This window comes from Streptomyces sp. NPDC110618, from assembly GCF_055657065.1.
In genome coordinates this window covers 111522-167746 of record NZ_JBVKBN010000015.1, presented here as the reverse complement: position 1 = coordinate 167746, position 56225 = coordinate 111522, and the positions used below count along the sequence as shown (strand labels likewise).

Sequence of the window (56225 nt, the reverse complement as noted above, 5' to 3'; positions counted from 1 at the left end):
CGCGTACACAGCAAGATGGGCTCGTGGCAGAAATTGAGGCTGGAAGGGCAAAGAGCCTCCACCTCGCCAAACTCGCCAAGCGACAGCTTGCTCTCCTCAACGAGCGCCGCCAGTCCCTCATCACCGCCGCCGTAACCGGCCAATTCGACGTCTCCACCGCCAGCGGGCGCAACGTAACGGACGGAGTCACCGCGTAGCCATGAGTCCCATCCACACGGAGTCCGCGTTCGGGGACGCCATCGTTGCCGCCATGGTCGAGCGTGGCTGGCGTGAAACTCGCCCGCAGGACTATCGAGCCGATCTCGGTCTGGACACCAACGAACTGTTCACCTTCATCGGCGAGACCCAGCCCGACGAGTGGAACGAGCTGCTCACCCTCTACGGCGGTGACCCGAACGAGGCGCAGCGTGGGTTCGCGACTCGCCTGGACCAGGCCATCACCACCAACGGGCTCCTCGATGTGCTCCGCAACGGCGTCAAGGACCGGGGCGTCCGGCTCCGCGTCGCGTACTTCAAGCCGAACCTCGTCGCCCACGACTCCGTGTTGGACGGTTACCGGGCCAACCGCCTCACCGTCGTCCGTGAGCTGGAGTACGCCACGAAGCAGGCCGACTGGGGCAACCGGCTCGACCTCGCCCTGTTCCTCAACGGAATCCCGGTCGCCACGGCCGAGTTGAAGAACCCGCTGACCAGGCAAGGGGTGGAGGAAGCCAAGGAGCAGTACCGGACCGACCGGGACCCCACCGAGCTGATCTTCACGCGACGCGTCGTCGCGAACTTCGCTGTCGACCCGGACCTGGTGTTCGTCGCCACTCAGCTCAAGGGGAAGAACACCCGGTTCCTTCCCTTCAACACGGGCTCGAACGGCCCCGGTCAGCCCGGCGGTGCCGGCAACCCGGCCCCGACCGCCTACGGCACGTACGCGACCTCGTACCTCTGGGAGCAGGTCTGGCAGCCGGACAACTGGCTCGACCTACTCCAGCGGTTCGTGCACCTGCACAAGAGCAAGACCCCCGGTGGCGGCACCACGAAGACGATGATCTTCCCCAGGTTCCACCAGTGGGACGTGGTCAAGAAGCTCACCGCGCATGCCTCCGCCCACGGCGCAGGGCACGACTACTTGGTCATGGCGTCGGCCGGCTCGGGCAAGTCGAACACCATCGGCTGGCTCGCGCACCGCCTCAGCGACCTGCACACCCCGACCGACCCCCGCGAACTCGACCCCGAGGCCGTCGCCAAGGGCCTCAAGCCGGGCGTGCCGGTCTTCGACAAGGTCATCGTCATCACCGACCGGCGCAACCTCGACGCGCAACTCCGGGAAACCGTCGGTAGTTTCGAGCAGACCGCAGGCCTCGTCGTGAAGATCGACGAAAAGCACGGGGCGAAGGGCGAGCAGCTCGCCAAGGCCCTCTCCCGCGACACCGGGAAGATCGTCACGGTCACCCTGCACTCGTTCCCGGCGCTGCTCGACTACCTCCAGCGCAACCCCACCGAGATCCGGGGCAGCCACTTCGCGATCATCGTGGACGAGGCTCACTCCTCGCAGTCCGGCGACGCCGCCACCGCCGTACGGTCCGCCCTGCGCGACCTCGGCCTGGACTCCGACTCGGACGACGCGGGGGCGACCAAGGTCGAGGCCGAGGGCGCCACCCTCGACGAACAGCTCAAGAAGCGGGCCGAGCAGCGGTCCCGCGCCGCGAACCTCTCCTACTTCGCGTTCACCGCCACGCCGAAGGCCAAGACCCTCGAACTCTTCGGCACGCTCCAGGACATCGGCGGCAAGGCGACCTACCGGCCCTTCCACACGTACTCCATGCGGCAGGCGATCGAGGAGGGCTTCATCCTCGATCCGCTGCGCAACTACGTCACGTACAACACGTACTGGAAGCTGGTGAACCAGAACCCCGACGAGCGCGAGGTCGACCCGTCGAAGGCGAACCCCCTGCTCGCCCGGTACGCGCTGACCCATGACTCGACGGTCGCCCAGCACGCCCAGGTGATCGTGGAGCACTTCGTGACGCACAGCCGAGGCCGGCTCGGCGGGCGGGCCAAGTCGATGGTGGTGACCGCCTCACGGCAGTCCGCCGTGCAGATGGCGCGCGCCATCAAGAGCTACATCAAGGACCGGGACTACGACACCAAGTACCCCGACCTGGGTGTCCTCGTCGCCTTCTCCGGCTCGCTCACCATCGACGGCGAGGAGACCACCGAGACGAAGGAGAACGGCGGGCTGTCGGAGAGCGCGCTGCCCAAGGCGTTCGCGTACACGCGCGCCGACGACAAGGCCGTCCGAGCGGGTGGTGCGGGGCAGCAGGAGTACAAGATCCTGGTCGTGGCGGAGAAGTACCAGACCGGCTTCGACCAGCCGCTCCTCACGACGATGTACGTCAACAAGACGCTGACCGGAATCTCCGCCGTCCAGACCCTGTCCCGGCTGAACCGGACCGCCGACCGCAAGACCCAGGCCGACCTCGCGGTCCTCGACTTCGTCAACGACGCCGAGGACATACAGGAGTCCTTCCGCCCGTACTTCGAAGAGGCGAACACCCTCCCCTCCGACCCCAACCTGCTCTACACCGCGCAGAGCCGGGTCATGCAGGCAGCCATCCTGTCCGGTCAGGAGATGGACGAGTTCGCCGCCGCGTACTTCGCCGCCAAGGAGAAGGCAGCGGGTTCGCAGTCCAAGTGGGAGAAGCTGCACGCCGAGCTGTACCGGCTGCTCTCCCCCGCCGTCGCCCGCTTCACCGCTCTGCTCGAAAGCGAGGACGAGGACGACCAGGAGACGGCGGAGGACTTCCGGGCCGACCTCAACGACTACGTCAGGAAGTACGGCTTCCTCGCGCAGATCGTCCCCTACCGGGACGCCGAGCTTGAGCGGCTGCACCTCTACGGCCGCTACCTCCTCAACCGGCTGCCGCGCCGCGCGGACGGCGGCGTGGACATAGGCGAGGTCGACCTCAGCCACCTGCGGGTGGAGAAGACCGGCGAGTACGACGTCTCCCTCAGCCCCGAGGGGCCGGCGACCATGCCGGGCTTCAGCGACGGCTCGGGCGGCGCGAAGGAGTCGGAGAAATCGCTGCTCTCCGAGCTGATCGAGAAGTTCAACGAACGATTCGGCACCGAGTTCACCGAGCAGGACGTCATCCAGCCGTTCGAGGAGGCCAAGGCCGACCCGAAGGTGCGCGCGGCCGCCGTCGCCAACGACGAGGAGAACTTCGGCCTCGTCTTCGACGACGTCTTCGCGGACAAGATGGCCGACCACATCGACACCATCGCGGACATGGGCCGCCAGTACTTCGGTCCCGACAAGGGCTTCAAGTCCAGCCTGGACCGCAGCGCCCGCAAGGCGGCCTGGCGGATGATCCGCCGCGAGGAGGGCCTGGACGACGACTTCTGAGGCCTAGGCCCGGCTTGAGGGAGAGCGCGGCTCCGGCTACGCGGAGGGGGCGGGGGTTTCGGGGGAGGGCGGCAGAGGGTCGGCGACGAACCATCCCCGCTGAGGTACGGCGTACACCCAGCCCTCCTCAGCCAGCAGTCCGAGCCCCCTCCGCACGGTCGTCCGCGCGATCCCGTATCGCTGCACAAGCTGGGCCTCACTGGGCAGCATCCGCCCCGGCTGCCAGTCACCGCGCTGGATCTGCGCACGCAGGATCTCAGCCAGTTGCCGATACGGGGTCAGGGGTGCGCCATGGTCGATCTCGGCATCAGGGTTCATGCACTCGACGCTAGGCAACTGGACTGGTGCACGCTCTTTGAGATACGTCTCGCTACGTATCGATACAAGGCGATACAATGCTCAAAAGAAACGCCCCGGCCGGAAAGGTGAGAGCTTCCGCGCCGGGGCTGAGCCGACTGATTGGGAGTCGACCTATGCGCAGCCTACTGGCCGCGATTCTGACCCTGTTCCTGCCCGGCCGCGGTACCCACCGCTCGGCAGCACCCCCACCGCCCCTGCCCCGCATCTCCTGTCCTCCCGCTCCGGAGCCCTCCCCCGTGATCCCGTGTCCGCGCCCGGCGGACGTGATCCTCGCCGACGGCTTGCCCCTGGTCCGGCCGTACGTCGGGGCGGCAGTCCTGGCGACGCTGGGCGGCCGGGACCGCGTTCCGTGGGAGGTCGCCGTATGAGCGCGCGTACACCGCGTCTGCGCAGTCTCGGCCTCGACCCGGCCACCGGCAAGGAGGCCCTGGCGGTCACACACCCCGGCGGCTTTCTGGAGGAGCTTGCCGACGCGCAGGCGCTCAAGGCAGCCGCGGTCCTGGTGACGGTCGTCGGCGCGGTGCTGGAGGTGGGCAAGGCGTCGGACGCCGAGCTCGCCGCCTTCGTGACGCCGTTGCACGCCGCGCTCGAAGAATGCGTCAACATCATGGCGGCGGACAGGGAGTGACGACGTAAAGGCTGTTCGGCCGCGGGGCCGGTGATGCCGTGGGTGCCCTGGGGTTCCTCCTGGGGCACCCCCCGCCTTCCACCCGCCCATGTCGTACCGGAATCCCTGGACGGCGTCCTGACGCAGCGGTCACACTTGACCCCTGACTGTGACTGTTCATCACGCATACCGGGGGCAAGGTGCCGCAGGAGGCGATCTCCGACCGTTACGAACTCCTGGAGGAGCTGAGCCACGGCGGCATGGGCGAGGTGTGGCGCGGGTATGACGCCGTCCTCGACAGACCCGTGGCCGTGAAACTCATCCGGCAGGCGTCGGTCACCTCCCCGCAACTGGCCGAGGAGTTCGCCAAGCGCTTCCGGCGTGAGGCCCGCATCACCGCGCGTATCCAGCACCCCGGCGTGCCGCAGGTGTACGACGCCGTGCTCGACGCGTCGTACGAGCGGCTGTTCCTGGTGATGGAACTCGTCGACGGCGTGCCACTGTCCGCCTACATCTCCCCCGGCCGGCCGCTGCCGGTCAGCTGGGCGACCGCCGTCGCCGCGCAGGTCGCGACGGTGCTGTCGTACGCGCACGACGTGCCGGTGATCCACCGGGACCTCAAGCCGGGCAACATCCTCGTCGCCCGCGACGGCACGGTGAAGGTCCTCGACTTCGGCATCGCGGCGATACTGCGGACCGACGTCACCAGGCTGACCGCTACCGGCAGTCCCATCGGCACCCACCAGTACATGTCGCCGGAGCAGGTCCTGGGCGGTCGCATCACCCCGCGGACCGACCTGTACGCGCTCGGCTGTGTGCTGCACGAACTCCTCAGCGGGCGGCTCCTGTTCGAGGCGGAGAGCGAGTACGTGCTGATGCACCACCACGTCAACGCCGCTCCCACCCCGCTGCGACAACTGCGCCCCGACGTCCCCGAGGCGCTGGAGGAACTGGTCCTGCACCTGCTGCGCAAGGCGCCCGAGGCACGGCCCGCCGACACACAGGAGGTGTACGCGCGACTGCTGCCCTTCCTCCCGCCGCCCGGCCAGGCGCCCGGCACGGCGGACGCCGGACCGGCAGGCACACCTGACCCTACGGTCGTGTTCCGTCGCCCCTTCGCGCCCCGCGCCCGCGCCCAGGCCCCGGCGCCCGCAGACCCGGCGCCGACGGCTGTCCTCCCGGCGGCCCCACCGGTGCCTGTCCCCGCCCGGCTGCGCGAGGAGATCAAGGAGGCGTACGCCCACTCCGACGCCCTGCTGGAGGAGGGACGGTTCGCGCAGGCCGCCGAGGTGCTCGGCGAGGTCATCGAACCCGCCGCCCTCGCCCTCGGCTCCGAGAGCAAGCAGGTCCTGGCGCTGCGCCGCCAGCGAGCGGCCATCCGCCTCCTGGGCGGCGACTACCGGGCCGCCCTGCCCGAGTTCGACTCCCTCGCCGACGCCTACGCCCGTATCGCCGGGCCGACCAGCGAGCAGGCACGCGCCTGCCGCGCCCAGGCGGCCCGCTGCCGCGCCGAGCTCGGCCAGGTCACCGACGCGCTGGCCGCGCTCCAGTCGGTGCTGAACGTCGTGCGGACCGTCGACAGCGACGTGAGCGAGGAGGCCGTGGAGCTGCGGCACAACATCGGGATGCTGCTGCTCGCCCAGGGCCGGACCGCCGAGGCGCGGCAGGTCCTCGAACCGCTCCACCAGGACCTGTGCATGGTGTTCGGCCCGGAGGACGAGATGACCGTCGAGATCGCCGAGGCGCTCGCCGTGATCCGCCTCGACCTCGACGACTCGGCTTCCTGACACGCTTCCTCCAAGAGCAGCTTCGCCGCAGCCGTGCCGCTCCGCGGCCGAAGGGTTGGTGGCGGTCTCGTCGCCGGGGGTGCAGGGCTCACCGGCGCGGCCGTCAGGCCGGTGGTGCCGCCGGCCGTGCTCCGATCATCTGGCGACAAGCCGCCGCGCCGATTTCCCACGCGTGGTGGGTTTGCTGGTCGGATGGCGGCCGAGGGAAGGGGGCGTGCGCGGATCAGCGTGCCGGAAGAACGGCAGACAGTACGCTGAATCCAGCGGGATCAGGCCCGCCGCACAGTGTCCGGGAGGTGCTTCATGACGGCCGAGATGGTGGCCCCGGCATGGATGCATGAGCAGATCACGGCGGAGGAGTACGACTCCTGGTCCGAGGAGCAGTGCGCCGGTATCGAGATCGTGGACGGGATGGTCGTCGTGAGTCCGAGTGCGTCCAAGCGGCACAACCGGTTGGCCCGGATTCTGGCGAATTCCCTGGACGCCGCCGCAGGCCCGGAGTGGAACGCCGACACCGACTTCGATGTCCGTCTTCAGGACGTCCCGCTGACCAATCGCCGCCCGGACGTGGTCGTGTACCGCGCGGACACGATCGACATCACCCCCACCCGCCCCGAGCACGTGCTGCTGGTCGCGGAGGTGGTGTCGCCGGGGTCGGAGACCACCGACCGGATCGTGAAGGTCGACCAGTACGCCAAGGCGGGCATCGGCTTCTACTGGCGGATCGAGCAGGCCGCGACAGGCGTTCCTCTCGTGTACACCTACGTTCTCGACCCGGCGACGAAGACCTACCGGGACGGTGACGTCTTCACCGGCGTCCTCAAGGTCGCGGCCCCCTTCCCGGTGGAGATCGACCTCGGCCAGGTCTGATCACGCGCTGCTCCGCAGTCGGGCCTGCGGTGCTTCCAATATGGCCCGAGTCGACCACGTCAACGCACCGAAGGCGAACAGCATCGTGCCCGCGGTCACGCCGCGCCGCTCAACGAGACCAGTGAAGGAAGCGGGTCGAAGCAGGCTGCTTTCCCGGAGTGTTGGGCTGTCCGGTGAAGACCACGAGGTGCCAGGTGTCGCCGCCCTCCCGTGTCACCGTGAAGGTGTCCTTGAGGGGCGTTCCCTTGGCGTCCACCGCCAGGAGGCGGGCCGAGCCGGTGTCCGGTCCCATGTCCTGCTCGATCCGCAGGTCCTTGATCTTCCATCCCCGCCCGCCCCGTTCGGCGAGTATCGTCGCGGCCTCCTGCCGTGACCATGCCTTGTCCTCGACCCCGCCGGCCGCGATCAGAGCGCTGACGTTCCGGGAGTTGAGCGCGTCGACGTAGGCTTCGACGGCCTGTCGAGGTCCGTCGGTCGAGCCCGAACCCGCAGCGCTGGGCTGCTCGTTCTGCGGCGAGCAGCCGACGACGACAGCGGTGGCCGACACGGTGGCCAACAGGGCCAAGAGGTGCCGACGTTTCACAGAAGACTCCTCAGTTGAGCGAGCATGACTCTCCCGGGCGACGGTGTCCCGCCCTCGGAATGTCCAGTCCCCTACCCCGTCAGTCACCAGACGACTCGGAACTCTGCGCGCCAGCCTGCTGAGCCGCCTCGGCCAGCGACTGGAGTGCGGCCATGTGGGCGGTCAGGGCTGTGCGGCCCTGGGTGGTCAGGGACAGCCAGGTGCGGGGGCGCTTGCCGATGTAGCCCTTGCGGATACGGACGTAGCCCGCCGATTCCAGGGCCTGGGCGATGCGGCTGACGCTGGCGTCCGAGAGGGCGCAGTAGTCCCGCACCGCCGCGAACTCCGCCTCGGCGCAGCCCGAGAGGAACGCCATGAACTGGAGGCGGGTGGGGTGGTGGATCGCCTCGTCCAGTCCCTGTGGGGGGTGTCCGCTCATGCGCTTCTCCGGTCGCCGGCGGTGGCGTTCCGCCATACGCTCACGGCCCATAGCGCGGCTCCGCCCAGTACGGCGGAGGTCACGGCGCCTGCTGTGCGGCCTGCGGGGAGGGCGGCGAGCCAGCCGATCGCGTAGGCCGTGATCGGGACGGTCTCCGACAGCAGCCGGACCTTGAGCGGTCGGCTCGCCGGCCAGGCGACCACGCCTCCGCTGCGGACGGCCACGACGTGCACGGCGAGGAAGAGCACCGTGGCCAGCAGCGCGGCGCTCAACGCGGCGGTCCCGGTGAACCCGAAGTACAGCGCGGCCGCCACGGCGAACAGGACACCCCGGGCGGGGCCGAACCAGGCCGGGGTCTGCGGCACGGCGGCCAGCCTGGCCTCCTCGGCCGCGCGAAGTGCCGCGGCAGCTTCCTCGGCCGTCCAGGCACGGGCATCGGACATGACGCATCCTTCCGGTTGATCAAGTACCTCCATCATGGCATCTACTTTTGCCATACGAAAGTACTTTCACAGACTCCCGGAGCGCCTGTTCGTGGTCTTGATCGCTCGTGCTGGTGAGATCACCCCACGTCCTGCAACCGGGTTCTGCCGGGCGCAGTTGTCCTCTGTGTTCAGCACGAATACGCACGGGGGGCAAGGATGCGGCGCGCAGGGGACGTCCGGCGGCGGGTGGGAGTCGCTGGCTTCCTGGCCGGTGTTGTCGCGGCTCTCGCCTTCTTCGCCTCTGTCCGGGGCTGCCGCGCGTCATCGACCTGGGTGCCGTTGTGGTGGCCCTCGCGGCGGGCGCGCTGGCTCGTTGGGGCTGCCAGGCCCGGCTGGACAGAAGGCGAAGGAGGTAGTTCTCAGCCCATCCCGAAGCGTTCCGCGTGGAGTTGGTTCTGGGGGACGCCCAGGGCGCGGAGGGATGTGAGGACCGTCTTGGTCATGGGGTCGGGGCCGCAGACGTAGATGTCCCGGGTGGTGATGTCGGGGACGTAGTGGTGCAGGGCCTCCGGGGACAGGGGCGGGGTCGCGTGGTCCGAGGTGCGGCCTGTGAGGAGGTGGAGGCGGGCTCCCTGTTGGGTGGCCAGGTGGCGGAGTTCGTTCAGGAGGACCGCGTCCGCCTCGCTGCGGACCCGGTAGAGGATCACCGTGTCGGCGCCCGGGGGCTGTTCCTCCAGGAGGGAGCGGATGGGCGTCACTCCCACTCCGCCCGCTACCAGGAGGGCTCCGGGGCGGGTGCGGTGCAGGGAGGTGAAGGCGCCGTACGGGCCCTCGACGAAGGCTCGGGAGCCCGGGGCGAGGTTGCGCAGGCCCGCGCTGGTTGTGCCGACTGCCTTCGCGGTGAGGCGCAGGCCTTGGCCGCCCGGGGCAGCGGAGAGGGAGAAGGGGTTGGCCGTCCACCAGTTGTTGTGGCCGGGGAAGCGCCAGATGCAGAACTGGCCCGCGCGGGCCGGGAACTTGTCCAGGTGGCGGCCCGTTACATAGACCGAGACCGCGTTCAGGGACTCGGGTACGACCGCCACTACCCGGAACTGGTGGTACGCGTTGCGCCACAGCGGAATCAGCAGCCTCCCCGTCAGCAGCGCACCGAAGGAGAACAGCCAGAGGATCCACCAGTACGCCTCCGCGAAGGACGAGGAGGTGAAGGTCGTCGTCTCTTCCAGCTGGTGGTAGAAGGCCAGGCCCAGGGCCACGTAGATGAGGAGGTGCAGGGCGTGCCAGACCTCGTAGCGCAGACGGCGGCGCAGGGGGCGGGTTGAGACCACGGCGATCAGGGTCAGCGTCGCCGCTGCCAGCATGCCGACCAGGGATGCCGGGACTCCGCTCAGCGCCTTGAACGTCTTCGCCATCGAGGTGTCGTCCAGGATCGCGAAGCCCAGGACCACGAGGGTGGCGTGGGTGAGGACCGTCCACAGGAGGGTGAAGCCGACCCAGCGGTGCCAGGCCGTCAGGCGGTCCATGCCGATACGGCGGTCCAGCCAGGGGATCCGGGCCACCAGGAGCAGTTGGAACAGCAGCAGTAGCGCCGCGTGCAGGCCGAAGAACTTCGCCACCGTCAGGACGTTGTTCTTGCCCTCACCCGCCGTGAAGAACAGCGCCTCCACGATGGCCCCGTTGACCAGTACGAACGCCCACATCACCCAGCGGGCGGCGTCCACCGGAGCCATGCTGCTCGTGCCTCGCACGGCATTGCTCGCCGTCGCCATGGTTGCCTCACATCCCCCCAAGGCCGCAGCTGCGCGGCCGTATGCACAAACCTCAGGCAGATCGAGTCGTTCGTCCTGATCGGCACCGGCTGGGGCGGACTCCGCCGCCGTGGCCGGTTCGTTGGGTCAGCAGGATATGCGGCTCGATCTGGTATTGATACGGCGCGCGCGGGCGTTTTGTTCACTTCCCTTCGCGCCTCCCGGGGGTGGCCGCCGTCAGGGGTTGCGTACGGCGCTCGCGATCAGTGACTCCAGCTGATTCGCCGTGTCGTCCAAGGGCTGGATGGTGCGGCGTGCCCTGCACAGGGCCACTGTTCCCTCCACCGCCGCCACGACCAGCGTCGCCAGTTGTGCCGCCTGGGCCGGGGGTGCGCCGTGGGTCCGGAGGGATGTCGCCAGGAGGTCCTCCCACTCGGTGAAGACCTGCGCCGCCGCTTCCAGGGGTGGCGGGATTTCGTCGGTCTGGGGTTCCTCGATCGCCACCGCCAGGACCGGGCAGCCCGCGTGGAAGTCGCTCTCCACGACGATCCCGCGCCAGAGGGAGAGGAACGCGCGCAGTCCCTCCACCGGGCCCGCCTCCAGTTCCTTGCGCAGACGGCGGGACACCCACTCGCCCGTGTAGCGGACGGCCTCGGTGGCCAACTGCTGCTTGCCCTCGGGGAAGTAGTGGTACGTCGAGCCCAGCGGCGCCTTGGCGTGCTTGGCCATCTCACGGATGCTCGTGGCGCTCAGGCCGCGCCGGCTGATCATGTCGGCGGCGCCTGCCACGATGCGGTCCCGCGAGGGCGCGGGGTCCTTCCTCTCTCTCGGCGGTGTCATGGGGTGGGCTCCCTCGGGTGATCTCGTGTTCCGGTGCTCGTGAGCTGCACGTGCACGTACACCGTCTATGACGGTCGTCATAGGCTATCCCGAGGGCTTTCCTGTCTCCCCAGGGCTTTCCGGGCGTGGGAACCGGGAACGGGCCGGAGGCGAGGTGGCCCCTCGTCTCCGGCCCGGGTGGCCAGGGTCAGGCCGTGGTGCAGGTCGTGCCGTTCAGGGTGAAGGTCGACGGGGAACCGTTCGTCGCGTTCTTCGTGCCCGTGAAGCCCACCGATACCGAGCCCGCCGCCGGGATCGTGCTCGTCCACGGGGCCGAGGCCACCGAGACCGTGGCGCCGGTCCGGGTCGGGGTGCCGCCCCACATGTTGGTGACCGTCTGGCCGTCGGGGAAGGCGAAGGAGAGGGTCCAGCCGTTCACGGGGGTCGTGCCGGTGTTGCGGATGGTGAGGTCGGCCTGGAAGCCGCCCGGCCATTCGTTGGTGACGCGGTAGGCGACCGCGCACGTGCCCGCGGGGGCGTCGTCCGTGGTGACCGTCACCGTGGCGGAGCGGGGGGAACGGTTGCCGGCCGCGTCACGGGCGTAGACCGCGAAGGTGTACGACGTGTTCGCGGTGAGGCCGGTGACCGTCGCCGTGCGGGTGGTGGAGGAGGCCGCCGCCGTCTCCGAGCCGCCGGTCACACGGACCACGTCGTACGCCGTCACGCCCACGTTGTCGGTCGCCGCGGGCCAGGTCAGCGTCACCGAGGTGGCCGTCTTCGCGGAGACCGTCGGGGTTCCGGGTGCCGTCGGGGCCTGGGTGTCGGGGGCGGAGCCGCCGAAGATCGTGGCCTCTTTCGACGTCTGGGCGATGCCGTTGGCGCCGTGGAAGATGCGCTGGCCCCAGGAGCTGAGCCGGGTGGGGTCGAAGTCGATGGCGAGGTCCAGGATGGGGTCGGTGTTGCCGCTCCAGGACCAGGCGAGGTATCCGAGGTCCAGGTTCTGGGCCGCGGCCATCATCGTGTCCTCGTCCGGGTCGCCCCACTGGTCCGCCGGGCCGCCGAACTCGCCTATGAGGATGGGGAGTTCGGCCGACACGAAGGCGTTCAGGTAGTCGGTGATCTCCGCCGCCGTGTCGTAGACGCTGTACATGTGGATGGAGAAGATCAGGTTGCCGGTGGTGTCCGCCGCGTAGACCGCTTGGGCGTTGGCGCGCATGACGTTCTGCCAGTCCTGGCCCCAGTTGGGGGCGTCCACCATGATCGTGTGCTGGAAGCCCGCGGCCCTCAGCTTCTGGATCGCGGCGATCGTCGGGGCTGTCCAGCCCTCGGGGTCGGTGTTGCCCCAGGGCTCGTTGCCGATGTTGACGATGACGTAGTCCTCCTGGCCGGCCAGGACGTCCTTCAGGCCGATCCAGTAGTCCGCCGCCGAGTCGAGCGTGGCGGCCGCCGACTCCTCGCCGTAGCCGGTGGTGTCGTGCACCTCCAGGACGCAGATCAGGCGGTTGGCCTTGCAGCCCGCGATGACGGCGGCGACGTCGTCGGGGGTGTTGCGGGTCCAGCGGTGGCCGTTGGACAGCACGACACGGACGCTGTTCGCGCCGAGAGCCTTGATGTCGGCGAGGGACTGGGTCTCGCCGGGGTACCAGGTGTGGGCGTGGTTCACGCCGCGCATCACGAAGTCGTTGCCGTTGGATTCGAGGAGGCGGCCGTCGCTGATGTGCAGACCGACGGCGGCGGGCTCTGCGGCAGCGGACTTCGCGGCGGCGGACTCCGCGGCCTCGGACGGGGGCGCGGCAAGGATCAGCAGGCCTAAGAGGGTGGCCAGAGCGGTGAGCAGTCTTGCCGGTGGGGAGCTCTTGTGTGTTCTCACTGCGACTCCTGAGGAAGTGAGGCACCGGAAGCGGGAGAAGGGCGGGGCGGGGGGAGGTGAAGCGGGAGGTGAAGTGGGAGCGCTCCCACACATGTAGCCGGGGCGACAGGAACACGTCAAGGCGCTGGACGTTCTTCGACTGTCTTCGACAGTTCCAGGGGTGCGCGCAGGCCCTTCGCCAGGGTGAGCGTGACGGTCAGCGACGCCGCCGCTACGACGGTCATCGCCGTCGCGGGGGACGTCAGTTGGGCCACCGCTCCGGCCAGCGTCGCGCTCACGCCCTGGAGCGTCAGCATCCCCGCCGAGTGCAGGCCAAGGGCGTGGCCGCTCAGGTCATCAGGGGTGAGCCGCAGCAGGCGCTCCTGCTGGATCAGGCTCGCGCCGAAACCGACCGAGGCCAGGGTCGCGGCGAGCGCGGCGAGCGGAACGGAGGGGTGCAGCGCGAAGAACGTGTACGGCGCGGCCAGCAGGATCAGCAGCGGCACGCCGAGCCGGGGGCGCAGGTGGGGTGGGACCAGGCGGCCCACGGTCACGTCGCCGATCAGCATGCCGAGGGCGGCGCAGGCGAACAGGGCGCCGGCGTGGTCGGGGGCGTAGGAGACGTAGAGCGATTCGCAGCCGACCACCAGGCCGTTGGGGATCCACAGGGCGAGGTAGACCGTGCGGCGGGGGCGGGAGGACCAGAGGACGGCGTTGGTGCGCCAGGTCGCGGTGATCGACGGGCGGCCGGTGGCGCGTGGGGGGCGGGGGGTGAGGCCGAGGCGGACTCCGGTGGCGGCGAGGGCGTACAGGAACGCGGCGAGGAGGAGGCAGGTCCGGGGGGTGAGGAGGGCGAGGAGGGCGCCGCCGAGGGCGTAGCCGGTGATCTGGGTGATGCCGCTCATCATGTTGAAGACCGAGCGGCCCAGCAGGTAGCCGTCCTTGGCGAGGATCTCGTTCAGCAGGCCCCAGCGGACTCCTCCGGCGGGCGAGGCGATCAGGCCCTGGGCGAGGAGGACGACGAAGACCGACCAGATCGGCAGGCCGGGGGTGGCGAGGACGGCGGTGGCCGTGGCGAAGGCCAGGGAGACGTAGGTCAGGGTCGCTCTCGGGGGGAGGCGGTCGGCGCCGGAGAGGAACAGGGTCGCGCCGAGCATCTGGGCCAGGGAGGGGCCGAACATGCTGATCGCCGAGAGGAGGGGGGAGTCGGTGGCCCGGTAGACGTGGGTGGCCAGGGCCAGGCCGCCGATGGTCTGGGCGGCGGTGTGGGCGGCGGAGGTGAGGAAGAGGGGGGTGAATTCGGGGGTGCGGAAGAGGGATTGGTAGGTGGGGTGGGGGTGGGGTGTCGGCTGGCTCTGAGTGGGTTGGCTGTTGGTGGGCTGGTTGTTGGTGGATGGCATGTCCGGGAGTTTCCGGGGGTGGTCGCGGGGGTCGTTAATGTTTCGCGCAGGTGCGAAAGGTGGGGGTGGCTGTGGGGTGGTGGCAGGTCAACGCGGATACGTTGGCGCGGAGTCGGTTCGTGTTGTCGCCGCTGGCGGAGACGTTCGCCTGTTTGAAGCTGCTGCATGCGGGGGTGGGGGCGCATCCCGGGGAACAGGAGTGGCTGCGGGCTCATCTGCCGTCGTACCGGGCGCTGTTGGCTGCCGATCCGGTGACCGCCGCCTTGGTGCGGGCCGGGTTGGGGCGGGACTGGATCGCCGACTTTCTCACGCCCACGCCACGTGACGGGGAGTCCTTCGAGGACGGGGTCGCCCGGGTGCGGGCGGCAACGGCGGAGGAGGCCCTCGCGCATCTGTCGGTTTCGGTGGCGGGGCCGGTCCCCGCGGTGCTGGAGCGGGACGATCTGCCGTCGCGGGCGGCGGAGTTGCTCCGGTGGGTGTGGGAGTCGGCCGTACGGCCGGACTGGGAGCGGCGTCGGCGGGTGCTGGAGGCCGATGTGGTCGCGCGGACCGTGCAGGTTTCCCGGAGTGGGTGGGCGGCGGTGCTCGATTCCTTGCGGCCAGGGACGCGGTGGCTCGGGGAGAGTCGGTTCCAGGTCAATCGGCATGAGTATCCGCCTCGGGAGATCTCCGGGGCGGAGCTGGTGTTCGTGCCGGTGACTCCTGCGGTGGGGTGGGTGTCGTGGGAGGGGCGGGACCGGTATGCGGTGGTGTATCCGTGTGCGGGGGTGCTGGCTTCCTTTGAGGGGGGTGAGCGGGTGCCTTCTGGGTTGGGGGCGTTGTTGGGGCGGGCTCGGGCGGGGGTGCTGGTGCTGCTTGCTCGGCCTATGAGTACGACGCAATTGTGTGCGGTTACTGGGCAGGGGCTGGGGTCTGTGGGGCGGCATGTGCGGGTGTTGCTGGATGCGGGGTTGGTGGAGCGGTGGAGGGTGGGGAGGTCGGTGCTGTATGTGCGGACGGGGGTGGGGGATGTGTTGGTGGCGGGAGCGGGGGGTGGTGCCGGGGGTGGCGGTGCCGGGGGTGGCGGTGCCGGGGCCCGGGGTGCTGCTGGGCCCGGGGTGGGGGTGGACGTGGGGTAGGACGCGCGGCCCGGCGCTGGCGGGGTGCCGCTGCGCCCACCCGTGCCGCCCCAGCGGCACGACTGCCCGCAGCTCCGCAGGTTGAACGCGCCGTCGGCTCGGGTGGGCCTCGCCCGCGGCACGACTGCCCGCAGCTATGCGGGTCGGCGGTACCGGCTGCCCGCAGCTCTGCATGCTGAGTGGCGTGGCTGTCCGTGGTTCTGGGGATTGGGGCGCGGGCGGCTGGGTGAGGGGGGCGGGGCTAGCATCGCGGTATGGCTATGGATGGGAATGGTGGGTCGGTGCTGGACGTGGAGATCGGGGCGCTCTCCGGTGGGGACGCTCGGCTCGGGGAGTTGGCCGGGCGGGTTGTTCTTGTGGTGAACGTGGCCTCCAAGTGCGGGCTTACGCCTCAGTACTCGGGGCTGGAGAAGTTGCACGAGCAGTACTCCTCGCAGGGGTTCACCGTGCTCGGGGTGCCCTGTAACCAGTTCCTCGGGCAGGAGCCGGGGAGCGCCGAGGAGATCGCCGAGTTCTGTTCGGCCACGTACGGCGTGACCTTTCCCCTGACCGAGAAGGTCGAGGTCAATGGGGAGGGGCGGCATCCCCTGTACGCGCGGCTCGTCGACGTCGCCGACGGGGACGGGTACAGCGGGGACATCCGGTGGAACTTCGAGAAGTTCCTGATCGGGCGGGACGGGCAGGTCGTCGGGCGGTTCTCGCCGCAGACCGAGCCCGAGGCGCCCGAGCTGGTCGCCGCGATCGAGGCGCAGCTCGCCGGTTGACCTTGCCCTTGGGGCAGAGCCGAACCTCCGTCTCACCGGGCGGACGGACCGCCCGGTGACGGAGGATGAGGCCGTGGACGAGGACGAACTGCTCACCATCGGCGCGTTCGCCGCACGGGCCCGGCTGTCGGCCAAGGCGCTGCGGCTGTACGACCGGCTGGGGCTGCTGTCCCCGGCGCATGTCGATGAGGTCAGCGGTTACCGCTACTACCGTCCCGCCCAGATCGAGCGGGCCCGGCTCGTGGCACTGCTGCGGCAGCTGGACATGCCGCTCGCCCGCGTCGCCGAGGTCGTCGAGGCCCCGGACGGGGCGGCGGCGGCCGGGCTGCTCGACGCGTACTGGGCGGACGTGGAGACGCGGATCGCCGGGCAGCGGACACTCGCCGAGTACCTCCGTGGACGTCTGTCCGGGAGGAGTTCCGACATGTACGGGAAGTTCGAGGTCGAGACGGCGGACGTGCCGGAGCAGGTGGTGATCACCGAGACGCGGCATGTGCTGGCCGGTGAGCTGCCTGCCTGGATCGGCTCTTCGCTGGGGCGGCTGGAGTACGGGGCGCGGGAGTGCGGCGGCGTCGCCGGCGCGCCGTTCGTCGTCTATCACTCCGACGTGTCCATGGAGAGCGACGGGCCCGCCGAGGCGTGCGTGCCGGTGGCCGACGAGGCCGCCGCCCGGGCCTGGGTGGAGAAGCAGGGGCGTGCCTACGCGGTGAAGGTGCGGGTGGAGCCCGCCCAGCGGGTCGCCTACACCCGGATCACCAAGGCGCAGGTCGCCCATCCGCAGATCCTCGCCGCCTTCGAGGCGGTGGAGGAGTGGATCCCCGGGCAGGGGCTGCGGATGGCCGGGCCCTGCCGGGAGATCTACTTCGCCGACTGGGATGCGGCGGGTCCGGAAAACGACGTGTGCGACGTCGCCTTTCCGGTGGTCTGATCTCTGAGGGGTGGGTCCGGCTCCGGCTCGTGCGTCGCTGAGGGCCCTGGGCCTCGTATCCGGTCATCCGGATCGATGAGCTGCCGCCCGGCGGAGTGCTTCGGCCTCCGCCGGGCAGTGGCTCTCCGGGCGGGCCGGTCATCGGGTATCCGGTACCGGGAGGACCGTGACCCGTATCCGCCACTCGTCCGGGCGGTCGATCAGTGGGGCGATCGGCCGACCGCTGATGGCGCAGGTCCCTCGGTGGTCCATGGCCGAGCAGTCACGTGAGTGGGTCGGTCAACGGGGCAATTGGCAAGTTACGGCCACCACGCCCCACCAGCACTCAGCCCCCGCCCCCAGCCACCCCCGACCCCCACCCACAAGCCGAGCCCCCTCGGCAAGGACGGCGGGCTGGTCGAGAGGGCTCTTGAGTGTGCTTGTGGAGTTGTCAATTGTCATGGGGAGCGGCTCGGAGGAGCGGCCCCCTCTACGACTTGACCGAGGCCACGAACGTGTTCCACGCGCTCGCGGGGAACGCCAGGACGGGGCCGTCGGTGACCTTCGAGTCCCGGACGGCCATTGCCGACACGACAGGGGACTTGATCTCGACGCATGCGCCATTGCCCTGCGAGTACGAGGACTTGACCCACGTGTCCGTGACACCCTGCTTGATTGCCATTTTCGCTCCGGTAGCCAGTTGCTGAGTTGCTGTCGCATGCCGTGCGGGACACGCTGTCCGCACGACACGTTTGCGCCAATCGGTGTTCCTCGATGGCGTGATCGACGCTACTCGCCAACTTTGATGCGCGGAGCGACTATTCACTCGACTGGATGGCATATTCCGGCTGAGACTTCCGCAAAAGCGGGGCGCTGGTGTATCTTTCGGCGCCGTCAGATCAGCGGGCGTAATCCTTGGCCACCTTGGTGATGAATTCCCGGCTCTGGTCCGCGTTGAGCGCCTGAGCCCTCAAGTGCTCGTACATCACGCTGTACTTCTGCACATCCTGCGCCTTCTCCAGGTACAGGTCGCTGGTGACGCCCTCGATGTAGACGACGCTGGAGTCGGCGGCGTCCGGGAACTCCAGGATCGCGTACTGACCGCTCACCCCCGGATGCGCGCCCATCGCGAACGGGATCAGCTGCACGGTGACGTGCGGCAGCCGGGACATCTCGATGAGGTGCTCCAGCTGCTCGATCATCACGTGCCGGCTGCCGACCTCGCGGCGCAGCGCCGCCTCGTCCAGGACGGCCCACAGGCGCAGCGGGTTCTCCGGGGCAGAGATACGTTCCTGTCGACGCAGCCGCACCTGTACGCGCTTGTCGATGTCGCCCGGGGTGACCTCCGGGAGCGCGCCCGTGATCAGGGCCTCGGCGTAGCTCTTGGTCTGGAGCAGACCGGGCACGACCTGGGGGTCGTACACACGCAGGCTCGCCGCGTCCGTCTCCAGGCCGATGTAGACGCTGTACGGGATGTCGCCGAAGGAGTGCCACCAGCCCTGCTGGCGGGAGTCCTTGGCCATCTGCATCAGCGAGTCGACGATCCGGACGTCCTCGACCTCGTACACCCCGCACAGATCGCGGACGTCGCGCTGGCTGATGCTGCGGCGGCCGTTCTCCAGACGGCTGATCTTCGACTGGGAGACCAGAAGCCGCTCGGCCACTTCCTCGGCGGTCATGCCCTTGAGCTCGCGGAGCCGGCGCAACTCCTGACCCAGTCGGCGGCGCCTGACAGTGGGATTGACATTGGACGCCACGGGACGTGCACCTCCGGCTGCATGAACTGCTGCTTGCGACTTTGCGTATCTGCTGTTGAGCAGACTGCCACCAAGGTGCTTTCTACCGCTGGAAAACGATGGATATGCGCTGCATACACGCCAGTTCGGGCCGTGGCGTGAGGTTTCCCGAACATGCGGCCGCGCGGGGCGGCGGGACCGTGTCGTCGTCCGGACACTACGGTCCCGTCGCCCCGCGCGGACCAGCGGCTCCCGTACCGGGTCTGGGGGACGGTGCACGCTCGGTGCGGCCGTGGACGGCGCTACGTCGTGGAACTGCGGCTCAGTGCGCCACGACGCGTGCCATCGGGCCTCGGCGGGGCTGCATCGGAACACCGCGAGAGGGTTCCGCTGCCGCCCTGCCACCGGGGGCCGGCTGGCGGCCTGCCGGTGCGGGGCTGCGGCGCGGCTGGGCCGCGACGCCGTTCTGGACGTCCATCACCGCGTGCGCGACGAGACCGCCCATGGGGTCGTGCCTGATCAGGTCCCGTAGCCGGGAGCGGGACGAGCGTCCCTCGTTCCCCGGGTACAGGTGCTTGCCGAGACCGACCGCGTGGGCCAGTGCGGCGAGCGCTGCGGTCCGTGGGTCCGGCGGTACGCCGGTCCGGATCGCGTTGTCCAGCCGGGCCCTGATCTCCCGGCTGATGGCGGTGTCCGTTGCCTGGTAGCGCGTCGTCGGCAGCACCCCGCACATCTGTCCCGGCACGGCGGCGACCATGCCGCACCGCTCCAGATGCGAGAGGTACGTCTGACGCAGGCCCAGGCGCGGCCCGCCGATCCAATGGACGGCACGCACGGGAGCGCCACGCCTGCGCAGCAGCTCCAACGCACAGTCCAAAGTCGGATCTCCAGTCGGCCGTGGCACGACCACGGCGATACGATCCCCGTCTGGGGCTATCCGTCCGGCCAGCGCCAGCTCCACTAGCTGTGCTCCGGCCAGACCGAGGTCGAGCGACTGCGGCTGTGCAGTGGTACCCGTGGCCGGGTCCAGTGCCAGCAGCAGAAGCTCCTCCGGAAGTGTTCTGCGGCTCCTGCCCATCCATGCCTCCCCGCGTGGATGAATGACAGGGTGACCCCTCTCACATTGGTCTGTCGAGGGTGCGTGACCTGTTTGTAGTGGAACCAGTAGGTATGTCGTTCTCGTCTACGGGTTCGGTTTAGCCCGCACACAGGACACTGGTACATGGTTCGGACAGCGCCGCGAAGCGGTGTTCCGGGCGGCTGCGGCTCATACAACCACGGCTACATCACGGCGGTTCACGGTTTAGGAGGCATCGGTGGCGGGCGAGTCCCCCGACAGTTCGAAGCAGCGCGAGTCGTCGGCAGAACCGACGTCGGGGAGCGCGGGTTCGGTTCCGGAAGCGCGCAACCAATCCGCCGATCCCCGCCTCGCGATCACCCGCGCCGGCGTGGACACGGCAACCCGCGTCCTGTCACCCCGCGACCTGGCGGCGGCCCGCGCCGCGGAGTCGGATACGGATACGGACACGGACTCGGACACGGATACGGATACGGCCCAGGCCGAATCGACCGAGGACGAGCCGAAGGCCGAGGGCGGGTCGAACCAGGCCGAGGGCGGGTCGAACCAGGCCGAGGCCGAGTCCGCCGAAGCCCGAACCGATGCCCGAACCGAGGCCAAGGCGGAAGCCAAGGCAGAGGCCGAGGCCGCGCCCCGGGCCGAGTCCAACGGCGACGACCGCCTGCGCGCCGCTGTGGCGGCCTGGGTGGCCACGGGTGACTCCGGGGCCGGTGGTGCCGGTGGTGAGGCCGACAGCGAGGCTATGGGCGGCAGCGGGGCCTCGACGGACCGTGAAGGCACCGACGGCTCCGCCTCCTCCGCGGAGGAGGACGCCGGGGCGGACGGGGACGACGCCGCTACGGCCGTGGCGGACGCGGAGCCCGAGGCTGAGCCGGAGCCCGGGGCTGACGCCGAGGTCGGGCCCGAGGACGAGCCCGAGGACGAGGGCCCCAAGGCCGACGCCGAGCCCGAGGACGCGAGCGAGGACGAGGACGCCGACGCGGCCCCCGTGGCCGACGCCGCGTCTTCCGGGGGCACCAAGGCGCCCGTGAGCGGCGCAACCCTCGTGATGGGCGTCAAGCCCGGCAGCGGCGCCGCGCCCAAGGCGGACGCGGTGCCCAAGGCGGACGCCGCGCCCAAGGCCGACGCCGCGCCCGAAGGCGACCGGACGCCCAAGGCGGACACCACCTCCCAGAAGCCGGAACCCCCCGCCAAGGTCGCGGACGCAAAGCCCGCGACCGACGACCAGGCCGCCGACGCCCAGGACTCCCCCGCCGCCAAGGGAGCCGTGGACCAGCCCACCACCGCCCTCCGCTTCGTCCCCCTGAAGTCGGACATCAGGTCGGAAGCCGCGCCGGAGGCCAGGCCCGCCGCCCGACCGACCACCGGTCCCGGCACCGGTCCGGGCACCGCGCCCGCCGCCCGGCCCGCGCCCGCCCCCGCCCCCGCCCCCGCCCCTGAGGTCACCACCGCCGTCCCCCAGGTCGGCCCCGAGCGCACCGCCCAGCAGCCGCTGCCGCCCAAGCCGCCGCTCGACCTGCTGGCCGAGCTGACGAACACCCCGCCCCCGCCGGAGACCCCGGTGCGGACGCTGGTGCGCCGGGTGAAGATCTGGACGCCGCTGGTGCTGCTGCTGGCCATCGTGTTCGCGGTCGTGCAGTCGATGCGGCCGCTGCCGGAGCCCACCCTCGACCTCACCGCGCAGGAGAGCTTCACCTTCGAGGGCGACAAGGTCGACATCCCGTGGCCCAGCGCCGGGCAGGCCGCGCTCGATGTGCAGGGGATCGGGTCGTTCGGGTCCTCCGGTGAGCAGAAGCCCGTGCCGATCGCCAGTGTCGCCAAGGTCATGACCGCGTACGTCATCCTGCGCGACCACCCGCTGAAGAGCGGCGAGGCCGGACCCAAGATCGAGATCGACCAGGCCGCCGAGGACCAGTCCGACGCCGGTCAGGAGTCCACCGTCGATGTCTTCGCCGGTGACTCGATCACCGAGCGCGAGGCGCTGCAGAGCATTCTGATCGCGTCCGCGAACAATGTCGCGCGGCTCCTGGCCCGGTGGGACGCCGGTTCGGAGGAGGCGTTCGTGAAGAAGATGAACGCCGCCGCCAAGGACCTCGGTATGAGCGACACGACGTACACCGACCCCTCGGGGCTCAACGACTCGACCGTCTCCACCGCCGTGGACCAGGTCAAGCTCGCCAAGGCCGCGATGGAGATGCCCGCCTTCCGCGAGGTCGCCGCGATGATGTCGTACGACGACTACAAGGGGAAGAACCACGGCAACTGGAACCAGCTCGTCGGCAAGAACAACGTCGTCGGCATCAAGACCGGGACCACCACCTCCGCCCTCGGCAACCTGGTGTTCGCCGCGAAGCAGGAGGTCGGCGGGGAGACGCGGACGATCATCGGTGCCGTGGTGCGCCAGCCGGACACCGGCCAGGGCATCCTCGCCGCCGCGCTCGACTCCGGTGACCAGCTGATCCGTGCCGCGCAGGGCGCGCTGGAGTCGGTGACGGTGCTGAAGAAGGGGGATGTCGTCGGGTATGTGGACGACGGTCTCGGTGGCCGGACCCCGGTCGTGGCGACCAAGGACGTGAAGGCGGCCGGCTGGTCGGGGCTGAAGGTCGAGCTGGACTTCGCCGCGGACGAGGTGCCGCACGAGGCGAAGGCCGGTACCAAGGTCGGCACGCTCACCGTCGGCGACGGCGGCACGGCGGGCGCGGTCAAGGTGCCGGTGGCGCTGCAGACCGATCTCGTCGAGCCCGGTTTCACCGACAAGCTGATCCGACTCGGCTGACCCGACTCGACTGAACCGACTGTGCTGAACCGACTGTGCTGAACCACCTCGGCTGCCCCGCGCAGCCAGGTAGCAACACCCACCGCCCGCAGCCCGTCGGCGGACGCCCCCGCCGGGGGAGCCGCCCGACGGGCTGCGTGCTAGCGTCACGAAACGGGTCAGGTCGTCGCCCACAAGGCACGATCGGTGAACCCTCAGGGACAGGGCCGACAACACGCGGGAAACGGGACGCGGCCAGAACAGAACACAGGACACCACGGGGAGTGCCTTAACGGTGGCCACCGCTGAGCCGACGCGCGCCGACCAAGCCGAACCGGGCCCGGGAACCGGCCCGCGAATACGCGTGCCCGAGACCGTATCCGAGTCCCCGCCCGAGCCCACCCCCGACGAGCCCGACGGGCCCGACGAAGAGCGGCGGACCTCACTCCTCCTCACCGTGCGTGAGCGGATGCTGCGTCACCCCGTGCTCTCCATCACCGCGCTCGCCGGTGTGCTGCACATCGTCTGGTTCTTCACCTTCGCGAACAGCGGCGGCGATCTCGCGGCCCAGGACGCCTGGGCGGAGTTCGTCGGACGGCACCCCGCCTCGGCGTACAACCTGGCCTGGTACGGCGGTATGCACCCGGTGTCGTACAGCGTGGTCTCGCCGTACCTGATGTCGGTGCTGGGCGTCCGTACGACGATGATGATCGCCGGGACCGTCTCCGCGGGGCTGCTCACCCTGGTGTTGCTGCGCAGCCGGGTCGTCCGTAATCCGCTGTGGGCCGCGCTGGCCGGGGTGTTCGCGCTGCTGTGCAACGCCGCCTCGGGCCGGGTGACCTACGGGCTCGGCACGATGTTCGCGCTGGGCGCGGTGGCGGCGGTGTTCTGCTGGCCGTACCGCTGGCGCTACAAGCGGTGGGCGAAGGCGCTGTGCGCGGCCCCGCTGGCGGCGCTCGCGACGATGGCCTCGCCGGTGGCCGGGCTCTTCGTGGGTCTGGTGGCGGTGGCCCTGTTCCTGCAGAAGCGGCGGCCCGGCGCCTGGGCGCTGGGGCTGGCGCCGAGCGCGGTGGTGGCCGTCTCCGCGTGGCTGTTCCCCTTCTCCGGCACCCAGCCGATGGCGATCACCTCGGCGATCCTTCCCTTCCTCTCCGCGCTGCTGGTGCTGCTGCTGGTGCCCAAGGAGTGGACGACGGTCCGGCTGACCTCGGCGGTCTATCTGCTGGCCGTGCTGCTGGTCTGGCTGATCAACTCGCAGATCGGCTCCAACATCACCCGGCTGTCGATGCTGTTCGCGGGGGTGGCGCTGGTGACGGCGCTGCCGTTCACGGTGCCGCGCTCGCGCAAGTGGTGGGCGACGGTGCTGGCGATCACCGGGTTCACGGTGTGGATCGGGGTGAAGACGGTGATCGACATCGTGCACACCACCCCGGCCGCCTCCTGGGCCCGTGAGCTGGCGCCGCTGGTCAACGAGTTGCAGGAGGTCGGCGCCGAGAAGGGCCGGGTGGAGGTCGTCCCGGCCGCCTCCCACCGCGAGGCCTCCGCGCTGGCGCCGTACGTGAACCTGGCCCGCGGCTGGAACCGCCAGGCCGACATGGAGCGCAACCCGCTCTTCTACGACGACACCCTGAACTCGGCGAACTACCGGGAGTGGCTCAAGCGGTGGGCGGTGCACTACGTGGTGCTGCCCAAGGACGAGCCCGACGGCGACGGCGGGCAGCGCGAGCGGGAGCTGGTGCAGCGCGGGATGCCGTATCTGAAGCAGGTGTGGGGCGACGCCAACTGGCAGCTGTTCAAGGTGCTGGACCCGGCGCCGCTGGCCGAGCCGAACACGGTGGTGGAGCGGGCGGACCAGGGCGAGTGGACGATGCGGGTGACCAAGCCGGGCCGGGTGCTGATCCGGATCCCGTACTCGCCGTGGCTGAGCATCGTCGACGAGAAGGGCGACAAGCTCGACCCTCCGGAGGAGACGGAGGCCTCCAAGGAGCGTCCGGAGGGCGAGCCGAAGACGTACGACAACGTCCACGGCTGTCTGATGGAGACCGAGGAGGACGCGCTGGGCGACAAGTGGACCATGCTGGTGGCCCCGAAGGCGGGCACCTACCGGCTGGCCGCGCCCTACGACGTGCCGCGCGGGACCCCCTGCCCGGACGAGCTGAGGTAGCACCCCGGACGGGCGGGACCGAAGCGGGCATGGGTCTCCTCATCTGACGCTCCGTCAGCTACACCGGAGGCATGACAGAAGACGACACCCACGGTCAGCCGCCGCACGCAGACGACACCCGCAGTCAGCCGCCGCACGCGGACGACACCCGCCTCCGCGGCTACGCCGAACTCGCCGCCGTCGGCCCCTACGGTCCCGGCCTCGGGCACGCCCTGATCACCATGGTCGAGCCGCATCCCGGCCGGGAGCGTGCCTACAACCGCTGGTACGAGGACGACCACTTCATCGCGGGCGCGATGGCCATGCCCTGGATGTTCGCCGGACGCCGCTGGGTCGCCACCCGCGACCTCCAGCTCCTGCGCTACCCCGGGACCTCCCGCGTGGCGCAGCCGGTGACGGCGGGCTGCTACATATCCGTCTACTGGATCACCGCCGGCCGCTACGCCGAGCACATGCGCTGGACCGTCGGCATCAACAAGCGCCTCAACCGCGACCACCGCGTCTTCCAGGACCGCACGCATGTCTTCACCGCCTTCCAGGACCACGCGGTGACCGTCTACCGCGACGGCGACGGCGGCCCGCGCGACATCCACGCCCTCGACCACCCCTACGCCGGACTCGTCGTCGAGGTCGTCGACGCCCACTCCCCCGACGGACGCGCCGACCTGCTCGCATGGCTGCGCGAGGACCACCTGCCCAAGCGCCTGGCGGGCTCCCCCGCCGCCATGGTCACCGTCTTCACACCGACGCCCCTGCCCGGCGACCGGATGACCTACGTCAAGCAGGTCGAGGGCGTCGGAACCCGGCTGACTCTCCTGTGGTTCCTCCAGCACGACCCCCGCGACGGCTGGCGGGAGCACTTCACCGGCCTGGACACGGCGGTGGCGGCCTCGGGGCTGGGTGAGGTGCAGTTCGTGGCGCCGTTCGTCCCCACGGTTCCCGGGACGGACCGGTACGTGGACGAGCTGCGCGGCACGGAACGGTAAAGAACGGAGAATCACGGGTAGTTGAACGGTCGCGGACCGTAACATCGCTGCCCCCGGGTGCTCGCGTACGAGGTTCCGGGTGGGGGCAGGGGGCGTTGGTCATGGCTTTGTTTTCGGCTGCGCTGCGCGCCGGTGTGTGCGCGGGGCTGCTCGGTGTGCTGCTGACGGGGTGCTCGGGCGGTGGTTCGTCCGGGTCGGTGGCGGCGGAGAGTTCGTCCGCGCCCGCGACGGACAGCGCCACGCCGTCGCCCACGAGCGGCGAGCCCGGCACCACGCCGCCGAGTCCCACGGTCGTCGAGAGCACGGACCCGCCCCCGGCGCCCACCACGGCCGACGTCCCGCTGAGCGCGCCCGCCGGGGCCGCCGCGCTGTGGGGCATGAAGTACAGCGGCACGGCGTCGGTCACGGTCGACGTGTACGACTACTGCACGCTGGACGGTTCGCGGCAGCTCTCGCAGTCCAAGACGTACTCCCTGAACACCACCCTGGACCTCGGCGAGCCGCGCGGCGGCGGGGGCGAGACCGAGGCGAACCCGTTCTCGCTGCTGTTCGCGGTGGGGCAGCCGTCCGAGGCGGGCGCGCTGTCCTTCTGGTCGTCGGCCGTCAGCACCGGTTCGAGCCAGGACCTGGCGGGCAACCCCCGGGACCCCAACCTCCTGCTCACCTACTGGGAGTTGGAGTGGAGCGACGGGCAGCTGAGCGGACGGCTCACCGACCCGCACACCGAGGAGGCCGTCGCCCTGAACCTGCTCAACTGGCCCAGTCCCCTGATGGCCTGCCGTCCCGAGTTCGGTGACATGCCGGGCGGCTTCCCGCACGCCCTGGCCGAGGGCACGACGCTCGACGGAAAGGTCGACGCCGGCGGCGCGGACCTGACCGCGCGGGGCAGCACCGGGGACGGGCAGTTGGAGTTCCGGCTGGAGTTCTCCGGGTCCTCGGCCTGATCCGCCGAGGACGGCTCCGGAGCCGTCGTCGGACGCCGGGAGTTCGGCTCCACCGTCACCACCGCGGCCCGGGCTGGTGGTGGACCTTCGAGAGGGCTGAGCGCCCGTTCCCCTTTGCGGCGGCCACCTCTATTCTGACGCTCCGTCAGATACGGCTCTCAGGAGGTGTCCGGATGTCACTGCTCACGGGCAGAACCGTGATCGTGTCGGGGGTGGGGCCCGGGCTCGGGCACCAGGTCGCGGCGGCGGTCGTGCGGGACGGCGGGAACGCGGTTCTCGGGGCGCGCACGGAGGCCAACCTCGCGAAGAGCGCGGCCGAGATCGACCCGGGCGGGGCGCACACGGCGTACCGGAGGACCGACATCACCGACGAGTCGCAGTGCGAGGCGCTGGCGGGGCTGGCGGTGGAGCGGTTCGGCCGGATCGACGGGGTCGTCCATGTGGCCGCGCTGGACAGCTACTTCGGCGGGCTCGCGGACGCGGACTTTGCGACCTGGCAATCGGTGCTGGACGTGAATCTGCTCGGCTCGCTGCGGATGACGCGGGCGTGTCTGCCCTCGCTGAAGGAGCGGGGCGGGTCGGTGGTGTTCATCGGGACGCAGTCGGCGGTGGCGGCACCCTCGCAGGTGCGGCAGGCGGCGTACGCGGCGTCCAAGGGGGCGCTGACCAGCGCGATGTACTCGCTGGCGCGAGAGCTGGGGCCGGACCGGATCCGGGTCAACACCGTGCTGCCGGGCTGGATGTGGGGACCGCCGGTGCAGGCGTACGTGCGGTTCGCGGCGCAGTCGGAGGGGCTCGGTGAGCCGGAGGTGCTGAAGCGGCTGACGGACCGGATGGCGCTGCCGGAACTGGCCACGGACGGTGACGTGGCGGACGCGGCGGTGTTCCTGGTGTCGGACCGGGCGCGGGCGATCACCGGCCAATCACTGCTGGTCAACGCGGGTGAGCTGATGCGATGAGTTCATATCCGTGAACTGAAGCCATCATCTCGAATACTTTTACCTCCCTTTGACCTTCCGCTCACTTGTCGTGTTCACGAGACTGCACTGACGATGAGCGCCGGGCTGAACCCCTGGGAGGGCGCACATGAACGGTCTCGACTGGGCCGTGCTCATCGGCTATTTCGGCGTGATGGTGGCGATCGGCATCTGGTCCCACAAACGCGTGGACAACGTGAGCGACTTCTTCACGGCCGGCGGCAAGATGCCGTGGTGGCTCTCCGGGATCTCGCACCATATGTCCGGCTACAGCGCGGTGATGTTCACGGGGTACGCGGGCATCGCCTACACCTACGGCGTCACCTCCTTCGTGACCTGGTCCTTCCCCATCGCACTGGGCATCGCCATCGGCTCGAAGCTGTTCGCGCCACGCATCAACCGGCTCCGCTCCCGGCTGCATGTGGCGTCCCCGCTGGAGTACTTGAAGAACCGGTACGACCTGAAGACGCAGCAGGCGCTGGCCTGGTCCGGGATGCTGCTGAAGATCGTGGACGTGGGCGCGAAGTGGGCGGCGATCGCGACACTGCTGTCCGTGTTCACCGGGATCTCCCTGAACCAGGGCATCCTCATCACCGGCACGATCACCGCCGTGTACTGCACGATCGGCGGGCTGTGGGCGGACGCGCTGACCGAGTTGGGGCAGTTCGTCATCCAACTCCTCGCCGGTATAGCGATGTTCATCGCCGTGGTCGTCGAACTCGACGACAAGGGGATCGGATTCTTCGGCGCCTGGGACGAGCCGGCGCTCCAGGGGCACGACAAGCCGCTGGTGGGGCCGTACGGGACGGTGTTCCTGCTCGCCTTCCTCTTCATCAAGCTGTTCGAGTACAACGGCGGCATGCTCAACCAGGCGCAGCGGTACATGGCCACGCCGAGCGCCCGGGAGGCGGAGCGGTCGGCCCGGCTGTCCGCCGCGCTGTGGCTGGTCTGGCCGCTGGTGCTGTTCTTCCCGATGTGGATGTCCCCGCTGCTGGTGGAGTCGCAGAAGCCGGACGGCTCCGACTCCTACGGGCTGATGACGGAACAGCTCCTGCCGCACGGGCTGTTGGGCCTGGTGATCGTGGGCTTCTTCTCCCACACCATGGCCATGTGCTCCTCGGACGCGAATGCCATCGCGGCGGTGTTCACACGGGACTGTGCGCCGGTGGTGTGGCGGCGGGCGCGGGCCTGGAGCGAGGGGCAGGGGCTGCGGGTGGCCCGGATCACGACCGTGGTCTTCCTGGGCCTGTCCATGGCGGCCGCCACGCAGGTCAACTCGCCGACGTTCGGGGACATCATCACGGTCGTGATCAAGTGGGTGGCCGGGCTCATGGGTCCGATGGCGATCCCGATGATGCTGGGTCTGCTCCGCCCGTTCCGCCGCTCCGGGCCCACGGCGGCGCTGACGAGCTGGTCGATCGGTCTGGTGACGTTCTGGCTGGTGAACTATCCGATCAGCTGGAGCGTGGAGGGCGGGGTGCCGCTGCAGTACCAGGTGTCCATCCCGCTGGCGGTGTCGCTGGTGCTGTACGTGCTGGTCGGGTACATCAAGCCGGAGGACACGCCGGAGCGGCTGGCGATCATCGACAAGGTGAACACCGACGGGGACGGGGTGGCGGCGGTACCGGCGCCTGCGGGGGCGGGCGCTGTTCCGACGGCGACGTCCGACTGACCGTCGGCGGTGGCTGGGGCCGGGGTGGGTGCGCTCGCCCGCGCTTGCGGGGTGCCGCTGCGCCCACCCGTGCCGCCTGGGGGTCCCCCCTCTGGGGGAGGCACGACTGCCCGCAGCTACGCGGGCTGGGCGGTGCCGCTGCCCGCAGCTGCGGCGGTTTCGCGGCGGTGGCTGTAGGGGCGGCGGGGGCGAGATTCCCTAGCGGGGGTAGCGGGCCAGCCAGCCCGGCGACGAGCCCCCAGGGCCGTGCAGCGCCGAGCCCTGGGTCATCTCCATCGCGAAGTCGTCCGCGAGTTCCAGGATCGTGGGGCGGCCCTCCAGCTCCGCCAGCCACGCCGGCGGCAGTGCCGTCTCACCGTGCATCGCCCCGAGCAGGCCCCCCGTCAGCGCCGCCGTCGCCGCCGACGGACCGTCGTGGTTGGCCGACAGGCACAGACCGTGCCGTACGTCCTCGCCCACCAGCGCGCAGTACACCGCCGCGGCCAGGACACCCTCCCCCTGCGCCCCGGCCATCAGCTCGCCCACCCGTTCCGGCGCGGGTCTCCCCTGACGTACCGCCCCCAGCGCGTGCTGGAGTGCCTGGGAGACCGGTTCGTGGCCGGGACGGGACGCCAGCATGCCCAGCGTGCGCTGGATCGCGCCGTCCATGGACTCGCCGCACGCCAGCGCGTGCACCAGCACCGCGTACGCGCCCGCCGTCAGGTACCCCACCGGGTGCCCATGCGTCTGCGCCGCGCACTCGATCGCGAGCTGCGCCACGAGCTGCGGCTCCCACCCCACCAAGAGCCCGAACGGCGCCGACCGCACCGCCGCCTCCGGCCCGGCCTCACCCGGGTTCTTCGGGGCGTCCAGCGTGCCCATCATGTCGTCGCCCAGGCCAATCAGCAGCGAGCGCGACGCGTCCCGTCTCGCGTACAGCCACTCCTCGCGGGCCAACCAGCCGTCCTCCTTGCGGCGCTCGTCCGGGCCCCAGTCCCGTTGCGTCGCCGCCCACCGCAGGTACGCGCGGTGCAGGTCGGTCGGCGGGTGCCAGGCGCCGGTATCCCTGCGCACCTGCGCCCGGATCAAGCCGTCCACCGAGAAGAGGGTCAGCTGGGTGAGGTGCGTCACCGCGCCGCGTCTGCCGTAGGCCGGGGCCAGGTCCACCAGGCCCTCGGCGCCGTACGCCTCCCTGATCTGCGCCAGGCTCAGGCCGTTCACGGGGGCGCCGAGGGCATCACCGACCGCCGCGCCGAGCATCGTGCCCCGGACTCTGCTACGGAAGTCCTGCTGCTCGGGGCGGCCCCAGACGGCACCCACTGTCGCACCCACGACCAGCACTGTAATCGACCAGGAACGGTCGGTTCAGGGGCGGAATGTTATGCGGATTGTGCACCGAGTGGGCGTTGGTGGGCGGGAGTGGTTTGATTTTTCGGACTTCCGTCACTGAGTGTGTTCGGTCTCCTTACGCTCTGTTTCAGGAGGTGCGCATGGAGGACGAAGAGGCCGAGGCGGTACTCCGGGCCGTCGGCCGGCAGATCAAGCTGTGGCGGGAAGCGGCGGGGCTGAAGCAGACCGAACTCGGGGACGCGATCGGCTACGGCGAGGACATGATCTCGGCGGTGGAGCGCGCGAAGCGCATTCCCCAGCCGGACTTCCTGGACCGCGCGGACGAAGTCCTGGGCGCGGGCGGCAAGCTCGCGGCGATGAAGAAGGATGTGGAGCACGCCCGCTATCCGAAGAACGTTCGGGATCTGACGAAGCTGGAGGACGAGGCGTTCGAGATGGGCGCCTATGCCAACCACAACATGCACGGCCTGCTCCAGACCCCGGAGTACGCGCGGGCGCTGTTCGCAATGCGGCGTCCCGGCTACTCGGAGGAGGAGATGGAGCGGCTCGTGACTGCCCGCATGGCACGGCAACGCATCTTCGAGCGAACGCCCCCGGCCCTGCTCACCTTTGTCCAAGAAGAGGTGACACTGCGGCGGCCCATCGGGAGCACAATGGTGCTGCGGAAGCAGCTCGAACACCTGCTGGAGATCGGCAAGTTACGCCATGTGTCGATCCAGGTCATGCCGACCGATCGCGAGGACCACGCGGGCATGGGCGGGCCGTTCCGGCTGCTGAAGCTGCGAGGCGGGAAGACCCTCGGACACTCCGAGGCTCAGTTGCACAGCCGAGTGATCAGCGATCCCCGAGACGTCCAGATCTTGGAGATGCGCTATGGAATGATCCGAGCGCAGGCTCTCAATCCTCGGGAGTCACTGGCCTTCATCGAAAAGGTGCTGGAGGAGACATGACACCCACCACCCCCTTGACGTGGTTCAAGAGCAGCTACAGCAGCAATGACGGCCCTGATTGCGTAGAGGTCGCGATATCCCCCACAGCAACCCCCACCATCCACATCCGCGACTCCAAGCACCAAGACGGCCCCCACCTCACCATCAACCCGACCGCCTGGACCGCCTTCCTCAACTCCCGCCCCGCATAACGCGAAGACGCCGGAGGAGGCATGACGCCGATCACCCCGCTGACGTGGGTCAAGAGCAGCTACAGCGGTGCCGACGAGGCGGACTGCGTCGAGGTCGCCGTAGCCCCCGCCAGCCCGCTGACCTGGACAAAGAGCAGCCACAGCGGCAATGACGGCCCCGATTGCGTAGAGGTCGCCCTGTCCCGGACACCCACAGCCACCCCCACCATCCACATCCGCGACTCCAAGCACCAGGACGGCCCCCACCTCACCGTCACCCCCACCGCCTGGACCGCCTTCCTCAGCTCCCGTCCCGCGTAGGGCTGCGCTCCAGATCCGCCCGCGCCTCCTCCGTACGCCCCAACGCCACGTACACCCGGGCGCGTTCGGCGTAGGCGTAGCCGTAGTCCGGGGACAGGGAGAGGGCGTGGTCGAGGTGGCGTAGGGCCTCCTCGTACTCGCCCCGGAGGCGGTGGAGTTCGCCGAGGATGGCCCAGGAGTTGGCGTCCTCGGGTTCGCGGGACAGGCAGTCCCGCAGGGCCGCCGACGCCTCCTCCCGGCGGCCCGCCTCCAGGTACTGGATGGCGCGCTCGCGGCGGATCCAGAACGCGTCCGGCTCCGCCGCCACCGCCGCGTCCAGGTCGGCGAACATGCCCGCCTCGTCGCCCAGTACGAACTTCGCGCGGGACCGCATCACCAGGGCCCAGGTGTAGTCGGGCTCCAAGGCGATCGCGCGGTCCAGGTCCGCCAGCGCCTCCTCGGGTCGGCCCAGTTCGCCCAGCGCCGCGCCCCGGCTGGCCAGCGCCGACGGGTAGTCGGGTTTCAGCTCGATCGCGCGGCCCAGTTCCGCGACCGCCTCCTCGTGGCGGCCCGTCAGGCGGTAGTGGTCGCCGCGTTCCGAGGCGATCCACGCCACGTCGGGGGCGCGGGCCGCCGCCAGGTCGAAGTCGGCGTCCGCCTGCGCCGGTTCGCCGCGCGTGTAGCGCAGCCGGGCCCGGCGGACCAGCGTGAAGAGGCTGTCGTCGATCGCGTACGAGCGGTTGAAGTCGGCCAGTGCCTCGTCGTACTGCCCGAGCACATGCCGGCACACCGCCCTGCCTGTCAGGGCGTCCGCGTCGGTCGGGTCGAGGGCGAGGGCGCGGTCGTAGGCGGTCAGGGCCTGCTCGTGGTGGCCGGCCAGGCGGTGGGTCTCGGCTCGCTCGGCGATGATCCACGCCGTGTCGGGGGACAGTGCGTCGGCCCGGTCGAAGGCGGCCAGGGCGGCGGGGTAGTCGTCCGTCAGCTGGAGCGTCAGGCCCTTGCCGTAGTGGGCGAGGGGTGCGTCGGGGTCGAGTTCCAGGGCTCGGTCGTACTCCTCCAGTGCCCGCGCGTACTCCCCCTCGCGGCGCCACTCCCGGCCGCGCAGGGCGTGGGCCTCCGCCCGGCCGTGCGGGGCCAGGCCCGGGCGGAGCAGCAGCAGGTCCAGGGCTCGGGCCACGCCGTTGTCCGCGTCCAGGGCCTCGCCCAGCTCGCGGCCCCAGTCGGCCGACCCGGCGTGGTCGGCATCGGTGCCCGCGTCCTGGAGCATGCGCGCCCAGCGGCGGCCCTCGGCCCGGTCCACGCCGCAGGCCGCCACGAGCAGCCCGAGTGCGTCCGCGAGGTGGGCCGACGGGCGGGCGCAGAGCTGGTGGTAGGTCTCCTCCAGGCGCAGTTCCCGCCACTCCTCGTCCGCCCACAGGCCGGCCGAGAGGTCGTGCTCGGCCCTGCCGTCCGCCACGTCCTCCCGCCACTCCGCGAAGGCCGCCGCCAGCCGCCGGTGCCGTTCCCGCCAGCGGCGCGGGAAGTGCAGCCGTTCCTGGCGGAGCATCGGGGCCCGTACGACCTCGTGGTAGCGGACGCGGCCGCCCCGCTCCCCCACGAAGGGCAGCCCCCGCAACCACCGGTAGTGAGCGCCCAGTTCGCCGTCCGGCAGGTCGACCAGGACCCGGAAGACGTCGCCGTCCAGGCGGCGCGGGAGCGCGCAGAGTTGGGCCACGTCGTGGCGGACCTCGGGCTCGGCGCGCAGGAAGCGTTCCACGGCGTCCGCGCTCGGGTCCTCGATCTGTTCCGGGCCGTCCGGTCTCTTCTCGGCGAGGGTCGACACCAGCACGGGCAGGCCGCCCGTCACCCGCTGCACCTCGGCCACGACCGGTTCGGCCAGCACGCCCCGCCCGGCGAGCAGTTGGCGCGTCTCCGCGTCGGTGAAGGGGGCCAGTGGGAGTTCCACCGCGCCGGTCCAGCGGCCCGTCGGCAGGGGCAGTTGGCCCGCGGTGACCACGACCAGGTTCCCGGGCACGTCACCGTGCTCGTCCCGCTTGCGGAACAGGCCGTGCAGCCACCCGTCCAGGAAGGGCCCCGTGCGTTCGTACGTGTCGAAGAACAGGACCGTCCACGGCGCCCCGGAGGCGGCCGACCTCAGCTCCCGGAGGAACACCGGCGTCAGCGCCGACTCCGGGTGCAGGACCAGGTCGATGTCGTCGGCGTTGCGGAAGCGGCTGCTCAGGCCGGCTCGCAGCCGGTCCGCTCCCTGGGCGACCAGGTCGGCCGGCAGCGCCCGGCCCAGCAGGGCGCCGCCCGGTACCGCCGACTCCAGGACCCCCAGGCCCAGTTCGGCGACCGCCCGGCTGCCCGGCGACGTGGGCTCCGGTCCGCCGTCCTGCGCCCGCAGCGCCGCCTCCGCCTCCCGGCGCCGCTCCCGGTACTCGGCCAGCCGCCGCTCCAGCGGTTTCATCCGGCGCCCCTGCGCGGCGAACTGACGGCAGATCATCTCCAGCGCGTCCGGCACGCTTGCCGCGTCCTCGTCGACGTACGCGGTCAGCGCCCCGCGTTCACGCGCGAGCCGCTTGAACTCCTCGACCAGGAAGGATTTCCCGACACCGGACGGGCCGTGCGCATGGAAGCGGGCGCGGCGGTCCGGGGCGCCCGCGTCGAGCTCCAAGTTGCCCAGGAAGGCGGCTCGTTCCGCTTCCCGGCCGACGAACCGGTCCTCCGGCGGCTGTGCCATCCCCGTGCGTCCCCTCGCTGTGGCGGTTGACCGTCAATGTGGCTCAATGCGTACGGCGGGGTGCGGTCCGTACAGGGAAAATGATCGGCATGGCCACCACACCCCCACGCAACGCCCTCCGTCTCGCCGCCACCCTGCTCACCGCGAGCATCGCCCTCTACATGGCCCTCGTCGCCTTCGGGAACATCACGGACTTCGACACGAACCGGGACTTCGTGCGGCATGTCCTGGCGATGGACACCACGTTCAAGGACGACGACCTGATGTGGCGGGCCATCACCAGCAAGGGGCTCCAGGACACGGCGTACGTCGCCATCATCGTCTGGGAGACCGTCGCCGCGCTCGTCCTCATATACGGCACCTGGCTCTGGTTCCGCGACGGCGACCGGGTCGCCCGGCGCTGGTCGACGTACGGGCTGCTGATGGTGATGCTGCTGTTCGGCGCCGGGTTCATCGCGATCGGGGGTGAGTGGTTCGCGATGTGGCAGTCCGGGGACTGGAACGGGCTGGACGCGGCGACCCGGGTGTTCGTCTTCAGCGGCGTCGTGCTGCTGGTCAACCATCTGCCGGGGACGTCGGAGGCGTAGCGCCCGCGGTCAGTCGTCCGAGTCGCTGCTATTGCTGCTGCCGCTCCTGCTGGAACGCCTGTTGGACTTCATCAGGACGTACAGCAGCTCGCCCGCGCCCCGCGTCACGGCCGCCGCGACGCGCGCCCAGCGCGGGGCCGTGCCCCGGCCCGTCCACACCACGCAGACACAGCCGAGGACCACCAGCGCGAGCAGCACCGACAGAACCACAACACCCACGATCTCAAACCCCCGTTACTAGTCACTCACCGCTCACCGCTCGTCACTCGTCCTACTTGACGACCGTGACCGTCGTCCCCGCCGTCCCGAACGCCCACAGCGCCGAGCCGTCCTTGTCCGACATGCGGATACCGCCCGTACGGGCCCCGTCCGCGGGCGGGGGCGGCGAGGAGCCGTCCACGGCGTTGGAGAAGGCGACGTTCACGCCGGACTTCACGGCGAAGTACACCACGTGCTCGATCTTGACGCCGTCCGACCCGGTGATCGGGTCCTCGGTGCGCTGCCCGACGGTGTACTTGCCGGGGTCGGGGTCGACGGTGCCGGGCCACACCGCGAACGTGCGGCGTGTGGCCTCGCTCGCGTCGACGAGCCAGACCCGGTTCTCGCCGAGCGAGTACACGATGCGGCGGCCGGTGCCGGAGCCGTCCGGGACCCGCTTGGACTTCGGGGACTCGGCCGGCTTGGGGTCGGCCGTGGCGGACGCGCTCGGCCGCGGCGCGGCCGAGACCGTGGGCTTGGGACCCTTGTCGGCCTGTACGGCGAGGGCGACCACGATTGCTGTCGCCCCTACCGTCAGACCGGTCACCCAGACCTTCGGGGCAGGCACTGCTCGGATCTCCTCGACTCACCGACAGGTTCGGATCATCGTACTGCCCCGTGGGTCCGCCTCTCCTCCTCAGTCCGGCACCGGGTACGCCCCGGCGCCGGCCGCCCGGCCCCTCAGTCCAGTACCGGCAGCAGCTCCGGCAGGTGCCCGTCCGACCGCGCCGCCGCCCGCTGCCGCTCCTCGGGGACCTCGCCGTAGAGCGTGGTGCGCGGCCGGGCCGGGCGCCCCGCCGCCGCGGCGACCGCGACCAGATCCTTGACCGACTTGTAGGAGCCGTAGGAGGAGCCCGCCATGCGGGAGATCGTCTCCTCCATGAGGGTGCCGCCGAGGTCGTTGGCACCGGAGCGGAGCATCTCCGCCGCGCCCTCCGTGCCGAGCTTGACCCAGCTGGTCTGGATGTTGGGGATGTGCGGGTGGAGCAGCAGGCGGGCCATCGCGGTCACCGCACGGTTGTCGCGGATCGTGGGGCCGGGGCGGGCGATGCCGGCCAGGTAGACCGGGGCGTTGGTGTGGATGAAGGGGAGCGTCACGAACTCCGTGAAGCCGCCGGTCTCCTGCTGGATGCGGGACAGGGTGCGCAGGTGGCCGAGCCAGTGGCGGGGCTGGTCGACATGGCCGTACATCATCGTCGAGGAGGAGCGGATGCCCAGCTCGTGGGCGGTGGTGACGACCTCGATCCAGGTGGCGGTGGGCAGCTTGCCCTTGGTGAGCACCCAGCGGACCTCGTCGTCCAGGATCTCCGCCGCCGTGCCCGGGATGGAGTCCAGGCCCGCCTCCTTGGCCGCCGTCAGCCACTCGCGGATGGACATGCCGGTGCGGGTGGCGCCGTTGACGACCTCCATCGGGGAGAAGGCGTGGACGTGCATGCCGGGGACCCGTTCCTTCACCGCCCGCGCGATGTCGAAGTAGGCGGTGCCGGGCAGGTCGGGGTGGATGCCGCCCTGCATGCAGACCTCCACCGCGCCCACGTCCCACGCCTGCTGGGCGCGGTCGGCGACCTGCTCCAGGGAGAGGGTGTAGGCGTCGGCGTCGGTGCGGCGCTGGGCGAAGGCGCAGAAGCGGCAGCCGGTGTAGCAGACGTTGGTGAAGTTGATGTTCCGGGTGACGATGTACGTCACGTCGTCCCCGACCGCTGCCCTGCGGACGTCGTCCGCGATCCGCGTGAGCGCGTCCAGTGCCGGGCCGTCGGCGTGCAGCAGCGCCAGCGCCTCGGCGTCGGTGAGTTTCGTGGGGTCGTCGGCGGCGGTGGCCAGCGCCTGCCGTACGTCGGTGTCGATGCGCTCCGGGGCCATTCCGGGGGCGGCGGCCTCGCGCAGGGCGCCCCAGTCGCCGTAGACCTCGTCGAAGTCGTCGCGGCGGTCGGAGGTGCGGCCCTCGGTGTCGATGGTGGCGTGCAGGTCGGTACGGCCGCTCGCCTCGAAGGCCTCCTCCGGCTCCTGCCAGGGGTGCCCCTCGACCACCGCGTCCGGGCGGGCGAGGCCCGTCTCCGGGTCGGCCAGCGCCGACACGTGCGGGCGCAGCCGGGGGTCCAGCCAGGGCTCGCCGCGGGTGACGAACTCCGGGTAGACGCAGAGGCGTTCACGCAGTTCGAAACCGGCGGCGCGGGAGCGCTCGGCCAGCTCCTCGATCTGCGGCCACGGGCGCTCGGGGTTGACGTGGTCGATGGTCAGCGGGGAGACCCCGCCCCAGTCGTCGATGCCGGCGCCGATCAGCCGCTCGTACTCGGCGTCCACCAGGTTCGGCGGGGCCTGGAGGCAGGCGGAGGGACCCATGATGTGCCGGGCGACGGCCACCGTGGCGACGAGTTCGTCGAGTTCCGCGTCCGGCATGCCGCGCATCGCCGTGTCCGGTTTGGCGCGGAAGTTCTGGATGATCAGTTCCTGGATGCCGTGGTAGGCGCGGGCGATCTTGCGCAGCGCGAACAGGGACTCGGCGCGTTCCTCGTACGTCTCCCCGATGCCGATGAGGATGCCGGAGGTGAAGGGGACGGAGGAGCGGCCCGCGTCCTCCAGCACCCGCAGACGCACGGCCGGTTCCTTGTCCGGGGAGCCGTAGTGCGGGCCGCCGGGCTCGGACCACAGGCGGGTCGCCGTGGTCTCCAGCATCATGCCCATGGAGGGCGCGACGGGCTTCAGGCGCTGGAAGTCGGTCCAGCTCATGACGCCCGGGTTGAGGTGGGGCAGCAGGCCGGTCTCCTCCAGGATGCGGATGGAGATCGCGCGGACGTAGGCGATGGTGTCGTCGTAGCCGTGCGCGTCCAGCCACTCCCTGGCCTCCGGCCAGCGGTCCTCGGGCTTGTCGCCGAGGGTGATGAGGGCTTCCTTGCAGCCGAGGGCGGCGCCCTTGCGGGCGATGTCCAGGACCTCGTCCGGGGACATGAACATCCCGTGCCCGGCGCGGCGCAGCTTGCCGGGGACGGTGACGAAGGTGCAGTAGTGGCACTTGTCCCGGCACAGCCGGGTGAGCGGGACGAAGACGCTCTTGGAGTACGTGATGACGCCCGCGCGGCCCGCCGCCTCAAGTCCCGCGTCGCGCACCCGCGCGGCGGACGCGGCGAGGTCCACCAGGTCCGCGCCGCGCGCCTGGAGCAGGACCGCCGCCTCCGTCACGTCCAGGGCGACGCCGTCCCGGGCCCGTTTCAGGGCGCGACGCATGGCGTTCTCGGTCGGGCCGGGTCCGTTCGTCGCCGAAATCGTCATCCTTCGAGCATACGGTCGAAGTGATCAGGTCAGCCGAGGAAGGCCGCGTAGTCGTCCAGCACCCGCAGCACCTCGGACTCCCCGCCCGGCGGCAACTGCGCGACGACCTCCTCGATACCGAGGTCCGCGTAGTGGGCGAGCTTTCCTTCGCTCGGGTAGATGGCGTACGGCACTACTTGCAGCGCCGCCGGGTCGCGGCCCGCGTCGGCCCAGGCGGCGCGCAGCACGGGCAGGGTGTCGGTCAGGCCGCGCCCGCCGATGGGCATCCAGCCGTCGGCGTACGCGCAGATGTGGGAGAACAGCTTCGGTCCGGCGGCGCCGCCGACGAGTGTGCGGGGGCCGGTGACCGGGCCGCGCGGCTTCTGCGCCGGCTTGGGGAAGGCGTAGGAGGCACGGACGGAACCGAACTCGCCCTCGTGGGCGGTCGGTTCCTCCGCCCACAGCGCGCGCATGAGCGCCATGCGGTCCTGTACGAGGTCGCGCCTCGTGCGCCACTCCACGCCGTGGTCGGCGGCCTCCTCCTTGTTCCAGCCGAAGCCGAGGCCGAGGGTGAAACGGCCGTCGGAGAGGTGGTCGAGCGTGGCGATCTGCTTGGCCAGGGCGATCGGGTCGTGCTGGGCGACCAGGGTGATGCCGGTGCCGAGACCTAGCCGCTGGGTGACGGCGGCGGCCTGGCCGAGGGCGACGAAGGGGTCGAGGGTACGGCCGTACTCGGGCGGCAGGTCCCCGCCCGCCGGGTACGGCGTGCTCCGCTCCACGGGGATGTGGGTGTGCTCGGGCAGGTAGAGCCCGGCGAACCCGCGCTGCTCCAGCTCGCGGGCGAGCCGGGTGGGGGTGATCGTCTCGTCGGTGAGGAAGATCGTGACGGCAAGGCGCATGCGTTATCTGTAGCGGGGGTGGCGTGAGAAGTCGATAGCGACCCTTTTGCGAGTTCTTCGTCTGCGGGCCGGTGGGGGTTGATCGCGCAGTTCCCCGCGCCCCTTTAGGGAGTCGACGAGACGCCCATCGATGCCTTGCCCGGCGTACACGTACCTCGTCTGCCGGCCGGTGGGGGCCGGTCGCGCAGTTCCCCGCGCCCCTGAGGGAGTTGGGCTTACCGGACCGTGATCTTGTACTGGAAGTAGGCCGGTTCGTCGGCCGGTTCCGCTGTCTCCGGTGCTGTCGGTACGGGCGGGGTGGTCGCCTGGGCCTGGGCGAGGCTGCCGCAGCGGGCCATGGGGCAGTGGAGGAGGGTCACCGTGGTCGTTCCCGTGGAACGGGCCGTGAAGTCGAAGTACGCCGTGCCGTCGCCGCCGCCCACGATGCCCTCGGGTGCGCCCTCGATGTCCTCGTGGGTGCCCCGGTAGTCGAGGACGTCGGCGTCGGGCTTCGGCTCGGCCAGGAACCAGTGCTCGCCGATGTACGGGCGGGCCGGGACCTTGAGGGTGAAGTCCTCGCCCTTCTCGACCGTGATCGCACGATGGTCGGTGCCGTATTCGGTGGTCGAACCCCTCGTGACCAGGACGAAGGCCAGTGCCCCCGCGGCGGCCAGGGCGATGGCGAGGGCGATCCGGGACTTCGTACTGGCGATCACTGTCATGGTCGCCGGAAGTTAGCACACCAGGTCGGCGACGACCGCGGCGTGGTCGGAGGGCCAGACGCCCTCCACCGGGCGGTCCCCGGCGCGGTGCGCGTGCCGTGCGGTGACCGGACCGGCGAGGTGCACGAAATCGATCCGTTCCGTCTGTCGGGGCCCCTGGCGGTACGGGAGTCGGGGGTCCCAGTCCCAGGTCTCGCCCGGGGTCGAGGGCGCGGCTTCCTCCCAGGCGTCGCGGAAACACCGACGGAGTTCGAGCAGTTCGGGAAATCCGGGTCCTGCGTTGAAGTCGCCGGTGAGGACGACGGGGCCCTCGCGGTCGGTGAACTCCGCCAGTGCGGCGGCCTGTTGGCGCCGTACCTCGCAGGCGTTCGGGGCGGAGGTCAGATGGGCGGTGAAGAAGGACACCGGGCCGGTGCGGGCGTACAGACCGAGGCGGCCGTCGTCCAGGTCGGGCGGTACGGGCAGGCGCAGGATCTCCGTCTCCTCGATTGGCCAGCGGCTCAGTATCGCGTTGCCGATGTCCACCGAGGGGTCGGCTATGCGGCGCCGCCAGCGGTCGGGGGCCGGGGAGGGGGCCCAGGTCCAGTGCAGGCCGAGCTCGGCGGCCAGCCACTCCGCGAGGTTCTCCCCGTCGGCGGCCCAAACCTCCTGGAGCCCCACGAGGTCGGGCCGCTGCTCCCGCAGCACCTCCAGAATCGCCTTCTGCCGCTCCCGCCACGGCCCGAACCGCCACCACAGATTCCAGCTCACGACCCGCACGCCCAACCCACCCCTCGGTCATACCAGGGGGACCATTAAAGGGCACAGGGCCGCCGCTAACCCGGCCACACGATCGACTGCACCTCGCTGTACGCGTGCAGGGCGTACGAGCCCACGTCGCGGCCCACTCCGCTCTTCTTGAAGCCGCCGAAGGGGGCCTCCATGTTGCGGGCGACCGTGTTGATGCCGACGCCTCCGGCACGGAGGCGTCGGGCGGTGCGGAAGGCCTTGGCGATATCGGCGGTCCAGACGTAGTCGATCAGGCCGTACTCGGTGTCGTTGGCGAGGGCGATGCCCTCTTCCTCCTCGTCGAAGGGGATGACCGTGACCACCGGGCCGAAGATTTCCTCCCTTGCCGCTCTCATGTCGTTCGTGCAGTCCGCGAGGAGGGTGGGGGCGACGTAGAAGCCCTGGGGGTGGGGTGGGCGGTCGCCGCCGGTCAGCAGCCTCGCGCCCTCCTTCCTCGCCAGTTCCACGTACGACTCCACCCGCTCACGGTGCGCGGCCGAGATCACCGGGCCCACGACAGTACGGGGGTCCCTCGGGTCGCCGATGCGCAGGCGGTTCGCGTACGTCGTCAGGGCCTCCACCAGGCGTTCGTAGAGCGGACGTTGGGCCAGTACCCGGGTCGGGGCCGTGCAGATCTGGCCGCTGTAGAAGGAGAACGTCGTGCCGATGCCGGAGACCGCCGAGGCGATGTCCGCGTCGGAGAAAACCAGGGCCGCGCCTTTCCCGCCCAACTCCATGAGCTGGCGTTTCATGTCGCGGCCGCACACCTCGGCGATACGGCGGCCCACGGCCGTGGAGCCGGTGAAGCTCACCATGTCGATGTCCGGGGAGGCGACCAGGGTCTCCCCCACCTCCACCGAGGCGCCGGAGATCACGTTCACCACCCCGGGCGGGGCTCCTGCCTCCTCCAGTACCTCCGCCATGCGGTACACGGACAGGGGGTCCTGCGGGGCCGGCTTCACGACGACGGTGTTACCCATGGCGAGGGCCGGGGCGATCTTTCCGGCGGCGTTGGCCCAGGGGTTGTTGTACGAGGAGATGCAGGCGACGACCCCGACCGGCTGCCGTACCGCCAGCGCGCCCACCACTCCGGCCTTCCCCATCGGCCCGGCCTCGTTGATCTGCGGCGCGATCGGCCACTCGGCGGGCTCCACGCGCGCGTACCGCCGGAACCGGGCCGCCGCCACGCCGACCTGCATCGCGCGGGCGGTGCCGGTGGTGGCGCCGGTCTCCGCCTGGGCCAGTTCGGCGTAGGGGACCAGGCGTTCCCGGATCAGGTCCGCGGCCCGCGCCAGGATCGCCGCCCTCTCCTCCGGCGCCGTGCGCGACCACGGCCCGAAGGCCTCGCGGGCCGCCGTACAGGCGTCCGCCACCTGGTCCCGCGTGGCCTCGGGCGCCGCGCCGACGGTGGCCTCGGTCGCCGGGTCGACGACGTCGTAGTAGCCGCCCTCGGGCTCCGTCCAGGTCCCGCCGATGAAGAGCCGCTGGTTCACCGGGTGCTCACCGTCCGGGTGTCGCGGCCCGAGCGCAGCACCCGGCCCGGTACCGCGCCGGTCACCACGTCGTCGCGGATGGCCTCGATGCCGTTGACCCAGACGGCGTGCACGCCGAGCGCCCTGGAGTCCAGGCGTGGGCTGTCTCCCGGCAGGTCGTGCACCAGGGTGGCCGTACCGGCGTCGATGCGTTCCGGGTCGAAGAGCACCAGGTCGGCATGGAACCCCTCCTGCACACGCCCCCGTTCGCGCAGCCCGAACAGCCGCGCCGGATCGTCGGTCAGCATCCGCACCGCCTGCTCCAGCGGCACCAGTTTCCGCCCGCGCAGACAGTCGCCGAGGAAGCGGGTCGTGTACGGCGCCCCGCACATGCGGTCCAGGTGCGCGCCCGCGTCGGAGCCGCCGAGCAGGACGTCCTCGTGCTGCCAGGTCTGGGCCCTGAGCGCCCAGGAGGCGGGGTCGTTGTCGGGCGGCATCGGCCAGAGCACGGTGCGCAGTTCGTCGTGGGCGCAGATCTCGACCAGGCAGGCGAACGGGTCCTGTCCGCGCTCGGCCGCGATGTCCCGCACCACCCGGCCCGTCAGCCCGCGGTTGGCCTCGCTGTAGGTGTCGCCGATGACGTACCGCCCGAAGTCCGCGAGCCGTCGGAAGACGCCGGCCTCCTTGGAGGAGGCGTGCCGCAGCATCTCGGCGCGGACGGCGGCGTCGCGGAGCTTCACGATCCGCTCCGGGACCGGCAGTGCGAGGATCGGGCCCCAGCCCGGTATCAGGTTCAGCGCGCAGAACGTGCCCAGGGACATGTTCATCGGGGTCAGGATCGGCATCGTCAGCGCGACGACCCGGCCGCCCGCCTTCCGGGCCCGCTCACTGGCCAGGAGCTGGCGGGGCACCCGTTCCGGGACGGCGGCGTCGATGGTCAGGACGTTCCAGTTCAGGGGGCGTCCGGCGGTCGCGCTCATCTCCGCGAACAGGTCGATCTCGGCGTCGCTGAACTGGTCCAGGCAGCCCGCGACGATCGCCTCGATCTGCGTGCCCTCGTGCTCGCCGACCGCCTTCGACAGCGCGAGCAGCTCGGCGGGCAGCGCGTGCCGGGACGCCACCGGCTGCCCGTCGCCGTCGGAGTGCGTGGACGACTGGGTGGTGGACAAGCCCCAGGCCCCGGCCTCCATCGCCTCGCGCAGCAGCCCCACCATCGCGTCGAGCTGGGCGGCGGACGGCTGGCCGCCGATGGCGTCCGGGCCCATCACGTACCGGCGCAGCGCGCAGTGCCCCACCATGAAACCGGCGTTGACGGCGATCCGCCCTTCCAAGGCGTCCAGGTACTCCCCGAACCCGTGCCAGTTCCAGGGCGCCCCCTGCTCCAGGGCGACCAGGGACATGCCCTCGACCTTGGACATCATGCGCCGCGTGTAGTCGGCGTCGGCGGGGCGGTCGGGGTTGAGGGGCGCGAGGGTGAACCCGCAGTTCCCGGCGGCGACCGTGGTGACACCGTGGTTGAGGGAGGGGGTGGCGTACGGGTCCCAGAAGAGCTGGGCGTCGTAGTGGGTGTGGGGGTCCACGAAGCCGGGCGCCAGGACGAGTCCGGTCGCGTCCTCGCTGGTCAGGGCCGGTTCGGTGACTCCAGGGGCGACGACGGCGATACGGCCGTCACGCAGGCCCACATCGGCGGTGTAGGCGGGGGCGCCGGTGCCGTCGACGACGGTGGCGCCCTTGATGACGTGATCGAGCATGGACGTTCACCTCCTGGGTTGGGGGGCGGGATTCCTACCTGAGTGCGCGGGGAACCCCACGCACCCGCGGCCGCCCACGGCGATCAGGCACCCCTCCGGAACCGCGTCGTCCGATGCACCGGATCCGTGTCGATCTTCGGAATCACGTGCTCCCCGATCAGCCGGATCGTCTGCAGCGTCTCCTCCTTCGGCACCCCCACCGGCAGCCCGAAGCTCAGCTGGTCCGCCCCCGCCTGCTCCCACCGCTTGCACTGCCGCAGCACCTCGTCGGGGTCGCCGCAGATCAGCAGCTCCTCCTCGATGAGCACCTCGACGAAATCCTCGGTGTACTCGGGCAGCGTCTCCGGCCACACCGGGAAGCCCTCGGGCCGCGGGAAGGTGTCGTGGTACCGGAAGACCAGCGACGGCAGGTAGTGCAGCCCGCCGTTGACCGCGATGCGTACCGCCTCCTCGTGCGTGGGCGCGCAGATCGCGGTGGTCGTCACCATCACGTTGTCGTTGACGAAGTCCCCGATCGGCTCGGCGTCCACGATCGCCGTCTTGTACTGCTCCAACACCCACTCCATGTCGGAGACCTTCTGCACGCTGAAGCCCAGCACCCCGAGGCCCTTGCGGGCGGCCATGGCGTACGAGGGGGGCGATCCGGCCGCGTACCACATCGCGGGGTGGGACTTCCCGTACGGCTTGGGCAGGATCTTGCGCGGCGGGAGTGACCAGTGCTTGCCCTGGAAGCCCACGTACTCGTCCTGGAGCCACATCCTCGGGAACTCGGCGATGGTCTCTTCCCAGATCTCCTTGGTGTGGTTCATGTCCGTGATGCCGGGCAGGAACCCGAGGATCTCGTGCGACCCGGCGCCGCGTCCGCTGCCGAACTCGAAGCGGCCCTCGGAGAGATGGTCGAGCATGGCGACCTTCTCGGCGACCTTGACCGGGTGGTTGACCTGGGCGAGCGGGTTGAAGATCCCGGAGCCGAGGTGGATCCGCTCGGTGGCGTGCGCCAGGTAGCCGAGGAACACGTCGTTGGCGGAGAGGTGCGAGTACTCCTCCAGGAAGTGGTGCTCGGAGGCCCAGGCGTACTTGAAGCCGGACCTGTCCGCCTCGATGACGTACTCGGTCTCCTCCATCAGCGCCTTGTGCTCGGCGAGCGGGTCGGTCTCCGCGCGCTTGCCGACGTATCCCTGTACAAAGAGCCCGAATTCCACGGCGGTTCACCGTCCCGGTCCTAGGCCGACGCTGGTTTTCTGATGGTCCGTCAGATCGCTGACTGTGGCACCGTACGCGCGAGGGGTCAATAGCTGACGGTCAGTCAGCTGGGGGGTTCAGAGCACCGACACCCCCGCCAGCCACCCCCCGTCGATCACGAACGGCTGCCCGGTGATGTACGACGAGTCCTCCGAGGTCAGGAAGAGGGCGAGCCGCGCGACCTCCTCCGCCCTGCCGATCCGGCCGAGCGGTACGAGCTTGCGGTACAGCCCGTCCATGGCCCGTGCTGTCCCCTCCGCGTCCGCCGCCGGGTCCAGCAGGGCCGGGTTGGACATCGCGGTGTCGATGGCGCCGGGGCACATGGCGTTGACGCGGATGCCCCGCGGGGCCAGCTCCAGCGCGGCGACCCGGGTGAGCCCGACGATCGCGTGCTTGGAGGCCGCGTACGCCCCGACGGCCGCCATCCCGGTCAGCCCGGTGTAGGAGGCGGTGTTGACGATCGTGCCGCCGTCCGCCATCTCGGGCGCGACCGTTCTGATACCGAGGAAGCAGCCGGCCTGGTTGACCCGGACGACCTGCATGAACTCGTCGAGGGGCGTGTCGACGAGGGAGTTGAAGCGCAGGATCCCGGCGTTGTTGACCAGGCCGTCGATGTGCCCGTACGCCTCCTTCGCCGCGCTCACCGCGGACCGCCAGTCGTCCTCCTCCCCCACGTCCAGGTGGACGTACCGGGCGCCGATCTCCTTGGCGAGGGCCTCCCCGGGGTCGTCGAGCACATCGGCGACGACGACCTCGGCGCCCTCCTGCCGGAACAGGCGCGCCTCCTGCTCGCCCTGTCCGCGGGCCGCGCCGGTGACGATGACGACGCGGCCGTCGAGCTTGCCCATATGACAACTCCTCATAGATGGGGGGCGACTTCGGCGCCGAACGCCGTCATCTGGTCGATGAGTTCGTCCCGGCCGCGGGCGCGGAAGCGGACCTGGAGCTGGTCCACACCCATCGCCCGGTACGCGCGCAGCGACTCGGCGAGTTCGTCCGGGGTGCCGGTGAGGGTGCGGCGGCCGACGTGCCAGGAGGGGGCGCCGATGTAGAGGGGTTCGGCGATGGCTCCGACCGTGAAGTCCCCTTCCCGTCCGGCCTGTTCGCGCAGTTCCCGGATGCGGGCCATCTGCTGGGGCAGGCGGTCGCGCGGGTCGCCCTGCGGCAGCCAGCCGTCCCCTTTCAGCGCAGCCCGGCGCACGGCCGCGGGCGAGGAGCCGCCGACCCACAGCGGTACGTGTTCCTGCGCGGGCCTGGGCAACTGGCCGAGCCCCTCGAAGTCGTACAGCTTGCCGTGGTGCTCGGGGAACTCCTCCGGGCCGAGCGCCGCGCGCAGCGCGTCCACGCACTCGTCCAGTACGGCGCCCCGGTGCGCGAAGTCCACGCCGAGCGCGGTGAACTCCTCCTCCACGTGTCCGGCGCCCACGCCCAGGATCAGACGGCCGCCGGAGAGGTGGTCGACGGTGGCGTACTGCTTGGCGGTGATCAGGGGGTGGCGCAGGCCGACCACCGCGACATGGCTGAGCAGGCGGACCCGCTCGGTGGCGGCGGCGAGGTGGGCGAGGGTGGCGACGGGGTCGTACCAGACGGTGCTCATGGCGGAGGCCAGGCGGCGCGGGACGGCGACGTGGTCGCAGGCGGCGACGTAGGCGAACCCGGCTCGGTCGGCGGCGCGGGCGAGGGCGCGCAGGTCGTCGGGGCCGGCGGCGGCCTCCCAGGGCTCGGCGTACAGGGTGCTCTGGGACTGGATCGGGAGCTGGATGCCGTAGTGCACGAGGGGGGCCTTTCTCGTGGGGGCGGTCTATGGCATACGGGCCGTACCGGTCGTACTGGCCGCATTGGCCGTACTGGCCGCATTGGCCGTACTGGCCGCATTGGCCGTACTGGCCGTACTGGCCGTACTGGCCGTACTGGCCGTACTGGCCGTACTGGCCGTACCGGCCGTACCGGCTCCGGGCCACAGGCCGTCGTCGGTGAGGCCGAGGAGGTCGATGGCGTTGCGCCGGACGATCCGCTCCACCACGTCCGCCGGGAGGTGCCCCATCTGGGCCTCGCCGACCTCGCGGGACTTGGGCCAGGTGGAGTCGGAGTGCGGGTAGTCGGTCTCGTAGAGGACGTTGCCGACGCCGATGGAGTCGAGGTTGCGCAGGCCGAAGGCGTCGTCGAAGAAGCAGCCGTAGACGTGCTCGGCGAAGAGTTCCGACGGCGGCCGGTGCACCTTGTCGGCGACGCCGCCCCAGCCGCGGTTCTCCTCCCAGACCACGTCGGCGCGCTCCAGGATGTACGGGATCCAGCCGATCTGCCCCTCGGCGTACATCACCTTCAGGTTCGGGAAGCGCTCGAACTTGCCGCTCATCAGCCAGTCGACCATCGAGAAGCAGCAGTTGGCGAAGGTGATGGTGGAGCCGACGGCGGGCGGGGCGTCGGCGGAGGTGGAGGGCATACGGCTGCTGGAGCCGATGTGCATGGCGACGACCGTGCCGGTCTCGTCGCAGGCGGCGAGGAAGGGGTCCCAGTCGTCGGTGTGGACGGAGGGGAGCCCGAGGTGCGGGGGTATCTCGGAGAAGGCGACGGCGCGGACACCGCGGGCGGCGTTGCGGCGGACCTCCTCGGCGGCGAGGCGGGCGTCCCAGAGGGGGATGAGGGTGAGCGGGATGAGCCGTCCGCGCGCCTTCGGCCCGCACCACTCCTCCACCATCCAGTCGTTGTAGGCGCGGATGCAGAGCAGGCCGAGTTCGTGGTCGCTCGCCTCGGTGAAGGTCTGGCCGCAGAAGCGCGGGAAGGTGGGGAAGCAGAGGGCGGACTGGACGTGGTTGACGTCCATGTCGGCGAGGCGGGCGGGGACGTCGTAGGAGCCCTTGCGCATCTGCTCGTAGGTGATGACCTCCAGCTTGATCTCGTCGCGGTCGTAGCCGACGGCGGTGTCGAGCCGGGTCAGGGGCCGGTGCAGATCCTCGTAGACCCACCAGTCGCCGATCGGGCCGTCGTCGCCGGGGCTGCCCATGACGGGCTTGAACCGGCCGCCGAGGAAGGTCATTTCCCTCAGCGGGGCGCGGACGATCCGGGGTCCGGTGTCGAGGTACTTCTTCGGGAGCCGGTCCTGCCAGACCTGCGGGGGCTCCACCGTGTGGTCGTCGACGGAGATGATCGGGGGGAGGGGGGTCGGGGACTCTGATGTCGCGGCCGGGGTCGGTTTGGTCTCCATGGGGCGTACGGTAGCGCCGATCTGACGGTCCGTCAGCTCTCGGGGCGACGACCGGAAGCCTGCGAAGAGGTTGTGAGGGCCTTGTGGCGTACCGCACGTCTGGCTGTGAGTGGCGTCTCGCACGGCTGACGCATCCGCCATGAACAAGGCAAACTGGCCTGGTTGTCATGACGTTCTGCAGGGGGACGGCGATGGACGGTGTACCGCGGGTGCCGGAGCAGCGGCGTGGCGGCCAGGTCGGCTCGCAGGAGCCGGCGGCGTTGCGCTTCGGCGTGCTCGGCCCGGTGCGCGCCTGGCGTGGGGACGAGGTGCTGAACACCGGCTCGCCCCAGCAGCGCGCCCTGCTCGCGGCCCTGTTGCTGCGGGAGGGCCGTACGGCGACGGCGGGGGAGCTGATCGACGCGCTGTGGGGCGAGGAGCCACCGCCGCAGGCGCTGGCGGCGGTACGGACGTACGCGTCCAGGCTGCGCAAGGCGCTGGACCCAGGGGTGCTGGTCAGCGAGTCCGGCGGGTACGCGGTGCGCGGGCTCGGCGACGGGGCGCTGGACCTCTCGGTCGCCCAGGAGCTGGCGACGGAGGCGGAGAAGGCCCGCGGCACCGGGGACTTGTGTCATGCCCGCGACGTATTGAACCGGGCGCTGGCCCTGTGGGACGGGGAGTCGCTGGCAGGCGTGCCCGGCCCGTACGCGGAGGCACAACGGGTCCGTCTGCAGGAGTGGCGCCTGCAACTCCTGGAATCCCGCCTGGACATGGACCTGGAGCAGGGCTGCCACGCGGAGGCGATCTCGGAGCTCACCGCGCTCACGGCGGCGCACCCGCTCCGGGAACGCCTGCGCGAGCTGCTGATGCTCGCCCTCTACCGCAGCGGGCGGCAGGCCGAGGCGCTGGCGGTGTACGCCGACACGCGGCGCCTGCTGGCGGACGAACTGGGCGTGGACCCGGGCCCGGGCCTGCGGGAGTTGCAGCAGCGGATCCTCCAGGCGGACCCGAACCTGGCGGAGCCGTCGGCACCGCTCGCGGAACCTTCGGTGGTCCCGGTCCGCCCCGCACAACTCCCGGCCACCGTCCCCGACTTCACGGGCCGCGCGTCCTTCGTGTCCGAGCTGAGCCAGGTCCTGGCCACGGCGGAGGGCCGGGTCATGGCGGTCTCGGCGCTGGCCGGGATCGGCGGCGTGGGCAAGACGACGCTGGCGGTGCACGTCGCCCACCAGGCGCGGTCCGCCTTCCCCGACGGCCAGCTCTACGTCGACCTCCAGGGCGCGGGCGCCCGCGCGGCGGACCCGGAAACGGTCCTGGGCTCCTTCCTGCGCGCCCTCGGCACGGCGGACTCGGCGATCCCGGACTCCCTGGAGGAGCGGGCGGCCCTGTACCGCTCGGTCCTGGACGGCCGGCGCGTGCTGGTCCTGCTGGACAACGCCCGGGACGCGGCCCAGGTACGGCCCCTGCTGCCCGGCACCTCGGGGTGTGCGGCGCTGGTGACGTCGCGGGTGCGGATGGTGGACCTGGCCGGGGCGCACCTGGTCGACCTGGACGTGATGTCCCCCGACGAGGCGCTGTCCCTCTTCACCAAGATCGTGGGCGAGGAGCGGGTGGCGGCGGAACGGGAAGCGGCCCTGGACGTGGTGGCGGCGTGCGGCTTCCTGCCGCTGGCCATCCGCATCGCCGCGTCCCGCCTCGCGGCCCGCCGCACCTGGACGGTCTCGGTACTGGCGGCGAAGCTGGCCGACGAACGGCGGCGCCTGGACGAACTGCAGGCCGGGGACCTGGCGGTGAAGGCCACGTTCGAGCTGGGCTACGGGCAGCTGGAGCCCGCGCAGGCGCGTGCGTTCCGGTTGCTGGGGCTGGCGGACGGACCGGACATCTCGCTGGCGGCGGCAGCGGCCCTGCTCGACCTCGGGGTGGAGGAGACGGAGGAACTGCTGGAGTCCCTGGTGGATACGTCGCTCCTTGAGTCGGCGGCGCCGGGGCGGTACCGGTTCCACGATCTGGTGCGGCTCTACGCGCGTGCTTGTGCGGAGAGGGACGAGCAGTCTCCGAGTGAGCGGGGGGCTGCGCTGTCGCGGTTGCTGGACTTTTACCTGGCTACGACGGCCCAGGTGTACTCGATCGAGCACGGCGAGGACCGGCTGACCGACCACCTGGAACCGACCCAGTACCCGGGAATGCGCTTCGCCGAGGCGTCGAGAGCCCTCGACTGGCTGTACACGGAGGCCGGACAACTCCTGGCATGCGTACGACAGGCGGCGGGGACGGAACGGCTGCGACGGGCCGTCGATCTGCTCTGGGCGGCGAAGGACCTGACCGAGTCGGGCGCCTACTCGTACCAGTACGAGGTGACGGCACAGGCCACCTGCGAGGCCACCCGGGTCGCGGGTCACGAGCGGGCCGAGGGCAGGGCGCGCACGGTACTCAGTGACGTGCTGCTGGTCTCCGGGCGGGTCCAGCAGTCGGAGCAGGAGGCGCGGGTGGCCATGGAACTCGCGGCGCGCGCACAGGACTCCATCGCCGTCAGCTGGGTCGCCAACAACCGAGGCCTGATCTGCCTGCACGAGAGCCGGTTCGCGGACGGCAAGATCTTCTTCGACCAGGCCCTCGAAGGTCTGCGGGCCACGGGCAACAGGCCCTTCGAAGCAACCGTGCTGGGCAACCTGTCGCGGGCTCATCTCGGCATGGGCAACATCGCGAAGGCCGTGGAGATCGCCCAGAGGGGTCTCGCCGTGCACATGGAGGTCGGCCAGACCGTCCGGCTGGCCAACGGGCACTTCCAACTGGGCGTCGCGCTGACCAGGGCGGGCCGATACACGGAGGCGTTGAGCCAGTTCTCCGACGCCCTCGGCCTGTTCAACGACCACCGCCAGCGGCTCTGGGAGGGCGTCACCCACTTCCGCATCGCCGAGGTCCATGCGGCCGAGCGGCGTCCCGCGAACGCCGCTCAGCACGCCGAGCAGGCTCTGGCGTTGGGTTGCATTGGCGGAGACCGCATGCGGGGCAACGTCCTGACCCTGTTGGGGCGTTCGCTGTCCGCGCTCGGACAGGCGGACCGGGCGCGCGCGTGCTGGCGGGAGGCACTCAACCTCTACGAGCAAAACGGCGCGCCGGAGGCCGACGAGGTACGCGAACTGCTCACGTCAACCGCGGCCGCGTAGCGGGGAACACGCCTCTCACCTGGGGTTGGCGGGCGTTCAGCGTTCGTTTATCTCCTCCCGCCAGACTCGTAGTCAGTCGCACCGTCGCCACGGGGGGCAGGCGGTCCGACGCGGAGCCCGGCGAGCTAGTCTGCGGCTCCGAACGCCCGTCCGGTAATACTCGGGGGAGTTACCGGACGGGCGTTCCTCACTCACATCGAACAGAGGAACACGAATCCATGAGCGACAAGAAGAAGGACGAGACCGTCACTCCGGACACCGACGCCACGGCCGTCGAGCCCGCCGCGGACGAGGCGATCACCACGCTCAACAACTCCATGCCGAGCGAACCGGCCAAGGCCGAGACCCTCGTCACCAAGAACAACTCCATGCCGGCCCCGCCCGCCCTGGACCTGGACGGCGGCAAGAAGTAAGCCTCATCCCACGGGGATCGGCCGCGGCGGCGCGGAGGGGGAGCCGTCGCGGCCGAGGCATGTCCGGGGGCGGCGGTCCCCTCCCGGGTCACACCGCCCAGGACTTGAGCACCTCGGCCAGGCTACGGGCGTTGCTGCTCTCCTTCTTCAGCTCCGTGGCCAACGCGGAGACCCGCTGCTGGTCGAGCTTCGCCGGGACACCGGAGGCGACGAGGTAGGCGTAGGCGACGGCGACGGCAACCCGTAGGTTCGGGCGTTCCAGCCACCGCATACGGCCCAGGGAATGCGCGAGGGCGGCTGCCTTCGCGTAGGCGCCCTGGTACACGTCCTGGCCGACCAGCACCGCCTTGCACCGCTCGACCGCGGCGATCGGTACGCCGTAGTCGTCAATCGCGGGATCGTCCTGCCCCGCCCGCTGCGCGACCTCAAGAATCCAGGCGAGGTCAACATTCAGGCTCAAGTACGGCCGTCCCCCTCGATCTCGTCGAGGAGATCGCCGTAGTCGTCCAGCACTTCCTGCGCCGCCGCCATGAAGACGGAACGGAGCTGCTCGTTGTCGGCCCGGATGAGCTGCTCGACATATTCGTTGACCGGTATACGCCGCGTGGCCGCGGCCTGGCGGGCCATTTCCGCGGTGTCGTCGTCCATGCGGATGTTGATCTGCGTCTTGGCCATGCGGCGAAGGTATCGCCTGATACCAACCCTCACTAGGGGCTGATACCACCCTCACCCTCACCTCCAACCACCTCGCACCACACCGTCTTGCCGACGACACCCCGCTCCACACCCCACCGCACCGCCACCGCGTCAACGAGCAGCAGCCCACGCCCGGACTCATCGTGCACAGTGACGGCCGACACCCCTGGCAGCACGCACAACCCCGCATCACTGACCGCAACCCGCGTACGGACACCCGCACGAGCGACCCGCACGGTCACCGGCACCCCCTCCCCCACATGTCGGATGACGTTCGCCATCAACTCACTGACGCACAACTGGACCTCCCCACCCTCGTCCCCGAACCGATCCCGCACCGCCCGCCGCAGTTCCGCCACCGCCTTGGGCAGGGCGAGCAGACTCACCTCCATCACCGAGTCCGACTCCCCCATCAGCCCGCCGCCTCACGAAGAACCGCCGCCAGTTTCCGCGCAGTCGGGATGTTGCAGTTGCCGAGCACGACCAGGCCCACGGGAGGCCGGCGCGCGGCAGCGAAGCTCGGGAGGTCCACGCCGAGGGAGGGGAGGGTGATGCCGTGGGCGGCGAGGGCGTCGCGCAGTTCTTCCACGCAGAGGGTCGCGTCGAAAGGGGTGGGACTGGGCTCGGGATTGGACTTGGGCGACTGCATGGACGTACGCCTTCCTGTGCACTCTGTGATGAATCAGTCACAGGCTGGCGCCACGCCGCGTACCGTGAAAGACGTTCGGCTTCCCGGACGCGAACGGCAGAACCCGACGCGGTAGTTGTGGAAATGGCGGTGAACCAGGTTGCGGCGCAAGGACATCGACGGTTCGGAAAGCGTTCCGAGCTTCTACGGCAAGGAGTTGCGGTGGAAGCGGGAGGAGGCGGGGCTCACGCTTCAGCAACTGGCCGAGGGAAGCTTCTACGGACTGAGTCACCTCAGCGAGATCGAGCGGGGCGAGCGCCGCATGCCGCGCGACCTCGCCGAGCACGTGGACCGGGCACTGGGGACGGACGGGTTCTTTGCGCGGCGGCGCGAGGATGTGCGTCGGGCTCGGCGGAGGGGGCATGCCAAGTATTTCGAGAGGGTTCTCGAAGCCGAGCAACATGCCGACGTGATCGAGGAATGGTGCCCCACGCTCTTCCCTGGACTGCTCCAGACAGCCCCGTACGCCCACGCAGTCGTACGGGCCACACACCCGCTGGAGTCTCCGCAGCAAACTAACGAAAAGGTGGAGGCTCGCATGGCCCGCGCCCGCCTCTTCGACAACGACGCCACAACCCCCGAGTACTGGGTGATCATCCACGAGTCGCTGCTACGACTGCCCATCCTGCCGCCGCTAGAGATGGCGGTCCAACTGGAGCACATCGTCGCGTTGGCCAGACGGCCCCGAATCACTCCACAAGTGCTCCCGTGGAATTGCGGGCCGCATCCCTTCATGCTCGGCACGGCGAAGCTGATGAGCTTCCCCGACGCCCCGCCGCTGGTGTACACGGAGTCCCTCCACACCGGGGCCACCATCGACGATCCGGCACTCGTGAAGGAATACCGCAAGTCGTACGATCGGCTCAGGGCCGCCGCTCTGCCGCCGGAGGCGTCCCTCGCAATGGTCGAGGAAGCGGCTGAGGACTACCGAAATGGCAAGCAAAGCCTTTGACTTGAGCACCGCGCGTTGGAAGAAGAGCAGCTACAGCAACGGCAGCGGCGGCGACTGCGTCGAGGTCGCCGACAACACCCCGGGCGTGATCCCCATACGCGACTCCAAGAACCCCGCCAACGCGCCCGTACTCCTCTTCCAGCCCCCGACCTGGGCCACATTCCTGGCGTCCCTCAAACGCTGATCCCTGCCCCTGACCCCGGGGTTATCCACAGGCACCCTCAGGAAGCCGCCGCCTCTGCGATCTTGAGGGTGTGGAGCAGCGGACGGCGTTACGGGAGCTTACGGAGGGCGGGGTTCTGCTGACCTCCCGCGCCGTCGATGCCGGGTGGCCCGAGCGGAGCCTTTCAAGGGTTCTGCGAGTGGAGGGCTGGACCCGGATCCGGGCGGGTGCGTGGGTCCAGCCGGGGCAGGCGGTCGACCTTGCCATACGCCTCCGGGCGGTACAGCTGCTCAGACCACAGCTCGTCGTGAGTCACCGGTCGGCGGCCGCCCTCTGGCGGATCGAGACGCTCGGCAATGGCACCGACGCGGCCCTGGAGTTCGTTGACCCGAAGCTGGCTCTCCGCCGGAAGAGCGGAGGCGTACACGTGTACCGGCTCCCTCTCACCGAAGCGGACGTAGCCGTACGGAACGGCCTACGCGTCACCAACCCGGCACGCACACTCGCCGATCTGCTCAGGGCCGGGCCGAGGAACGACGCACTCGTCGCCGCGGAGTCCGCGCTGACCTACCGTCGGGTGAACCGCGTACGGCGTGCGCCGGTGACCCGCCTCGACGTGATCGCCAAGGCACTCGATGCACCGCTACTCGGAGCAAAGAGGGCGCGCGACTGGTTGGGGTTGATCAACCCGCGCTCCGAGTCACCGGCCGAGACCATCGCCCGCCTGCACATGCACGACGCCGGCCTGCACCCGGAACCCCAGGCCGAGCTCCTCACCCCGGAGGGACGCCGACTCCGCCTCGACTTCCTGTTCCGTACCGAGGGCGTGGCCGTCGAGGTCGAGGGCTACGCCTACCACGGCACCTGGGAGGCCCACCGCCGGGACGTGGTCCGCTTCAACCAGATCGCGCAGTGCCCGAAGGTGCGCAGACTGCTGCGTTTCACCGCCGAGGACGTGTTCCATCGGCCTGCGCTGATGATTGAGGGAATTCGGGCCGCTCTGGGCACCGGAGTGAGCGGGTGACCGTGTCTCGGTGTGGGCCGCCCGCTTCTTGGCCAGGGTCGTGCTTCCGCGGCCCGGCCTCAAGGCGCTCCGCCTGCGGCTCCGCGTCGGCTACGCCGATGGGCCTGCGGCCCACCCTTGACCCCGGTCCGCTCCAGCACGGGTGAGAAGCGAGCGAGCGGCCCGGGGAAAGCGGGGGCCAG

Annotated in this window: 53 protein-coding genes (1 of these 53 only partly in view); 24 read left to right on the top strand and 29 right to left on the bottom strand. The window is 70.5% G+C overall.

What is annotated here, in order from left to right; translation table 11 throughout:
* Together ACZ7L7_RS25020 and ACZ7L7_RS25015 are read left to right on the top strand one after the other, a co-directional pair.
* Positions 1 to 197, top strand: partial view of a restriction endonuclease subunit S domain-containing protein gene (locus ACZ7L7_RS25020; RefSeq protein WP_472077202.1) — the 3' portion only. Its footprint begins 1048 nt before the window's first position; only the last 197 of its 1245 coding nucleotides appear in the window; its start codon lies off the left edge, out of view; its stop codon occupies positions 195 to 197.
* Positions 198 to 199: 2 nt separating this feature from the next.
* Positions 200 to 3397 carry a type I restriction endonuclease subunit R gene (locus ACZ7L7_RS25015; protein ID WP_472077200.1) on the top strand — a complete coding sequence of 1066 codons (3198 nt, stop codon included), beginning with the start codon at positions 200 to 202 and terminating at the stop codon, positions 3395 to 3397.
* A gap of 36 nt (positions 3398 to 3433) precedes the next feature.
* Here the strand turns inward: ACZ7L7_RS25015 and ACZ7L7_RS25010 are convergent, their stop codons facing one another.
* A complete protein-coding gene (locus ACZ7L7_RS25010) occupies positions 3434 to 3715 on the bottom strand; it encodes a GntR family transcriptional regulator (RefSeq protein ID WP_285516149.1) in 282 nt (93 codons plus the stop codon).
* Between the two features lie 155 nt (positions 3716 to 3870).
* Between ACZ7L7_RS25010 and ACZ7L7_RS25005 the strand changes: the two genes are divergently transcribed.
* From ACZ7L7_RS25005 to ACZ7L7_RS24990, 4 genes are all read left to right on the top strand, one after another.
* Positions 3871 to 4125 (top strand): hypothetical protein, encoded by a 255-nt coding sequence (locus ACZ7L7_RS25005; protein ID WP_261718655.1) that lies wholly within the window; start codon positions 3871 to 3873, stop codon positions 4123 to 4125.
* Positions 4122 to 4385: a hypothetical protein gene (locus ACZ7L7_RS25000; protein ID WP_285516148.1), complete on the top strand. Its 264-nt coding sequence runs from the start codon at positions 4122 to 4124 to the stop codon at positions 4383 to 4385. Before ACZ7L7_RS25005 ends, ACZ7L7_RS25000 begins: the two co-directional genes overlap by 4 nt.
* A gap of 179 nt (positions 4386 to 4564) precedes the next feature.
* Positions 4565 to 6151 (top strand): serine/threonine-protein kinase, encoded by a 1587-nt coding sequence (locus ACZ7L7_RS24995; protein ID WP_472077198.1) that lies wholly within the window; start codon positions 4565 to 4567, stop codon positions 6149 to 6151.
* 303 nt (positions 6152 to 6454) lie between these two features.
* Positions 6455 to 7021, top strand: coding sequence for a Uma2 family endonuclease (locus ACZ7L7_RS24990; protein ID WP_093719545.1), 567 nt, complete (start codon positions 6455 to 6457; stop codon positions 7019 to 7021).
* A gap of 109 nt (positions 7022 to 7130) precedes the next feature.
* Here the strand turns inward: ACZ7L7_RS24990 and ACZ7L7_RS24985 are convergent, their stop codons facing one another.
* From ACZ7L7_RS24985 to ACZ7L7_RS24955, 7 genes are all read right to left on the bottom strand, one after another.
* Positions 7131 to 7604, bottom strand: coding sequence for a Cif family virulence factor (locus ACZ7L7_RS24985; RefSeq protein ID WP_285516145.1), 474 nt, complete (start codon positions 7602 to 7604; stop codon positions 7131 to 7133).
* Between the two features lie 79 nt (positions 7605 to 7683).
* Positions 7684 to 8022 carry a transcriptional regulator gene (locus ACZ7L7_RS24980; RefSeq protein WP_472077197.1) on the bottom strand — a complete coding sequence of 113 codons (339 nt, stop codon included), beginning with the start codon at positions 8020 to 8022 and terminating at the stop codon, positions 7684 to 7686.
* Positions 8019 to 8465, bottom strand: coding sequence for a hypothetical protein (locus tag ACZ7L7_RS24975; protein WP_472077195.1), 447 nt, complete (start codon positions 8463 to 8465; stop codon positions 8019 to 8021). Before ACZ7L7_RS24975 ends, ACZ7L7_RS24980 begins: the two co-directional genes overlap by 4 nt.
* 401 nt (positions 8466 to 8866) lie before the next feature.
* Positions 8867 to 10174, bottom strand: coding sequence for a ferredoxin reductase family protein (locus ACZ7L7_RS24970; protein ID WP_285516141.1), 1308 nt, complete (start codon positions 10172 to 10174; stop codon positions 8867 to 8869).
* A 255-nt stretch (positions 10175 to 10429) separates the two neighbouring features.
* Entirely contained in the window at positions 10430 to 11032 is a 603-nt protein-coding gene (locus tag ACZ7L7_RS24965) for a TetR/AcrR family transcriptional regulator (RefSeq protein ID WP_285516140.1), read from the bottom strand.
* Between the two features lie 187 nt (positions 11033 to 11219).
* On the bottom strand, positions 11220 to 12881 hold the full coding sequence (locus ACZ7L7_RS24960; RefSeq protein ID WP_472077193.1) for a cellulase family glycosylhydrolase: 1662 nt from the start codon (positions 12879 to 12881) through the stop codon (positions 11220 to 11222).
* A 116-nt stretch (positions 12882 to 12997) separates the two neighbouring features.
* Positions 12998 to 14260: an MFS transporter gene (locus ACZ7L7_RS24955; protein ID WP_472077191.1), complete on the bottom strand. Its 1263-nt coding sequence runs from the start codon at positions 14258 to 14260 to the stop codon at positions 12998 to 13000.
* Positions 14261 to 14331: 71 nt separating this feature from the next.
* On the opposite strand from ACZ7L7_RS24955, the gene ACZ7L7_RS24950 reads away from it, so the two are divergent.
* The 3 genes from ACZ7L7_RS24950 (at position 14332) to ACZ7L7_RS24940 (ending at position 17070) form a co-directional block, all read left to right on the top strand.
* The gene (locus ACZ7L7_RS24950) at positions 14332 to 15378 is read left to right on the top strand and encodes an ArsR/SmtB family transcription factor (RefSeq protein ID WP_453605099.1); all 1047 of its coding nucleotides are present in this window, start codon (positions 14332 to 14334) and stop codon (positions 15376 to 15378) included.
* A 254-nt stretch (positions 15379 to 15632) separates the two neighbouring features.
* A complete protein-coding gene (locus tag ACZ7L7_RS24945) occupies positions 15633 to 16142 on the top strand; it encodes a glutathione peroxidase (RefSeq protein WP_472077189.1) in 510 nt (169 codons plus the stop codon).
* A gap of 55 nt (positions 16143 to 16197) precedes the next feature.
* Positions 16198 to 17070, top strand: coding sequence for a MerR family transcriptional regulator (locus ACZ7L7_RS24940; RefSeq protein WP_472077187.1), 873 nt, complete (start codon positions 16198 to 16200; stop codon positions 17068 to 17070).
* Positions 17071 to 17539: 469 nt separating this feature from the next.
* Here the strand turns inward: ACZ7L7_RS24940 and ACZ7L7_RS24935 are convergent, their stop codons facing one another.
* From ACZ7L7_RS24935 to ACZ7L7_RS24925, 3 genes are all read right to left on the bottom strand, one after another.
* Positions 17540 to 17731, bottom strand: a complete 192-nt coding sequence (locus ACZ7L7_RS24935; RefSeq protein WP_093719550.1) for a DUF397 domain-containing protein — start codon at positions 17729 to 17731, stop codon at positions 17540 to 17542.
* Between the two features lie 217 nt (positions 17732 to 17948).
* Positions 17949 to 18806 (bottom strand): helix-turn-helix domain-containing protein, encoded by an 858-nt coding sequence (locus ACZ7L7_RS24930; protein WP_093719551.1) that lies wholly within the window; start codon positions 18804 to 18806, stop codon positions 17949 to 17951.
* Between the two features lie 301 nt (positions 18807 to 19107).
* Positions 19108 to 19863: a GOLPH3/VPS74 family protein gene (locus tag ACZ7L7_RS24925; RefSeq protein WP_285516134.1), complete on the bottom strand. Its 756-nt coding sequence runs from the start codon at positions 19861 to 19863 to the stop codon at positions 19108 to 19110.
* A 370-nt stretch (positions 19864 to 20233) separates the two neighbouring features.
* On the opposite strand from ACZ7L7_RS24925, the gene ACZ7L7_RS24920 reads away from it, so the two are divergent.
* The 6 genes from ACZ7L7_RS24920 (at position 20234) to ACZ7L7_RS24895 (ending at position 29361) form a co-directional block, all read left to right on the top strand.
* Positions 20234 to 22639, top strand: a complete 2406-nt coding sequence (locus ACZ7L7_RS24920) for a D-alanyl-D-alanine carboxypeptidase (RefSeq protein ID WP_472077184.1) — start codon at positions 20234 to 20236, stop codon at positions 22637 to 22639.
* A gap of 274 nt (positions 22640 to 22913) precedes the next feature.
* Entirely contained in the window at positions 22914 to 24782 is a 1869-nt protein-coding gene (locus ACZ7L7_RS24915) for an MFS transporter (protein ID WP_472077182.1), read from the top strand.
* 71 nt (positions 24783 to 24853) lie between these two features.
* A complete protein-coding gene (locus ACZ7L7_RS24910; protein ID WP_472077180.1) occupies positions 24854 to 25768 on the top strand; it encodes a hypothetical protein in 915 nt (304 codons plus the stop codon).
* Between the two features lie 101 nt (positions 25769 to 25869).
* Positions 25870 to 26712, top strand: a complete 843-nt coding sequence (locus ACZ7L7_RS24905; protein WP_472077178.1) for a hypothetical protein — start codon at positions 25870 to 25872, stop codon at positions 26710 to 26712.
* A gap of 173 nt (positions 26713 to 26885) precedes the next feature.
* On the top strand, positions 26886 to 27671 hold the full coding sequence (locus ACZ7L7_RS24900; RefSeq protein WP_472077176.1) for an SDR family oxidoreductase: 786 nt from the start codon (positions 26886 to 26888) through the stop codon (positions 27669 to 27671).
* 127 nt (positions 27672 to 27798) lie between these two features.
* Positions 27799 to 29361 (top strand): sodium:solute symporter family protein, encoded by a 1563-nt coding sequence (locus ACZ7L7_RS24895; RefSeq protein WP_472077174.1) that lies wholly within the window; start codon positions 27799 to 27801, stop codon positions 29359 to 29361.
* Positions 29362 to 29559: 198 nt separating this feature from the next.
* Here ACZ7L7_RS24895 and ACZ7L7_RS24890 read toward each other — a convergent pair whose 3' ends face one another.
* A complete protein-coding gene (locus ACZ7L7_RS24890; protein WP_472077172.1) occupies positions 29560 to 30672 on the bottom strand; it encodes an ADP-ribosylglycohydrolase family protein in 1113 nt (370 codons plus the stop codon).
* A gap of 158 nt (positions 30673 to 30830) precedes the next feature.
* Here ACZ7L7_RS24890 and ACZ7L7_RS24885 point away from each other — a divergent pair, with 158 nt between their 5' ends.
* The 3 genes from ACZ7L7_RS24885 to ACZ7L7_RS24875 are packed head-to-tail and all read left to right on the top strand — an operon-like array spanning position 30831 to position 32131.
* A complete protein-coding gene (locus ACZ7L7_RS24885) occupies positions 30831 to 31640 on the top strand; it encodes a helix-turn-helix domain-containing protein (RefSeq protein WP_285516126.1) in 810 nt (269 codons plus the stop codon).
* Positions 31637 to 31831 carry a DUF397 domain-containing protein gene (locus ACZ7L7_RS24880; protein WP_285516125.1) on the top strand — a complete coding sequence of 65 codons (195 nt, stop codon included), beginning with the start codon at positions 31637 to 31639 and terminating at the stop codon, positions 31829 to 31831. Before ACZ7L7_RS24885 ends, ACZ7L7_RS24880 begins: the two co-directional genes overlap by 4 nt.
* A 21-nt stretch (positions 31832 to 31852) precedes the next feature.
* Positions 31853 to 32131: a DUF397 domain-containing protein gene (locus ACZ7L7_RS24875; protein WP_285516124.1), complete on the top strand. Its 279-nt coding sequence runs from the start codon at positions 31853 to 31855 to the stop codon at positions 32129 to 32131.
* Here ACZ7L7_RS24875 and ACZ7L7_RS24870 read toward each other — a convergent pair.
* Complete coding sequence (locus tag ACZ7L7_RS24870) at positions 32112 to 34832, bottom strand: tetratricopeptide repeat protein (protein WP_472077170.1); 2721 nt, start codon at positions 34830 to 34832, stop codon at positions 32112 to 32114. The two genes, ACZ7L7_RS24875 and ACZ7L7_RS24870, sit on opposite strands and share 20 nt — an antisense overlap.
* 89 nt (positions 34833 to 34921) lie before the next feature.
* Here ACZ7L7_RS24870 and ACZ7L7_RS24865 point away from each other — a divergent pair, with 89 nt between their 5' ends.
* Complete coding sequence (locus ACZ7L7_RS24865) at positions 34922 to 35419, top strand: DUF2165 domain-containing protein (RefSeq protein ID WP_471592580.1); 498 nt, start codon at positions 34922 to 34924, stop codon at positions 35417 to 35419.
* Between the two features lie 9 nt (positions 35420 to 35428).
* Here the strand turns inward: ACZ7L7_RS24865 and ACZ7L7_RS24860 are convergent, their stop codons facing one another.
* From ACZ7L7_RS24860 to ACZ7L7_RS24805, 12 genes are all read right to left on the bottom strand, one after another.
* A complete protein-coding gene (locus ACZ7L7_RS24860; protein WP_472077168.1) occupies positions 35429 to 35638 on the bottom strand; it encodes a hypothetical protein in 210 nt (69 codons plus the stop codon).
* A gap of 52 nt (positions 35639 to 35690) precedes the next feature.
* Positions 35691 to 36254, bottom strand: a complete 564-nt coding sequence (locus ACZ7L7_RS24855) for a hypothetical protein (RefSeq protein WP_285516167.1) — start codon at positions 36252 to 36254, stop codon at positions 35691 to 35693.
* 104 nt (positions 36255 to 36358) lie between these two features.
* Positions 36359 to 38944 carry a bifunctional FO biosynthesis protein CofGH gene (locus ACZ7L7_RS24850; RefSeq protein WP_285516120.1) on the bottom strand — a complete coding sequence of 862 codons (2586 nt, stop codon included), beginning with the start codon at positions 38942 to 38944 and terminating at the stop codon, positions 36359 to 36361.
* 29 nt (positions 38945 to 38973) lie between these two features.
* Positions 38974 to 39822, bottom strand: coding sequence for an LLM class F420-dependent oxidoreductase (locus tag ACZ7L7_RS24845; RefSeq protein WP_285516119.1), 849 nt, complete (start codon positions 39820 to 39822; stop codon positions 38974 to 38976).
* Between the two features lie 215 nt (positions 39823 to 40037).
* Positions 40038 to 40523, bottom strand: coding sequence for a protease inhibitor I42 family protein (locus ACZ7L7_RS24840; protein ID WP_472077166.1), 486 nt, complete (start codon positions 40521 to 40523; stop codon positions 40038 to 40040).
* A gap of 12 nt (positions 40524 to 40535) precedes the next feature.
* Positions 40536 to 41282 (bottom strand): endonuclease/exonuclease/phosphatase family protein, encoded by a 747-nt coding sequence (locus ACZ7L7_RS24835; RefSeq protein ID WP_472077164.1) that lies wholly within the window; start codon positions 41280 to 41282, stop codon positions 40536 to 40538.
* A gap of 56 nt (positions 41283 to 41338) precedes the next feature.
* Positions 41339 to 42784 carry an aldehyde dehydrogenase family protein gene (locus ACZ7L7_RS24830; RefSeq protein ID WP_472077162.1) on the bottom strand — a complete coding sequence of 482 codons (1446 nt, stop codon included), beginning with the start codon at positions 42782 to 42784 and terminating at the stop codon, positions 41339 to 41341.
* Positions 42781 to 44514 (bottom strand): N-acyl-D-amino-acid deacylase family protein, encoded by a 1734-nt coding sequence (locus ACZ7L7_RS24825; protein WP_285516116.1) that lies wholly within the window; start codon positions 44512 to 44514, stop codon positions 42781 to 42783. The genes ACZ7L7_RS24830 and ACZ7L7_RS24825 overlap by 4 nt, the downstream gene beginning before the upstream one ends.
* An 83-nt stretch (positions 44515 to 44597) precedes the next feature.
* Positions 44598 to 45716 carry an LLM class flavin-dependent oxidoreductase gene (locus ACZ7L7_RS24820; RefSeq protein WP_285516115.1) on the bottom strand — a complete coding sequence of 373 codons (1119 nt, stop codon included), beginning with the start codon at positions 45714 to 45716 and terminating at the stop codon, positions 44598 to 44600.
* A 117-nt stretch (positions 45717 to 45833) separates the two neighbouring features.
* Entirely contained in the window at positions 45834 to 46604 is a 771-nt protein-coding gene (locus ACZ7L7_RS24815; protein WP_471430790.1) for an SDR family NAD(P)-dependent oxidoreductase, read from the bottom strand.
* Between the two features lie 11 nt (positions 46605 to 46615).
* Positions 46616 to 47530, bottom strand: a complete 915-nt coding sequence (locus ACZ7L7_RS24810; protein WP_285516113.1) for a TIGR03619 family F420-dependent LLM class oxidoreductase — start codon at positions 47528 to 47530, stop codon at positions 46616 to 46618.
* Between the two features lie 27 nt (positions 47531 to 47557).
* Positions 47558 to 48961 carry an amidohydrolase family protein gene (locus ACZ7L7_RS24805; RefSeq protein ID WP_472077159.1) on the bottom strand — a complete coding sequence of 468 codons (1404 nt, stop codon included), beginning with the start codon at positions 48959 to 48961 and terminating at the stop codon, positions 47558 to 47560.
* A gap of 191 nt (positions 48962 to 49152) precedes the next feature.
* Between ACZ7L7_RS24805 and afsR the strand changes: the two genes are divergently transcribed.
* Both afsR and afsS read left to right on the top strand, forming a co-directional pair.
* A complete protein-coding gene (afsR, locus tag ACZ7L7_RS24800; protein ID WP_285516111.1) occupies positions 49153 to 52107 on the top strand; it encodes an SARP-family global regulator AfsR in 2955 nt (984 codons plus the stop codon).
* Positions 52108 to 52325: 218 nt separating this feature from the next.
* Entirely contained in the window at positions 52326 to 52520 is a 195-nt protein-coding gene (gene afsS, locus ACZ7L7_RS24795) for a regulatory protein AfsS (protein WP_285516110.1), read from the top strand.
* 88 nt (positions 52521 to 52608) lie between these two features.
* Here afsS and ACZ7L7_RS24790 read toward each other — a convergent pair whose 3' ends face one another.
* From ACZ7L7_RS24790 to ACZ7L7_RS24775, 4 genes are read right to left on the bottom strand one after another with little or no spacing between them, the layout of a single operon-like run.
* Positions 52609 to 52980: a fic family toxin-antitoxin system, toxin component gene (locus ACZ7L7_RS24790; protein WP_285516109.1), complete on the bottom strand. Its 372-nt coding sequence runs from the start codon at positions 52978 to 52980 to the stop codon at positions 52609 to 52611.
* Positions 52977 to 53195: a hypothetical protein gene (locus ACZ7L7_RS24785; protein WP_285516108.1), complete on the bottom strand. Its 219-nt coding sequence runs from the start codon at positions 53193 to 53195 to the stop codon at positions 52977 to 52979. The genes ACZ7L7_RS24790 and ACZ7L7_RS24785 overlap by 4 nt, the downstream gene beginning before the upstream one ends.
* Positions 53196 to 53227: 32 nt before the next feature.
* Positions 53228 to 53608, bottom strand: a complete 381-nt coding sequence (locus ACZ7L7_RS24780) for an ATP-binding protein (RefSeq protein ID WP_285516107.1) — start codon at positions 53606 to 53608, stop codon at positions 53228 to 53230.
* A gap of 20 nt (positions 53609 to 53628) precedes the next feature.
* Entirely contained in the window at positions 53629 to 53865 is a 237-nt protein-coding gene (locus ACZ7L7_RS24775) for a hypothetical protein (RefSeq protein WP_472077156.1), read from the bottom strand.
* Between the two features lie 139 nt (positions 53866 to 54004).
* Between ACZ7L7_RS24775 and ACZ7L7_RS24770 the strand changes: the two genes are divergently transcribed.
* The 3 genes from ACZ7L7_RS24770 (at position 54005) to ACZ7L7_RS24760 (ending at position 56043) form a co-directional block, all read left to right on the top strand.
* A complete protein-coding gene (locus tag ACZ7L7_RS24770; protein ID WP_285516105.1) occupies positions 54005 to 54856 on the top strand; it encodes a helix-turn-helix domain-containing protein in 852 nt (283 codons plus the stop codon).
* Positions 54837 to 55040, top strand: coding sequence for a DUF397 domain-containing protein (locus ACZ7L7_RS24765; RefSeq protein ID WP_285516104.1), 204 nt, complete (start codon positions 54837 to 54839; stop codon positions 55038 to 55040). The genes ACZ7L7_RS24770 and ACZ7L7_RS24765 overlap by 20 nt, the downstream gene beginning before the upstream one ends.
* Positions 55041 to 55326: 286 nt before the next feature.
* Entirely contained in the window at positions 55327 to 56043 is a 717-nt protein-coding gene (locus ACZ7L7_RS24760; protein WP_472077154.1) for a hypothetical protein, read from the top strand.
* Positions 56044 to 56225 lie beyond the last annotated feature (182 nt).

What these genes read in the sequence shown, in the direction of transcription:
- ACZ7L7_RS25015 (WP_472077200.1), top strand. Translation starts at nt 200, where the DNA reads ATGAGTCCCATCCACACGGAGTCCGCGTTCGGGGACGCCATCGTTGCC.
- ACZ7L7_RS25010 (WP_285516149.1), bottom strand. Translation starts at nt 3,715, where the DNA reads ATGAACCCTGATGCCGAGATCGACCATGGCGCACCCCTGACCCCGTAT.
- ACZ7L7_RS25005 (WP_261718655.1), top strand. Translation starts at nt 3,871, where the DNA reads ATGCGCAGCCTACTGGCCGCGATTCTGACCCTGTTCCTGCCCGGCCGC.
- ACZ7L7_RS25000 (WP_285516148.1), top strand. Translation starts at nt 4,122, where the DNA reads ATGAGCGCGCGTACACCGCGTCTGCGCAGTCTCGGCCTCGACCCGGCC.
- ACZ7L7_RS24990 (WP_093719545.1), top strand. Translation starts at nt 6,455, where the DNA reads ATGACGGCCGAGATGGTGGCCCCGGCATGGATGCATGAGCAGATCACG.
- ACZ7L7_RS24980 (WP_472077197.1), bottom strand. Translation starts at nt 8,022, where the DNA reads ATGAGCGGACACCCCCCACAGGGACTGGACGAGGCGATCCACCACCCC.
- ACZ7L7_RS24975 (WP_472077195.1), bottom strand. Translation starts at nt 8,465, where the DNA reads ATGTCCGATGCCCGTGCCTGGACGGCCGAGGAAGCTGCCGCGGCACTT.
- ACZ7L7_RS24970 (WP_285516141.1), bottom strand. Translation starts at nt 10,174, where the DNA reads ATGGCTCCGGTGGACGCCGCCCGCTGGGTGATGTGGGCGTTCGTACTG.
- ACZ7L7_RS24965 (WP_285516140.1), bottom strand. Translation starts at nt 11,032, where the DNA reads ATGACACCGCCGAGAGAGAGGAAGGACCCCGCGCCCTCGCGGGACCGC.
- ACZ7L7_RS24955 (WP_472077191.1), bottom strand. Translation starts at nt 14,260, where the DNA reads ATGCCATCCACCAACAACCAGCCCACCAACAGCCAACCCACTCAGAGC.
- ACZ7L7_RS24945 (WP_472077189.1), top strand. Translation starts at nt 15,633, where the DNA reads ATGGCTATGGATGGGAATGGTGGGTCGGTGCTGGACGTGGAGATCGGG.
- ACZ7L7_RS24935 (WP_093719550.1), bottom strand. Translation starts at nt 17,731, where the DNA reads ATGGCAATCAAGCAGGGTGTCACGGACACGTGGGTCAAGTCCTCGTAC.
- ACZ7L7_RS24925 (WP_285516134.1), bottom strand. Translation starts at nt 19,863, where the DNA reads ATGGGCAGGAGCCGCAGAACACTTCCGGAGGAGCTTCTGCTGCTGGCA.
- ACZ7L7_RS24910 (WP_472077180.1), top strand. Translation starts at nt 24,854, where the DNA reads ATGACAGAAGACGACACCCACGGTCAGCCGCCGCACGCAGACGACACC.
- ACZ7L7_RS24905 (WP_472077178.1), top strand. Translation starts at nt 25,870, where the DNA reads ATGGCTTTGTTTTCGGCTGCGCTGCGCGCCGGTGTGTGCGCGGGGCTG.
- ACZ7L7_RS24900 (WP_472077176.1), top strand. Translation starts at nt 26,886, where the DNA reads ATGTCACTGCTCACGGGCAGAACCGTGATCGTGTCGGGGGTGGGGCCC.
- ACZ7L7_RS24895 (WP_472077174.1), top strand. Translation starts at nt 27,799, where the DNA reads ATGAACGGTCTCGACTGGGCCGTGCTCATCGGCTATTTCGGCGTGATG.
- ACZ7L7_RS24885 (WP_285516126.1), top strand. Translation starts at nt 30,831, where the DNA reads ATGGAGGACGAAGAGGCCGAGGCGGTACTCCGGGCCGTCGGCCGGCAG.
- ACZ7L7_RS24880 (WP_285516125.1), top strand. Translation starts at nt 31,637, where the DNA reads ATGACACCCACCACCCCCTTGACGTGGTTCAAGAGCAGCTACAGCAGC.
- ACZ7L7_RS24875 (WP_285516124.1), top strand. Translation starts at nt 31,853, where the DNA reads ATGACGCCGATCACCCCGCTGACGTGGGTCAAGAGCAGCTACAGCGGT.
- ACZ7L7_RS24870 (WP_472077170.1), bottom strand. Translation starts at nt 34,832, where the DNA reads ATGGCACAGCCGCCGGAGGACCGGTTCGTCGGCCGGGAAGCGGAACGA.
- ACZ7L7_RS24865 (WP_471592580.1), top strand. Translation starts at nt 34,922, where the DNA reads ATGGCCACCACACCCCCACGCAACGCCCTCCGTCTCGCCGCCACCCTG.
- ACZ7L7_RS24850 (WP_285516120.1), bottom strand. Translation starts at nt 38,944, where the DNA reads ATGACGATTTCGGCGACGAACGGACCCGGCCCGACCGAGAACGCCATG.
- ACZ7L7_RS24845 (WP_285516119.1), bottom strand. Translation starts at nt 39,822, where the DNA reads ATGCGCCTTGCCGTCACGATCTTCCTCACCGACGAGACGATCACCCCC.
- ACZ7L7_RS24840 (WP_472077166.1), bottom strand. Translation starts at nt 40,523, where the DNA reads ATGACAGTGATCGCCAGTACGAAGTCCCGGATCGCCCTCGCCATCGCC.
- ACZ7L7_RS24825 (WP_285516116.1), bottom strand. Translation starts at nt 44,514, where the DNA reads ATGCTCGATCACGTCATCAAGGGCGCCACCGTCGTCGACGGCACCGGC.
- ACZ7L7_RS24815 (WP_471430790.1), bottom strand. Translation starts at nt 46,604, where the DNA reads ATGGGCAAGCTCGACGGCCGCGTCGTCATCGTCACCGGCGCGGCCCGC.
- ACZ7L7_RS24805 (WP_472077159.1), bottom strand. Translation starts at nt 48,961, where the DNA reads ATGGAGACCAAACCGACCCCGGCCGCGACATCAGAGTCCCCGACCCCC.
- afsR (WP_285516111.1), top strand. Translation starts at nt 49,153, where the DNA reads ATGGACGGTGTACCGCGGGTGCCGGAGCAGCGGCGTGGCGGCCAGGTC.
- afsS (WP_285516110.1), top strand. Translation starts at nt 52,326, where the DNA reads ATGAGCGACAAGAAGAAGGACGAGACCGTCACTCCGGACACCGACGCC.
- ACZ7L7_RS24785 (WP_285516108.1), bottom strand. Translation starts at nt 53,195, where the DNA reads ATGGCCAAGACGCAGATCAACATCCGCATGGACGACGACACCGCGGAA.
- ACZ7L7_RS24780 (WP_285516107.1), bottom strand. Translation starts at nt 53,608, where the DNA reads ATGGAGGTGAGTCTGCTCGCCCTGCCCAAGGCGGTGGCGGAACTGCGG.
- ACZ7L7_RS24775 (WP_472077156.1), bottom strand. Translation starts at nt 53,865, where the DNA reads ATGCAGTCGCCCAAGTCCAATCCCGAGCCCAGTCCCACCCCTTTCGAC.
- ACZ7L7_RS24765 (WP_285516104.1), top strand. Translation starts at nt 54,837, where the DNA reads ATGGCAAGCAAAGCCTTTGACTTGAGCACCGCGCGTTGGAAGAAGAGC.